The following is a 42,265-nucleotide window of genomic DNA, read 5'->3' as shown; positions in this document are numbered from 1 at the left end:
GGAGGAACCCGACTCCGCGTCCGACAACCACAGCTTCTAGCCCCAGCAACCTCGAAGCATCACCAAATGGTTACACCACTCCACGGGACTTGACCATGGAATCCCAACGTATCGATGGCGTATGTAGTTCTGTTCGCGTTCACATGGACGGGCGGCAAGCCCCGAGTGGCTGGTGGTTCGTGGCACCGGACAACAGCGGGCGGTCGGCGGGAAGATCGAGGCCAGTTGCTGTTCCCCTCCCGTGAATATGGGCGGAAAATACCAAATAGGTAGAGGTTGGATTGCAACGACGCCAGGAGGCCATGATGGACAACGAAATGCCGAACGTCGGGGGAGTGGGGCCGATCGTCGTCGGGGTGCTGCCCAAGCAGCCCCGGCGCGTGGTCCTCGAGGCGCGGACGCTGGCGGAGGGACTGGGGGCGCCGTTGGTGTTTGCCTATGTGGAGATCAACAGCTACCTGGTCGAATGGGAACTGAAGGAGGATATCCGCGGCAACTCGCTGCATCCCCAGGAGATCGACGAGAACATGACCGAGGACGCGCGCGACATCTTGCGGATCCTGGACAGCGCCATGGCCGGATCAAAGATTTCATGGTCGTTCCGTGTGCTGGCCGGGGACCCCGGCAAGGCCTTGGCGCGGCTCGGCAGCGAGTTGCATGCACGCATGATCGTGGTCGGAACCCGGCACCAAGGCGTGGGTGCCCGGCTGTCGGAACTGCTCAACGGAACGACCGCGCACCGCGTGATCGCCCACCAGAAGCTGCCGGTCGTGGTGGTCCCGGTGCACCACGAACCCCATTGATTCAACGGTCCTTCGACGGGGCGGAGCGTGAGGGCCCGTGGTGCGAGTTGCCCAAGGGGCCAAACGGAACAAAACCATGTCTGCCCACAAGTTGCTAATAAGAATCATTATTAGTGACTGTGGTCGGTGTGACTCTCATACTTGTAACTTCGCTTGAAGCCCACGTCCGAGACAAGGCACTGGACGCATTGCTGGCGACCAGCCCCGAAGCCATGGTGTTTCGCCACGACTTGCTTGAGGGCGAACGGGTGCTGCGTCGCGTGTCCCGCGGTGCGGTCGAAGTCGACCGCACCGAAATTGCGCTGGAGCATGGCTGTCTCACCTGCACCGTGAGGCTGGACGCGGTGCCCACGGTGACTCGAGTCCTCGACGCCGCCCTCAGGGAAGTTTTCGTGGGGCTGCCGCCAAGCGTGAACGCGGGCATGATGCTGGAAATTCACGGTCCGCTGTTGGCCGTGCGCGGGATAAACATTGATTCGGTTTCTCTCGCATTGGACCCGGCGGCGCTTGAGGACCAGATGTGGGACACTCGCACCCTCTGGCAGGCGGGGCTCAGCAGCGTGCAAGACGATGACCGGACTCCGGGGGAATTTCTCGTCAAGGAAATCGCCTTTGCCGACACCGCGCTGTTGCTCGAGGGGCTCTTCGCCCACCTCTTTGAGGCCGAGGCACCCGGCTGCCAAGCCGGAGGCGACTTGTTCCATCGCGGATCCCAGCTTCTCGGGGAGCTGGGACCGCACCTGGCCGTGATCCACCCCGACCAAGACCTTGCACTCAATGCCCATGAGCCGGAGGCTGCTCGCCGACGCTCGACACCCGGAAACGTCCATGTCCGCATTGCCGGAACTTCCATGGAGACGATGGCCAAGGACGGTCCATTCACAACGGTTGAACTACTGGCTGAGCGTCCATTGCACCCGGGGCGGCTCAAGGAGGCGCTGGGCTGGCTGGCCGAGGGATGCGTGTGGTTGCGAGGCACGCTATGGGTCGGCAATTCACCGGAAACCAAGGTGGTGCTTGGCGGTGCAGGTCCGTTCGTGTGGGTCGAAAACCAGGGGACATGGGGCGCGGAAACGGCGCGTACGCACGTGACGCTGACAAGCGACAGCAACGACGCCGTTGAATTGGCGGCGCTCCTTCACTCCTGCGAACTCACCGATGCCGAAATCCTGGAGTCACCGGATTTCGAGGATGCCCTCCGACTCGCCGACCTCGCCTGACGCCACGGCGTTTGCCTCCAACAGATTTTTGCTGCAACACCTACAAAAGGAAAAAGTATGAAAGTGCGCAATTCGATCCGCTCGCTGAAGAAGATCCCCGGCGCCCAGGTTGTTCGCCGCCGTGGCAAGGTCTTTGTCATCAACAAGAAGAACCCCCGCATGAAAGCCCGACAGGGCTGACGCGAGTCGCCATGGGCGCGCTGCCTGAACATCGTTGAACCACGTGCAGGCATCGCGCCCATGCTATTTTGTGGGCACGGTGCAACGCCTCGCGAGTCTGGATGAGCCGCGGGCAGTGGCTTCACCTATCAACTTTCCTGCCTCCGCTGGGAATGGCTTGGCAGAAATCGAGCCACCGGCAAAGCGGGCCGCTGATGGCCGGTGAATCGCGCGCCGCTTGACCACGAAGACACTGTGCGGCGCATGTTGTTGGAAAGGACGGAGATTTTCATGGAAATCAACCCGGACATGACGTTATTGGGTACTGTTATGCCTTGATCGTCATCCCTTTTTCAGGAGCCCACATTGCAGCGTAAACACCTTGGAGTAGCGCTGGCCCTTGCCGTTGCGCTGGTTGGCGGGCCAACCAGCATCGCCACCGCACAGCCGCTTGCGCCGATCGCGTCGGTCGGCATCAACACCGCCAAGGCGAAACCGGTTAAGCTGACCACGGCAAACCTGAATCTCCGCAAGACCACCAATGTGAAATCGGCCTCGCTTCTGGTGATTCCCAAGAACACCAGGTTGACAATCCTCAAGACCAGTGGCATCTGGAACCAAGTCACTTACAAATCGAAAACCGGCTGGGTATCGGGTAACTTCCTCAAGCCTGTCGCGGCGGCCACGGCGAAGGTTTACAACTACACCAAGGCATTCACCACGGTGAAGGCGAAGTCAGCCGCAAACTCGGCCAACGTGGTCTCGGTCCACCGCCAGACCAAGATGGAGGTCATTGGCAAGACCGGGTCCTGGAGCAAGGTCGTCGTTTCGGGCAAGACGGGGTTCGTTCCGTCCAGTGCCCTCAGCGCATCGAATCCCGCGGCCATTTACCGCTGGGTGAACGGCAAGCAGCCGGTCTTCCAGGGCACGAAGACCACCAGCAAGAAGCTTGGCACCCTGTCGAACAACACCAGGATCCAGTGGCTGCGGACCTCGGGTTCCTGGCAGCAGGTGCGCACCAGCGCCGGCATCGGCTGGATGCAGTCGAGCAAACTCTCGAATGCGGCAATCAAGCCACCCGCTAAGCCCAAGGTCTACAACTACACCAAGGCCTTCACCACGGTGAAGGCCAAGGCGGCAGCAAGCTCGTCCAGCGTGCTCTCGATCCACCGCCAGACCAAGGTCGAGGTGCTTGGCAAGTCCGGGTCCTGGACCAAGGTCGTCGTCTCGGGGAAGACCGGATTCGTTCCCGCAAGCGCACTGAGCAAGACGAACCCCGCTGCCGTATATCGCTGGGTGAACGGCCAGCAGCCGGTTTTCCAAACCACCAAGACCACGAGCAAGAAGCTTGGCGCGCTCTCAAACAACACCAAGATCCAATGGTTGCGAACTTCTGGTTCTTGGCAGCAGGTGCGCACCAGCGTCGGCATTGGCTGGATGCAATCAAGCAAGCTTTCCACCAAGGCAATCAAGGCCCCCGCGAAGCCCAAGGCGTACAACTACACCAAGGCCTTCACCACGGTGAAGGCGAAGTCAGCCGCAAACTCGGCCAACGTGGTCTCGGTCCACCGCCAGACCAAGATGGAGGTCATTGGCAAGACCGGTTCCTGGATCAAGGTCGTCGTGTCGGGAAAGACGGGGTTCGTTCCGTCAAGTGCCCTCAGCGCATCGAATCCCGCGGCCATTTACCGGTGGGTGAAGGGCAACCAACCAGTCTTCCAGAGCACCAATACCTCCAGCAGGAAGCTCGCCACGCTCTCGAACAACACGAAGATCCAATGGCTGCGTAATTATGGCTCGTGGCAGCAAGTCCGCACCAGCGCCGGCATCGGCTGGATGCAGTCGAGCAAACTCTCGAATGCGGCAATCAAGCCACCCGCTAAGCCCAAGGTCTACAACTACACCAACGCGTACACCACGGTGAAGAGTGCGGCCTCTGCTTCCTCGGCGAACCTTGTCACGATCCACCGCCAGACCAAGGTCGAGGTGCTCGGCAAGACCGGTTCCTGGTCCAAGATCGTTTCCTCGGGGAAGACCGGATTTGTCCCGTCGTCCACGCTCAGCAAGACGAGCCCCGCGGTGATCTATCGCTGGGTCAACGGCAGCCAGCGGGCCTACGCGGGCACGAGCACCACCAGCAAGGCAATCATCGCGATGCCGATGAACACGAAGGTGCAGTGGTTGCGCACCTCGGGTTCCTGGCAGCAGGTGCGCACCAGCGCCGGTATTGGGTGGATGGATTCCAAGGGCTTGTCCACGAAGGTGAACCAGGTTCTGCCCTCCAAGCCACCGGTGACCTTCAACGTCCCGCGCTGGGCCACGGCCAATGTCAATCTCCGCTCGGGATCCGGAACCAACCACAGCATCATGGACGTAGTTTCCAAGGGGGATCGGGTCATGCTTGGCACGTCCTCCGGCGGCTGGGCCAATATCGAGGTGGATGGACGAACAGGTTGGGTCAGCGCAGCCTACCTGGCAACCTCGGCACCCCAGCCTCCTGCCCCCAAACCCGATGAAATCACTTTCACCTCCCCGCGCTGGACCACCGCAAACCTGAACCTGCGCTCGGGCGCCGGAACCAACCATGACTCCATTGGCGTCGTCCCCGTGGGGGAGAGGGTGCTTCTTGGCCGCTTCTCGGGTGGCTGGGCCAACGTCAAGACCAGCAAGGGCACAGGTTGGGTAAGCGCGCTGTACCTCGCCACCTCGGCGCCGCCTCCGAAGCCTGTCACGCAACACCGTTGGGCCACCGGTACCGTCAACGTGCGCTTGGGAAGTTCAACCGTGTATCCGGTGATCGGCCAGATTGTACCCGGTGAAAAGGTGACCTACCTGGAATCCCGGGACAAGTGGGCGCGAGTGATATCTCGCCACGGCACCGGGTGGATTTCCGAGGCTTACCTGACCAAGACTCCGCTGGCCCAGCTACAGCCGGAGACCGTTGGCATCATGAATGCGGTCGAGTCCAGGTTCGGGGATTACGTCTCCTCCTACGGCGGCGTCCGCCCGGGTTCCGTTGGCCACAGCCAGGGCTTGGCTACGGACATCATGATCAAGAACTACAAGACCGCCCAGGGCGTCAGGAACGGCGACGAGATTGCCGACTTCCTTATTGCTAACCGGGAGTCCTTGCGCGTCAGGTACCTGATCTGGCAGGACAAGATCTGGCTGGGACCGGCAAAGGGCTGGGAAGAGTACTCGAAGTCTGGCAAGTACGGCCAACAGTTCACCAACAACTGGAACGACACAACCAAGCACCTGGACCACATCCATGCCGAGACGTATGACAAGTAGCTGGACGGTGCCCGCCAAATAATCCTTTGAAGGGAAAGAGACGAATCCGGGTCATCCCGCGCGGGTGTTGAGTTCACGCAGGATGGCGGACTGGATCAGGCGCTTGCGGATCTTGAGATTGATGGGCCGTCCCGCCATATGCATGCCGTAGGCGATCTTCTCGACCTTTCGTTCGGCTCGGCCGATGATGTTGTCGATCTCGCTGGCGGGCAAGGACTCGATGTAGTCCCAGATGAGTTGTTCGTGGGCAGAACTGTCGCGTGAACCGGTGAATTCGTTTGCAGACACGGCACGCCTCCTGCATCCAGTGTGGCATTGGAAGCAGGAACGCGCCATCATGCGCGTTGAGCCGCTGGGGGAGGAGATCGAAGAGACCCAGCGACCAGCCTTGTAGAATCGTTGTTGGTGTTTAGCGGTATTGGCTCGTGTCCATTTCACCGAGCGGTCTCCGCATGGGGAACGTGCCCGCTATTCCACCACCGATGCTATTGATAGGACCACACCAGCATGAGCTTGATCCGGCTAAACGATGTCAGCGTTCGATTCGAAAACAACCAAATCCTGCGCGAGGCATTCTTCAAGCTCGAGGCCGGGGACCGGGTCGGCCTGATCGGGCGGAACGGCTCGGGCAAGTCGACCCTGCTGAAGCTGGTCCTGGACCACGTATCCCCGGACACCGGGACGGTGGCCGTGGAACTGGGAACCAAGATCGGCTACTTCTCCCAGTTCTCGGAACTCAACGGTGCAGCCACCATCTCAGAGGTGCTAAACGAGCTCTTTGGCGAGGTCAAGGCCATCGAAGCGGAACTTGCCGAGATCGATGAGGCCATTGCCGCCGATCCCAAGGCCGACGAGATGGAACGTTTGATCCATCGCCAGTCGGAGCTCTTTGAATCCATGGATCGACTGGATGGCTGGGACTACCCACGCACCATTGACACCGTGCTCACCAAACTCGGCTTTGACGAAGCCCACCGCACCTGCCCCATTGACTCCCTCTCCGGCGGCTGGCGCAACCGTGCAGCGCTGGCCAAGATCCTCCTCGAGGACCCGGACGTGCTCCTGCTGGACGAGCCGACCAACTTCCTTGACGTTGCCGGCGTTGAATGGCTGGAGAACTGGTTCAAATCCTTCCAAGGTGCGGCGATCATCGTCTCGCACGACCGCAAGTTCCTGGACTCGGTGGTCACCCGGATCGTTGAGGTCGAGAACTTCCACCTCCACGAGTACCCGGGAAACTTTGCCCAGTACGTGGTGGCCAAGCAGTTCAAGCTCAAAACCCTCGAATCCCAGTTCGTCCACGAGTCCGAGTTGTTGGCGTTCGAGGCCGAGGGCATCTCGGACCGCCGTGAGGCAGCCAAGGCCGCAAGCAAGGGGCTGGACAACAAGCTTTCGAAGATCAAGAAGTCACGGGCCCCGCGCCCCGTGGACAAGATCATGACCGAGATCTACGGCGGCCTGCACATCAAGGAAACCCTCTGCCGGGTGGAGGGCCTGTCCAAGTCATACGGGGAGAAGACGCTCTTCACCGATCTCAGCTTCGAGGTGCGCCGCGGCAACCGCCTGGTGATCCTCGGTGCCAACGGCAGTGGCAAGTCCACTCTGCTGCGCGTGCTGACCGAGGAGGAAAAGCAGGATTCGGGTTATGTCACCTGGACCAAGGGCGCCGCGGTCGTTTCCTACAACCAGATCCTTGAGGACCTGGACAACGAGGACACCGTGACCCATGCGGTCAACGCCATGCCCAATTCTTTGGCCTTCACTGCCACCAAGAAATCGGTCAACCGCTTCCTGGCCATGTTCCAGTTCTCCGAGGCCGACTTGAAGAACCGCATTGGCAACCTCTCAGGAGGCCAGCGTTCCCGGGTGGCCATGGCCATGTGCCTGCTCTCGGGCGCCTCGGTGCTGGTGCTGGATGAGCCCACGAACCATTTGGACATGTCCAGCACCCAGGTCATGGAACGCGCACTGCTGCATTTCCCGGGCGCCGTGGTGGTGGTCAGCCACGACCGGTTCTTCACAGAGAAGATCGCCAACCGCTATCTGGTGTTCGGCGCAGAGCACGCAAAGCCGGGAGAGGTCGCGGTCCGCGGCGCCTGAGAAGACGCCTGCGATCGTGCCTTGATGCTGCAAGGAACTCGGGAAGTCACGGTCGTGGTCCCGTCACTACCCGTTCGGACGCTGCATCGGGACGGCAGGCTTCTTGCGTGCTGCCACCTTGACGGGTTGCAAATCCAGCTCGACCAATACGGTCTTTCCGGTGTAGCCAAAGACTCGGCCCGATGGAGTCGACGCGAGTCGGGTCCCGAACCGTTCCTTGCCCGCAGGGCTCCCGATGATGGCTCTGGTTCCGGATCGGAAGTCGACGACGGTCGTGGTCCCCGCCGCGCTGTGGACAACTTTGGAGCCCTCGCGGACCTGCGCGAGGTCTGCATCGGCCCAGCCGGGGCGGGCGGCAGCGTTGCTGGCCTGCGTCAAACGATGGCGTGCCACCAACTTGCCGGTGGCCGGGTCAATGATGTTGATGCCCTCGATGTCGGCGACGACCAGCCATCCGGCGATGCGTTTGGGCGCATACAGTGCACCCGCTGTGCGCACCGGTGTGGTTTCCCAGATCTTCTTCCTGGTCGCGATCTCCAGCTTGAAGACCTTGGCCGGCCCCTTGGTATCGGGCAACCCATAGCCGTTGCGCACCGAAGAGGTTCCGTACAAGTAACGTTCGTCGGCCGTCAGACCAATGATGGAGTGGGCCTTGACGAATCCCGTGCCGCGGCCATCGAGCACCCATGCGATCTTGTTGGTTCGCGGATTGATCATGCCCAGTACACCTCCGGCCAACCCGTAGTCCGGCACCGTCCCAAAAAACACGTTGCGTGAATTTACTGCCCAACCGAATGGACGGGATTGGTGATATCTGCGGCTCAGCCTGTCCAGCCGCACGTAGCCATCCGACCGGTCCTTCTTGAGGCTGTCCATGCTGATGATGTCGGCTGAACCATAGGATCCGATGTAGCAACGTTGGCCATTGAACTCGATCATGCCCTCGACTTGGTTGACCACATCTTCATCGTGAGGGGAATGCCAGCGGGCTCCTGTGTCGGGATTGATAGCGGCAACGCCGTGTCCCATGTAGCCGCCCACGTAGATGTTCCCAGTGGAATGTCCCATGAGCGATTGGATCTTGTATTCGCCGGGGGTAAGTGAGACAGTGCGCACGGTTGCCACGTTGCCGGTGGCAAGGTTGAAGTATTCCAGGCGCAGGCCGGTGGGGATCTGGCTGGCCACGAGTACCTGGGTGGCAGTGGCAATCAGGGCCAGGGGGGCGCTGGTCCCGACCGGGCCCAGCTTGGTGTCCTGCCATGTGGAGGTATCGGTGGCGTAAAGATAGCCCTTGGAAATACTGTAAATGCGCCCGCTGTCCTTGACTTCCGTCGACGTCAGGCGGGAGGCCCACATCCGGTTCACCTGGCCTGCCCATTTCTTGCTGGCTGGGTCAAGCAGCAGCTCGGCCGTGATGTCACTGGCAGTCACCGCCACGCGGTTTCCGAGAACAGCGATGGAGGAAATGAAGCCGTTGGACATCGGCTCGGGCAACTGGATTTCGGTGCGCTGCCCCGGGTTGGCCGCGGGGAAGCTGAACAGTCGGGGTTTCAGTGAACCGGTGCCGATCCAGACCGTGTCATCCGGGCCGATGGCCAGGCGCCTCGCGTAGTGGGTGTCCGAAGCGAGCCGCGAGTGGGTCTGAATCTTTTTTGTTGCTGGAGTGTAGATGAAGGTGGTCCCAGTGGGGTAGGTACCTCCCCAGATGTTTCCGGCCGTGTCCAGCGTCAGCTCGTACACTGTGCTCGCTCCCGGGACTTCGCCGATCCGGTGAACCAGCTTGGGATTTGTCGGGTTCCACGCGTAGAGGCTGCTGCCGGTAGCCAGGTAGAGGGTCTTGCTGCTCCGGTGCCAGACCAGTGATTCGATGCCACCATTGTGGCTGGCGGGGATGGTTACTACGTGAACAGGAACCCCGGAAAGCGGATTGACGATCTGTAATTGGTGGATAGGACCAACTATTGATACAGCCAGCCAAGGGAATGGGGCAGCGGCCAGCCCCGGCAAAGGCACAACCGCTTTGAGACCGAGGGCCGGGAAGGCTCCTGGGAATCGGGCGATGGCACCTCTAGTGTTCGACACTTTCGCCAAGGTGGCAGTCAGCAATGGATCGCGCTGGCGCAATGGGGGCGGTCCGGGTGCAGGCGTCGGTTTGGAATTCGGGGTAGTTTGCGCTGGTGCGGGAGGGTTGGGAAGTTCGTAGGGTACCCAAGGCGAAAGCGCAGCCCCTCCGGATGCCAGTGCCGCGAGAGACAACAATGCACGTCTGGTGAGCCGTGGCGATTCATGCTGTTGTTCTGGGGGCAAGGTTGACGAACCTTTCGTGGTGAAGATGAATGCCGGCCGCCTCGACACTAGCAGTCCGACTTGGTGGTTCGCTGAAAAGGATCATCAGGCAACACGGGAATCCATATCTCCGTTGGTACGGTTCGCCTTGGGGCCAAAGCGGCGTCCAAACTATGTGGGCCCCGAAGGGATGCTCCACTATGGCCCGAGTCGGATGCATGAAAACCGGAGCCCATAACGAGGGGTCGACGGGGCTGGCGAGAGTGTCTTCTCCAGCGACACGATCCTGGTCTGCTGTATGGGTCGGGGAGCGATCCGCAGCAATGCGCATGCCCGGATGCATCAGTAGTGAAAACGAGTGGTGACGAATCGTGTTGAGGCAAAGCCGAGCGGCAAGCATTGAGTCTTGGCATTGCGCACGTTGGCTTCACGGGAACCCGCAGGCCACCAGGACGGCATGCTGATCTGCTGGGTGGGGGTGTGGCTCGAGGAGCTCGTTTGGGCCTGCTCTGTCGCGCGGGCCACTATATTCGATGGAATCCAAATGCTTGTGAAGATAATCACGAAACGCTTGCGCGAACCCGTAACATCGAGCCGTCGAGCCGGGATTATGACGTGCCGGGCGATATTCTGGGCTTTCTGGTTCGGTCGATCCCGGACCATGCATCCAGCCCACTGAAATAGCAAAGGTGCCACCCCGTGTCTGTAAACAAGCCAGTCGTCCTTTTGGCCGAAGAACTCTCGCCCGCAACAGTTGCGGCCTTGGGTCCCGATTTCGAGATTCGGCAGACAGACGGTGCGGACCGCTCCCAGCTGCTGGCCGCCATTGCCGACGTGGATGCCATCCTCGTGCGCTCGGCCACCCAGGTCGATGCAGAGGCAATTGCCGCAGCCAAGAACCTCAAAATCATTGCCCGCGCCGGTGTCGGCCTGGACAACGTTGACATCAAGGCAGCCACCCAGGCCGGTGTCATGGTCGTGAACGCTCCGACCTCCAACATCATTTCCGCCGCGGAGCTGACCGTGGGGCACATCGTGTCCCTGGCCCGTCGCATTCCGGCAGCCAACGCCTCGCTGAAGAGCGGAGCTTGGAAGCGCAGCTCTTACACCGGTATTGAGCTCTTTGAGAAGAAGGCCGGCATCATTGGCCTCGGCCGTATTGGCGCCCTCGTGGCCGCACGCCTGCAGGGCTTTGGCATGGAAATCCTCGCGTACGACCCCTACATCACCCCGGCACGCGCCCAGCAGCTCGGCGTCACCTTGGTGGAATTGGACGAGCTCTTGGCCGAGTCCGACTTTGTCACCATCCACATGCCGAAGACCCCGGAAACCGTTGGAATGCTCGGCAAGGACGCCTTTGCCAAGATGAAGAACTCCGCCTACGTGATCAATGTGGCCCGCGGTGGCTTAGTTGACCAGGATGCTCTGTACACGGCATTGAAGAATGAGGAGATTGCTGGCGCCGGGATTGACGTTTTCGTCCAGGAGCCGAGCACGGATCTTCCCTTCTTTGAATTCGAAAATGTCACGGTCACCCCGCACCTGGGCGCCTCGACTGATGAGGCCCAGGAAAAGGCCGGGGTATCCGTGGCCAAGTCCGTTCGCCTGGCACTTGCCGGCGAGCTGGTCCCGGACGCAGTCAACGTTGCAGGTGGTGTCATTGACGAAAACGTTCGCCCGGGCATTCCCTTGATCGAGAAGCTGGGTCGCATTTTCAACGCATTGACCGTTGGCTCCCTGACCAGCATCGACGTTGTCGTCGCCGGAGAGATCGCTTCCCTAGATGTAAAGGCCCTGGAGCTGTCGGCACTCAAGGGTGTCTTCATGGATGTCGTCTCCGACCAGGTCTCCTACGTCAACGCCCCGGTGCTCGCCGAACAGCGCGGCGTGGCCACGCGTCTGGTCACCACCCCGGATTCTCCCGAATACCGCAACTTGCTCACCTTGAAGGGCGCTTCCACCGAAGGCACGCAGCTTTCGGTCGCAGGTACCCTGACGGGCCCGAAGCAGATCGAGAAGCTCGTGGGCATCAACGGCTACGAAATCGAAATCCCGGTCACCGACCACATGATCGTGCTGCGCTATGCAGATCGCCCGGGTGTAATTGGTACCTTGGGCAACGTCCTGGGCGAGCAGGGCGTGAACATTGCCGGCATGCAGGTTGCCCGCAAGGAAGAGCGCGGCGAAGCCGTTGCGGTCCTGGCCATCGATTCCGCGCTCCCAACAGGGGTGCTGGACATTGTCCGTGCCGCCATCGGAGCCACTGTAGCCCGCGAAATCAACCTCGACGACTAACACTCCCGGTATCCACCAAATAGCGTGCCTCGCGTGCCGCTGGCGCTTTTCCTGACGTCGAATCACAGGGACTGACCGGCTGGCACCGAGACACGCTTTTGTGTGCCGTGGAGCAACCAGTCTGGCTCCGCTTCGGACAGCGGTCGATTGAACCATTGAAACTTGATGAAATTTCCGTGGTCCAGATTGAGGTGGTCGTGACATCAATAGAAAGCTCGAAGACGGCCCGTGCCTTTCTCAATGGCTTCATCGCCACGGCATAGGATTGAGTGATGATGTCTCAGAGCGCAATTTTCGTGGATGCCAGTTTCCTGTTGGCCATTGGTGGACACCGTGCCTCCGGAACAACGCTACGGGCGGCATTTACCGTCAACTACGAGGCGCTGATAGACGGGATCCTCAAGACGGCCAAGGAATTCAGCGGTCTGGATAACCTGAGGATCTATTGGTACGACGCGGCCAAGGACGCAATCTTTACGGATCAGCACAAACGGATTGGCCTGATACCCGGCGTGAAGGTTCGCTTGGGTCGTATTTCCTTCAATGGTGAGCAGAAGGGCGTTGACCTCAAGCTTGGCTTGGATCTGGTTGGCATTGCCCGAAACCGTGCTGCTTCGGTCGCGTTTCTCGTTTCCGGCGATGACGATCTTGCAGAAGCCGTGGAAGAGGCCCAAGACCTGGGCATGAAGGTCGTCTTGATTGGCGTCGAGAAGGCTGACCACCGTCTGGGCGTGGCCTCGGTCGCCGAACATCTTGCCCTTCGCGTGGACAGCATTATTACCTTCCCCGAAGAACTCATCAAGAATTCGTTCGTGAAGGCTGTGGCGTGGGACCCCGGGCACGCGGCCCAGTCTGCCACTATCGCCAGCGCAGGCGCTGCGGCGAACCTAATTGAAGCCGGCTCCGTTCCACAACCGTCTGCTCCGAAGTCGGCCGGTCCCAAGCCTCCCACGCCCGCATTGCTGAACCAGCGTCCTAAGCTGCGGGCGCCGGTGCAACCTCATGCCCCGGTGCAGTCTGACTATGAGCTTGTTTATAGTTCGACACAACAAACGTCGGGATTTTCCGGCGGCGCGGGCATTGCCGCAAGCGCCATGGATATTGCTTCGGAGGTGGGCAGTAGCGTGGCCAAGAACTGGTACGCCAGCACGACCCCGGCCGAACTGAACGACCTGATGTCCGATCGCCCACTCCTGCCGCCGGAAATCGACAGGGTGCTGCTCAAGGACTGCGCACAACGTATTGGTGAATGGAAGACCGATCTGCAAGATATCCGTCGAAGCCTCCGTATTGCCTTCTGGGATCAGCTCGACAAGCTCACATAGGGGTCTTCGATGGGCGGTTTGAAGCCAAACTACGGTAGATTTTTAGGGTGACTTCAGAGCAGACTCCGTTTTTCATCACCACCGCTATCTCCTACCCGAACGGCGTGCCCCACATTGGGCATGCCTACGAGGTGATCGCCACCGACGCCATGGCTAGGTTCAAGCGCCTTGACGGTTATGACGTGTTTTTCATGACCGGCACTGACGAGCATGGCCAGAAGATGCTTCAGACGGCCGAACGCGAGGGAATCACGCCGCGAGAGCTGGCACAGCGCAACTCGGATGCCTTCCAAGCCATGAACGACGAGCTGGGCATCAGCTACGACAGGTTCATTCGCACCACGGATTCGGACCATTACGCCGCTGCGCAGGCCATCTGGAAGCGTATGGAAGCCAACGGCGATATCTACCTCGACAAGTACGCCGGATGGTACTCCGTGCGTGATGAGGCGTTCCACGCCGAGGACGATACCGAGGTACGTGAAGACGGCCTGCGTTACTCCAAGGAAACCGACACCGAGGTTGTGTGGACCGAAGAAGAATCCTACTTCTTCCGCCTTTCGGCATACCAGGACAAGCTTCTCGAGCTTTACAAGTCCCAGCCCGAATTCGGTGCACCCCACACCCGTTTCAACGAGGTCATCCGCTTTGTTGAGCGGGGACTGGAAGACCTGTCAATTTCGCGGACCACTTTCGATTGGGGCGTTCCGGTTCCCGGGAACAAGGACCACGTCATGTACGTGTGGGTCGATGCATTGACCAACTACCTGACCGGCACTGGTTTCCCCGATATCGAATCGGAGTCCTTCAAGAAGTATTGGCCGGCAGACGTCCACGTCATTGGCAAGGACATTTCGCGCTTCCATGCGATCTACTGGCCCGCCTTCCTGATGTCTGCAAAGCTTCCCTTGCCGAAGCGCGTGATGATCCATGGTTTCCTTCACAACAACGGCGTGAAGATGTCCAAGTCCTTGGGCAACGTCGTTGCACCTGCAGACTTCGTTTCCCAGTATGGTCTAGACCAGGTCCGGTACTTCTTCCTTCGGGAAGTTCCCTTTGGCGCTGACGGAAGCTACAGCCACGACTCCATTGTTGGACGAATGAACTCCGACCTAGCCAACAACTTGGGCAACTTGGCACAGCGGTCATTGTCAATGGTCGCCAAGAACTGTGGGGGAGCGGTACCAACTCCCGTAGAGCTGACGGACGCGGATCAGCAGATCTTGGCTGATGCCGGGAAACTGCTTGAAATTTGCCGAGACACGTTCTCACGCCAGGATTTCAGCAAGGCGTTGGAAGCCATCTGGACGGTTCTGGGCGATACGAATGCCTACTTCGCCGATCAAGCACCTTGGGTGCTTCGCAAGACCGACTTGGCGCGCATGGAGACTGTTCTTTACGTGACACTGGAAGTAGTTCGCCGCGTTGCGCTGCTGGTCCAACCCGTAATGCCAGCAGCCGCTGCATCGTTGCTTGAGGTTCTGGGCCAGCCGGAAGGATCGGCACGCGAGTTCGGGTCCTTCGACACAGTGCTCGTAGCGGGCACTGAGTTGCCACCACCGGCGCCCATCTTCCCTAAGTTGGACAGCTAAGGTACATGAAGTGCGAGGTAATTGCCGCCGACCGATTAGTTCACGAGTTCCGCGAAACGGCGCTTCTAGGTGAATCGGTAAGAAGATCAGGGTGTTTGGTTAACAATGAGCAAACATTGTCAAAATTCCGGTAGCTCACAGGGTGTTGATTCTCACGGCGCGATTGGAGTTTCACCTGCAATCACGGCATCTCGTCCTGGGTGATGTGGAGATCGTTCTTGCAGTCGTTTGCGTTGCCGTCCCTGCGAGTTCGGTCCTGATTACTAACTGGTCGATATGAGAAAATATAGGCCTTTCATGACTGAGAGCTTCTTGCCCTGGGGAAGACCTGGCCAAAGTTGAGTATTCAAACAATGTAGTGAATAAAGATCTTGGATCGTACACAAATGCGATGCACGGGACCGATCGCCCGTGTCGGCCCGCAAACCTTGGACGAGCTTATCCACTAGGATGAATGATGATATTTGTCCTGCCCTGAGTCACCAAACGTTGTAGAGAGAAGGACTGCGTTTTGCCCAAACGAGTCGTTAAATCCAAGTTGCTACTTGCCATACGCCTGTTGATCGACGTCGTTCTGTCGTTCGGGTTAGCATTCGTAACTGGCTTTATGAGTTCAAATGCAGTCCTTGGAATAACTATTGGTGTATTAGCCGTGGTGTTCCTCGCCGCGCGAACGATGCTGATGCAGCGTGACGGTCTTGCCAATGCGAAGTTCCGTAAAGATACGCGTGAACAGATGCGCAGAATTCGTGTAGATGCGTCCAAAAAGCCTGCGCCGTTGTCGGGCAAGGCACTTCAGGATCAGATCCGTGATATGGACCAGAAAATTGAAATCTCGCAGCGAAATCTCGCCAACGGCATTAATTCCTTGTCCGCAACGGTTCAGGCCGTAGGAGCAACTGGGCCGACATCCACAGCAGCGGCCGTTCAAGCTCATCCAGTAGTGCTAACCACTGCCGAGCCTACACAGGCGATCCTGGCAGCCGATATCAAGAAGCGCGCCAAGCGGCCGGCACCGATTCGCAATGTGGCCTCAGCCTATAAACCGATCGTCGAAGGCGAGCGGGTGCAGTGGGCACTGTCTAAGGAAGGTCGCGATACGTGGACCGCCGACGATGAAAGCCAGGCATACCGTGGTTCGGATTTGCCGTACAGCCATCAAATTCCTGTAGCAATGATTGCCGACGACTTTACTTTCGGCAGTTTCCAGCCGGAGTTCAAGACCGTGCGACTGAAGCCTCAGACCTGGCGCCAGCAGATGGATGCGAACAAGCCGCAGATGTTCATTTGCGAATCCGCGTGGCAAGGTGGATCTCCAAGTGAACACCCATGGCAGGGAAAGATATACACCTCAATTCGTTTCAAGCACGAGAACCGCAAAGAACTCATCGAGATTCTGAATTACTGCCACGAGCACGGAATTCCGACAGTGTTCTGGAACAAGGAAGATCCGGTCCACTTCTCTGACCGAATCAATGACTTCATTCGAACTTCAGCATTGTTCGATTACGTGTTCACGACAGCTGAAGAGTGTGTGGAGCTCTACATCCGTGACGTTGGCGTACCATATGCTGATGTACTACCGTTCGCAGTGCAGCCGAAACTCTTCAATCCAATCGGTTCTTACGGTGCAGATTCCAGCGTTAACTTTGCGGGTACATGGTATGCGCGATACCCGCACCGGGCAAAGTCCGCTTCGAGCATTATTGACAAGGTCCTAGCCTCTGACAATGACATGGTTATCTACGACCGCATGTATTCGTCGCCAAGTAAGGCTTACGAGTACCCGGAGCGCTATAAGCAGTACACTCGTCCGGCGATCTCCTACGAAGAGACTGCCGACGCATACCGCAACTCAAAGTTCGGCATCACCCTGAACACCGTGACCGATTCCAAGACCATGTTCGCACGCCGAGTGTTCGAACTTGCCGCTTGTGGTGTCGTGGTTCTTTCAAACACAGCGATGGGCGTCAAGCACTTCTTCGGTGACAGCGTTTACTACGCCGATTCTGATGATTTTGATTTCAGCAAGATCAGCAATGCCGAGTTCTTGACGCAGCAGCGCAACAGCATGCAGATTGCCTTCCAGAACACATATCGTCACCGTGCAGAACAGATCCTGCATGCCGTGGGTATCGAGCATGCAAGTTATTTCGATAAGGTTCAGCTCGTTGCCCGCGTAGATGACGATAAAGCCGCCGAGCGAATCCTCGCATATTTCGAGGCCAATCGAGCCAAGTTCAGTGGATTACTCATCGTTTTGACTGATTCTGCAGACCAGACGTTGGCGATGGAACTCACTCGTAAGCTTCCAAGCACTGTCCGAGTCATCCGCCAAAATGAAATTGACACCCGTTCCATTCGTTCACGAAATGTCCTGAACTCCCGCAAGGCTCTTCTGATTGACACCCGTGAAGGCTCGTTCCTGAAAGAACCCGATCTTGCGTATCTGATCGACGTAGGTAGCTCTATGAATGAAGCAATCGCTGTGACGGATCAGCCTGAGTTCAATCGATTCCGCTACACTCGCCAATCGCGCCCGAACAACGTTCTCGTGAATGCGGAACAGGTGTTCCCGGTTCTAGCCGAACGTTCCAACGACTCATCGATCTTCCTGGTCTAGAAGGATACTTAGATGATTAGCATCATTATTCCCACGTACAATTCCATCGCGAAGATGGACGAGACGCTGGCTTCGTTGCGGTCGATCCCGAATACCGTACCTCACGAGGTCATCTTCGTTGACGATCAGTCCAAGGACAATACCTACGAAATGCTGGCGGCTCAATGCGAGTCCGAGGCTTTCTGGAAGCTTTTTCGTCTGCCGGAGAATTCAGGATCCGCAGCCAAACCCCGTAACTACGGTATTGACAAGGCAGAGGGCGAGTACCTCTTCTTCCTAGACTCTGACGACATTCTGATCCCTTCAGGTTTGGTCAATGCCTACGAGCACGCTATTCGTTTCGACAGTGATGCTGTACGCAATAGTCTCCAAGTCGTGGCACCCAACGGAAAGTCACGTAAGTCGGACCGCATCCCGGGCTGGGACAAGGTCAAGGATGCCAGCTCCAGACTGCGCGTTATCGCCAAGTATCAGAGCCTTACGTGCTCATTCTTGATGCGTCGTGATGTTGTCATCGATAACGAAATCCGCTTCATGGAAACCCGCCGCATCGGCGAGGACATCACCTTTACAGCGGAAGTGCTTACGAAGTGCAAGAACGTTGCTTATCGCGATGTCCCAATTCGAAAGTACGTAAAGAATGACGACGAAGAAGCCTCTGTCACGCAGAAGTTGGATTCCCAGAACTTCCGGGACTTTATCGAAGCTTGGTCTGATGTCGATGCCATCCTTGGTAATAGCGGAGTGTCGTTTGTTAAGGAGCATGGCCACGCGGCCATGGACTACGCCCTGAGACAGTTCATCTGGTTCAAGACCGAGGATCTGTCCCGCGATGTCTTTGACCGCTTCAGCGAGTTTTGCAACGTCCACTGGAACCTCATCGCTGAATTCCCATTCTCACGTCGCCTAAGCGAACTTGTGCTGGCAGCACGTGACGGCAACTATGAAGAGTTCGTTGAAGCTTGCAAGACGCGCCTCGTTCTTGCGGGCCACGACCTGAAATTCATGAACGAACTGCTGCCGGAACTCGAGAAGCGCTACAACGTCCGCACAGACAAGTGGACGGGGCATGAAACCCACGATGCATCATTGAGCCAGGACCTGCTGGACTGGACCGATTATGTCTGGGTCGAATGGCTACTAGGCGCGGCTGTTTGGTACTCGAACAATGTAGCGTCACACCACCGTCTGGTTATCCGTGCCCACCGTAGCGAGATGACTGTAGATTATGGTTTGCGAGTCAAGACCGAGTCCGTTGCGAAAATAATTGCCATCGCGCCTCATTCGCTCAATGACTTCAGTGACCGTTTCGATATTCCGTACGAGAAGTTCACCCTGATTCCGAACGCCTTCGACGTGAATTCCTATCAGACCACCCCGGACGATGCAGAAAATCGTCTGTTCGAGTTGGCTCTGATTGGCAGTGTGCCGGCTCTCAAGGGCTTCCACCGAGCAATTGAATTGCTGTCGCAGCTGCGACAGATTGATGATCGTTATCGACTGCGCGTCTACGGGAAGAAATACAACGAATACGCATGGGTAATGAGTTCCGAATCTGCACGTAGGTACTACGACACGTGCGATTCACGCATTGCGGAGCTCGGGCTCGAAGAGCACATTCACTATGAAGGTTGGGTGGACACTAAGGCATCCCTTCGTAATGTCGGCTTTGCTTTGTCGCTCAGTGATTTTGAGGGTATGCAGGTAGCCCCGGGCGAAGCATTCTGTGCCGGTGGACAGGGCCTTTTCCTTCCGTGGCGCGGAGTTGAAGCTTGTTACCCAGCCGAATTCATCTTTGAAACGATAGAGTCGATGAGGGACTATATCCTGGAGATGCGGGATGACGCAGTGTCGTTCAGTCGCGCGTCGAATTACGGTCGTCATTTCATGAATGAACGGTATGATATTGAAATGGTTTCAAGTCAAGTAGTTGATCTCTTGAACCGAGTTCGTGCCTAGGCTTTGAAATGGAGAGTGAATGCATGTCTGCTGTGCATGCTATGGATACCCGTGTTTTACTTGACAGGTACGCGGGGGAGTTTTCCGACGGATCTCCAAAGGGTTGGATCGTTAGTAAAGATGAGCGTGGATATGCATTCACTCTACCGAATGGGGCTTTGATTCATTCGGCAGAATTGCAAGATGAAAGTATCTGGACTCAGATACCGCAAAAAGATTCGAACACTACGATCCTCTGGCGGAATTCGCTTGCGTACTTGGTCCGTCTCTTCGAGTTGGAACTAAGCCCACCATCCGTAGAGACCGCTCGAAATGTAGTTGAAAGCTTCCTGCGTTGGATAGAACATAAATCAGCTGAAGACCCGAAGTCTTTGAAATCGGGCAGCCTCGATCATCAAGGTGCCTTGCGTATCCGTACGCTAATGTCGCTCATATCAACGCTGTCTCGTACTGGTGATTTCGAAAACTTGGAGATATTCCAAAGTCTTTTTAATCGCTTGATTGTCGTCGAGGAACGACTCTTGGAACACCTAGACCTTTACCAGCCAAATAACCACGGAATTATGCTGGGTATGGCGCATCTTCACGCGTCCTCGTTGTTCCCAGCGAGTGCCCAATTGCGCGATGCCAGCGACTGGGTCAAAGCACTCTACGAAACGCTTGGTCAAATCATCGATTCAGATGGAATTGCATCGGAAAATACGCCTATCTATCAGGTCTTCTACGTTTCATTGATCGAAGACGTAGTGGCATTCCTAATCTGGAGCGGTCGATTCCCAGGAAAAGTTAGACTGTTTCAGCTTTTATTACGTGCAGCGCAAATGGGTGTTCAAAGACAATTGCTGCCAAATGGCGCGGTACCTCCACTCGGTGATAGCCCTGGCGGCATGCAGCATAGGTTCAAGCCTCTCCTCGGTATGTTATGGTCTCCTGCCAACGGTTTGGCAATTTCCAGCTCTGAATCCAGCTACCTTTCCTTCATCGCGGGATTCAAAAGTGTGATCCATAAGCAGCTCGATGAGCTAAGTGTTAGCTGGTGGGTAAATGGCGAATTCGTATTACGTGACGCCGGGCTTTTGAGCTACGATCAAGGCGACCCAATTGCTGCATCGATGCGCGGGCATCAAGGCCATTCGCTGCCGACCTACGCAAAATTCGATTCGTGGACTACACGCGAAACCATATCGTTCGGAAAGAATAGCAGCAGGCTACGCGCACATTTGATATCAAAAGAACAAAAATCTGATTCGACTAATTTCGTTGGTAAATTGAATTTTGATGGAAATGAAATATTGCAGCGTACCGTTTGCTTGTCTGGCAAAAATAGACTTTCTATAACCGACAATTTTAACGCTAGATCTTATGGGGCTGCATTGGTTCGTTTCGTATTCGATCCATCCTTGAAAGTGGAGTCACATGAAGATGGTAACGAAATAGTCTTGCTATCCGCGAGCCGTCGAGTTGTTGTCAATTTTCGGGGAGAAGGTAACAAAACTCCAATTAGTAGTGTCGTCAAGCAAACTCATGTAGCGATTCAGCACTATTCGGCTGCGTCTACCAATGAACTTTTAATAACTGCAGTTGACGCAGAAATCCCCTTCCGAATTGAAACGGAAATTCTTGTAAAGGATATCGGGTAGGCGTAATGCTGATTCGTGTCATTGGAACCCTGTAAAGTTTGCCCTTAGCTTTCCGCTCTCCTTCGTGAAAAATCTGGAAATGTGTTACACGGTGACTTTCCTTTTCGAATGGTTCTCGATTCATATTTTTGCACTCCATCGACCCTGGTCGGGCAATCGTGAAGGCGATCGATTCAAGGGCTTTGTCAACGAATCCTGCAGTCATGTATTGATCACATGTGCTAAATTGCTAAATAGGCCCTCCTGGTAGTGGTATTCCGGTGACGTGGTGTGTAATCTCGCAGCATCGTGGACACCGAATCTTGTCACTTCGTAGACGATGGATCTCATGACACCAGTTTGCCAGAACACCGGTACTTTCAGACGCTATTCAGCAGTAAGCGATGTCTTAAGTTGGCAAATGTGCATAGGTGGAACGCCCATTTCAGGTTACGCACCACTTACGCGGAATGCCCGTACCAGGTAGGCATATTTGCCATCTTAAGTGATGCTGTAAACGATGTTATGAGAGATCACATACCATCAGACGCTATTTAGCAGTTTCGTAGTCGAGTTGCGGGAGTGCAGAGTGGCGTTTCATGAGGGTTTCGAGAGATGATGTCATGAGGAATTCCTGTTGATCCTGGTTGTTTAGTCACTTTGATGATTAACAGAATTTTTGTGATGTCTCGACTCATCGGTGACACTTCTGCATCAGCACTTCGGTGACACTCGATGTGTCAAGACATCGGTAGCGGTCCCGGAGTGGCCTTGCCTCCGCCCGTCCGCATGATGGAAAGATCCACCAAACCGGTCAACACATAGGAATCCAGCACCCTCACCAACCGGCCGCACGCCTTTCGACGCTTGTTGCTGAACCTGCCGGTCCGCGGGCTCGTGGTCATCGAGGCGAATACCGCACCCAGCTCCACGGTGTAGAGGCCATCCTGTTTCCGGGAGAGCTGCTCAAACCGCTTGATCCACTCGCGGTATTCCCGCATCGTCGACTCCGCGTATCCGGCCGCTGCCAATGCAGCGAGGACCTGTTCCCCAATCTCCGTAACCGTCGTTTCCATGACGTCTTCCCTTCGCTGGGCATGTGGCTACGACGAAGGTAACACCAAAATTGAGGCAAAGCGCTAAGCCGAGGAAAGATTCCATAATCCCCGGAAATCCGGGGCCCAAAAGGCGTCATTCGGCTTAGCGTTTTCCTCGGCTTAATCCGTGCTAAGGCGAATTCGCCTTAGCACCGACAATGGCGATGCCTTGAACCCCATCCGTCGGGGCGTGATCAGCGAACTGGTCGCGTACGCCAATAGTCTGGGCGTTGCCACTATTACCGGCAAGCCGTATAAGCCCACGACTCAAAGGAAGAATGAGCGCTTTCATTCGACGTAGTTCAAGTGCTTGAAGAAACAGCCTTTCGCCAAGGACCCAGGGCTCTGGTCATCGAGAGATATTAGTCTAGAGCCCGGGTGCGTTCCCTGACGGCAAAACGGAGGATCCGGTCGGTGCCCGGGAACGGTGTTTCGGTCTCGGTGAGGTGCTCACAGAGCTCCGCGGCCGCGGCGGTCTCCCGGCCGGTGGGCAGCGGATCCAGGGTGATGTCCAGGTAGCCGGGCACGGTCGGATCGATGTCGCCGGGCTGGGTCAGGATCTTCCGGACCAAGGCGTGGGCCCCGTTGTGAGCGCTCCGGTAGCCAGTGTTGGTACGGACGTCGCCGGCCAGTGACATGGAGATCGTGTAAGCGCTCATGCCGATGAGGTGGGTGAACTGCTTCAGTCGGGTTTCCAGGACCTGCTGGCCGGGATTCACCTCGCCCAACGGCAGCCGGCCGGGCACCTTCTTGTGCGCGGCTTCTGCCTTCTCGACCGCGGCGTGGGCGTCGTTGACCGGTGCGTTGATGGCGTTGATGGCCTCGTTGGTGACCAGCACGCCGGTTGCGCCTTCCGGCGGGGTGTTGGCCGCCAGCAGCGCGGCGTCGGCGATGGCGTTCATTTTCTCGTGGTGGGCGCGGGCCGCCAGCACCGCTTGGTGGGACTTGTCCTTGGCGGGGTTCGGCACCGAACGCTCCGGATCATCATCGTGGCTGCCGTAGCCGGGGTGCGCGTCCAAGGCGAAATGCTCGCGGGCGTAGCGGAAATAGTTTTCCTGACGCCAGCGAGCCCCCAACGTATAGATCAGTTCCCCGGCGCCCGGCTCCCTGAGCGTGGTGAGAATGTGGATCTGCCGGGTCCCTGAACCCTTGGCCAGCGGGACGATGCGGCTGATCTGCCGCATCGTGACCACCCGCCCGGTGGCCTTGGAAAGCAGGAAATCCACGGTGGTGTCCGCGGCCTTCCACTGCCGGGTTTGCCCGTGGTCGTCGATGTGGGTGACGGTGCCAAACAGCTTTTCGCCGACATCCTCGGCAGTGCCCTTGCGCCAGGTGAGCGAGTCGAAGCCGGCCGCTTCCATGTCGGCGAAGAGCTCCGGGGACCAGCCGCCACGATCAAAGCCGACCAGGACCCGCCGGTCGTCCCCGATCGCCTTGCGCAGCTCGGGCAGCAGCCGGCGGATTTCCTTCACCAAGGAGGATCCGGGTTCGGCCATCACCACCATCACCGGATCCCCGTTCGCGTCCGATACCCAGGTTTCCTCGGTGGCGGGGGCCGGGAACTTCAGCCGGGTGGAGTGCAGTTTGCCGATCTTTTTGCCTCCGGTGTAGGCGCGGGTGTGTCCATCAACGTAGAGGACCATCACCGGCCCATCCGCCGGGCCCTTGGTCTGTTGGAAACGTTCAAAGGCCATGGCCTCGAGCAGGTCCCCGACCTTGTCGGTGTCGGCGATTTCCCGGTGGCGCCGGCGCAGGGTCTTGACCTCCGGGGCGCGGTCCAGGCCCAGGATTCTTCCGAAGCCTTCGGGGTCCAGGCGGGTTGCGCCCTCGGTGCGTGGTTCCCCGGCGAGGGCGCGGAATACCGCTTCGAGGAGGATGGTTTCCAGCCCGTAGAATCCCGGTTTCAGCTGATTTCCGAGCTCTTTCTCCGCGCAGGGCAAAAGCTTGGTCGGTTCCAGGGCCGGCAGCGCCAGGAACAGCCCGACGTAGGGGATGCGGGATGCCGGCTCGAAGCGTGGTGCCTCCTGGTGTCCGCCGCCGATGGAGGCGGCGAAACGCTCGGTGGCGCGGGGCATGACCTCCGGCAGCACCGGCAGGGATGCCGGCGCCTCGGGGGCTTCCCTGACGGCCGTTTCGGCGGCGGCCGGTGCCGCCGCCGGGGCCGGCTCCATGGCCAAGGCGCGGGTGACGCTGAAGTCCGAGACGCCCACCGCGCGGCCGATCGCCATCTTGGAGAGCCCTTCGGCCCTGAGTGCGTGGATGCGGGTGATGACCTCGTCGGTGAGTTTCGAGTTGCGCTTGGGGCCCTTGGTTTCGGGTATCAGTGCGGCGACGCCGCCGGTGCCCAGGGCCTGGCCCCAGTTCCAGAGCGTGCCTTCGCTGACGCCGAAGGCCGCGGCGATCGCACTGACGGGGGCGGCCTTGATGGCGACCAGCTTCGCGGCCGCGAAGCGGCGGGCCACCGCGTCGTTGGCGTCCCAGACGAAGTGGAGGTTCCCGTGCACGAACACCTGGCCGCCCTCGGGGGTGTCGACGAGTTCGACGGCGTCGGAAACCCGCAGGCTGTCGGGCACCACGGCGAAGGGAAGGTGAGATTGCGCAGTCATTACAGACATCATTTCACCTCTCCGAAATCGCTAGTATATCTGCAATCTATTTTATCGGATGACGGGCAAGATTAAAAGGGTTTGGCGAAGAAAATCCCCGAAAACATACGGAACTTCAAAACCGCGGACTCCACGGTGACCAGAGCCCTGGGACCTAGCCGAATTGCAAGGGCAGGTTGAGGTCTTTGACTAGGCCTACAACACCCAGCGCGGTCATCAGTCCTTGGAGGATCGGATGACGCCGCAAGAGGCGTGGGATGCCACACCGGTCGCTGAGCCCCTCGCGCCTGGGGAATGGGCGAAGCACAGCACCACGCCCGCTCCTAGCATCGGTGAGGCCGTCCTGGCCGTACAGCCGGGTGAAGGGCAATCACCAACGCCACAGGACCATTCAACCCCGGAGCCAGCCAAGCTCAGTGCCACGCTGCGGACCGAGCACATGGAGGCGACAGGCAGTAAGTTGATGCGCGTCAATAAGAACAGGTGCCTGCGGGTTGCCGGCGTGGAGCTCTATTTGGGCAAACTGCTACGCAGCACCATGGTGAAGGTCATCTGGGATCAGACGGAGTTGATGGTGATCTCGACGGATGGTGAATTGATCACGAAATACGACTATCCATTCCCAGACGGCGTCACGTATCTGAGCTTGAAGCATGCCACGGCGAAATTCCAGAACCAACCGGAAATGGGGTAAGTGTTACCGATGTCTTGAGACACCGAGTGTCACCGATGTTCTGGTATAGAACTGTCACCGGTGTCTTGAGACATCACATTTCGTCATTAAAAGGACCCGGACGGCCGTGTCGGAAGATCCGTTCGCGAGTAGTCACTCACGACTTTGCATTAGCCCTGGGTTCGAGGGCCGCAGCCTGGCCTTCGTTGCGGGCAACGGCGCGGATCTTGTAAAACGTCTTGCGGCTGATGCCGTGGGCCTGGCAGAAAGTCGTCACTGCGCCACGGGGAGCATCGTCGGGCCATTGGGCAATGTCTAGCCGGAGTCGGGCATCGACGGGTTCGTTGGGTTTCACATCCGATCAGTTCACCCCATGGATTCATGGATTAACAAATCAAGAAGTGTCACCACCAAGAGTGCTTGTTTTGTCACCGATGTGTTGATGCAGAACTGTCACCGACCCTGCGACATAAAAGATTAACAGAAATTTCCGACATTAACAACACGGCGTCATACTTCTCTTCGGTCAGATCAACGAATGATTTTGGCTAGAACGAAACAGCCCTGACTGACCGGCGCCATATCCTTCCCCGGCATAGCAGACTGGTCAACGTAGGCCGCCTCCACCTCGCTGCGCACCACCGGAATCACGGCGCCGCAAGTCACCACCTTCCGGCGCGTCCTGGCCCGATTGGATGCTGAGGCCTTCGACGAAGCCCTGGGCGCGTGGATGCAAACCCAGGTCGACTCGCGGATCGTCGCCATCGACGGCAAGGAAGTGCGCGGAGCCAAAAATGGTGGCGCGGACCGCGTGCACTTCATGGCAGCATTGGACCACGACACCGGCACCGTCATCGGACAAGTGTTACCGAGCGTTGTTTGACGCTGGCGGCGGCGCCTCGGATGCCGATGGGTTTGGTCGTCGTCATCATCATGACGCGGTGGTCGGCAACGCTGCCAGGCACATGGAAATAGCCATCGGTGTCGTCGTCATGGTGACGTCGGTTTCAGGGCATAGCAAAGCACGGTCTCGCTAGATTTTCAGGTGCGCAGCGGTGGTCTCAGCAGGTTACCCCGGGCGAATAGCCCGATGCGGGTCCAGTGCGGCAATTCGGGGCCCGCCCGGCGGCGGTGGGCCAGTGCGGCACCGGCCAACACATTCAAGCGCCAGCCGAGCAGGCTCGGCCACCGCCTGGGACGGACCAGGATCTCGGGGTCGAGGCGGAACGCGTGCTGCGCCACCTGCTCATACAGCCAGTGGACGTGATTTTCCGGCACCCTGCGAAGCCAGCGGCGCACCGTCGAGAGGGGTCGGCCGATGTGGGCGGCGATCGTGCGGTGTCCGCTGCCGGCGGCCTGGGCTGCCAGTGGGGTCCCGATAAGCTCGAGGGTGTCGGCTCGGCTGGCGGACAATGCGGCCGACAATAGTGCCTGTGTGCGTCCGCAGCCCGTGGGCACGCTGCTGCTCCGAACAGGCCGGGCACGGTATTTCGCCTGCCAGCACGGCCGCTTCAGTCTGTTCGGGGCTGCCCCTGATCATCATCGTATCCGCTAGTCTTCGTTGGTTCAGCGCTCATGTCAATGACTCTTGCCCATCATGCCTACCCATCAGAGATATGTAGCCGAGTTTGTCAATAGCGTTCCAGCGCCGCTGCGCGCCGTGGAGGTCGAAAATCACGGCCGGGTCACCTGGGGATCTGGTATCCGGGGTGCGTCGGCGGGATGATGGTGTTGCCTGCCACGTTTGACGCCGGTCTTTCCTTGGTGCCGTGACTTGGCCCGTGCAATAGCGTGGTGCGGAGGGTTCCACGGGAACCGTGGATTGTTGCTGTGAGCACGAGTACTAGAGTCCTGATTTGATTCCGCCCTCCACGCGGCAGGCACCATCACCCATCGGAACGAACAACTTCAGGAGGTGTCCCGTGGATCTGATTCATGAACGTGCCGCGGGCCTTGATATTTCCAAAAGCGACGCGAAGGTCGCCATCCGTGTTCCAGGCAAGCGTGCCGGGACCTTCCCCATCACGGTCACCACGTGGGGTTCGACCACCAACCAGATCCTGGCCCTGCGGGACATGCTGGTGGCCGCACAGGTCACCACGGTGGTGATGGAGGCGACTAGTGACTACTGGAAGCCGTTCTACTACCTGTTTGAAGACGTGCTGCCGGTGATGCTTGTCAATGCGAAGGCGGCACGCAACATCCCGGGTCGCAAGGCGGACGTTTCGGACGCCGCCTGGCTGGCCCAATTGGGGGCCCACGGGCTGTTGCGTCCCTGCTTCGTCCCACCCCCGCCGATCCGCATCCTGCGGGATTTGACCCGGGCCCGCACCATCGCCACACAGGACCGGACCCGGGAGATCCACCGGTTGGAGAAGTTTCTGGAGTCCACCGGCATCAAGCTGTCGGACCATGTGTCGGACCTGTTAGGCGTGTCGTCCAGGGCCATGCTCGCCGCGCTCATCAGCGGGGAGCGCGATCCGCAGGTGTTGGCGAACCTGGCCAAGGGTGCCATGCGTCCGCGGATTCCCGAGCTCGTTGAGGCCCTCACCGGCAGGTTCGAGGAACACCATGCGTTCCTCTGCAAGATGCACCTGGATCGCATCGATTCGATCACCGGGTGGGTGGACCAGCTCACCGAAAGGGTCGAGGCGGCGATGGAACCCTTTCTGGTCGCTCGGGAGTTCCTGACCACGATTCCCGGGGTCTCCACCCTCGTTGCCGATGTCATCGTCGCCGAGACCGGGGCGGATATGTCCACCTTCGAGACCCCGGGCCGGCTGGCCTCCTGGGCCGGACTCAGTCCGGGGTCCAACGAGTCCGCCGGGCGGGTCAAGTCGTCCAAGACCCGCCCCGGGAACAGCTACCTCAAGGGCGCGCTGGGCATCGCCGCACTCAACATCGCCAGGCATCCCAAGGGAACCTATCTCGCGGCGCGCTACAAGCGCATCGTGGTGCGCCGCGGCAAGATGAAGGCCTTGGTCGCCACCGAGCATTCCATCCTCACCGCCGTCTGGCACATGCTCGCCGAGGGCGAGTGCTATCACGACCCCGGTTCGGATTTCTTCACCCGGAAGGACCCCGCCCGCACCAGGAACAACGCGGTCCGGCGCCTCCATGAGCTGGGCTACGACGTCACCCTGAGCACTCGGGAGGCAGCCTGACTCACCCTATTTTCGTACTAGGTAGAGAAGAACGACTCCGGGCCAGCAAACGCCCGGGGTCGTTCTTCATGTACCGCTGCGGTGGCGAAGGTGTGGGCGCGTCTTTCGACTACAAGGTCAATGCTGATATACGCGGGTTGGGTACCGCAGGACAATTGTTCGGCTGGAGCGTTTCGCGGTCTAGGAGCGGGCGTCACCGGAACCATTGGTCCTGGTTGTCCATAGCGTTAACGCGAGTTTGCTCCACGTGCTGCCCCATCGCCTCCACTGGCCGCAGGGTACGTCTGTAGGGTCAGGCCGCGTGCATGGCGGCCTCCGTGAAGATCGGTCCCCTGGCGGCCTTTTGCTGCAGGGGTGCGGCGACCGACCAGCACCAGCCGGCCAGCTCGCGGGCGACGGCCGTGTTTGCCTTCACGGGCAGCTTCCCGCGTTTGTTGAACTGTTCCCAGATGTGGTGCAGCCGGCGGTTTCCCTCCATGGCCCTGGTTCGGGTGGCCGAGTCGACCAGCCGGAATTGTTTGATCAGCCGGGCCCCGGGCCGCGAGTAGTCCCGGTCATGGTGCCAGGCTGCTTCCACCAGCAGGCGCCTGGCGTAGGAATTGCCGGCCTTGGTGATCGAGCCCTGGGACCGGGTGACGCCGGAGGAATGCTCGGAGGGCACCAACCCGACGTAGGAGCCGATGGACGACCCGGTGAACCGGGTCCAGTCCCCGATCTCCACCGCCAGCCCGAAGGCGGTGGTGGTGGCAATGCCGCGGAAACACATCAACGCGTTGATGACTTCCTGGTATTCGCAATCCTCGATCTGCTCGGTGATCTGGAATTCCAGGCGCTTGAGGTGCTCCTTGAGCATCGCCACCAGTTCCAGGTCGGTCTCCAGGGTGAGCTGGGCGGCCCGCTGCTCGAAGCGCTGCCGATGCAGCCACTCCAGATGCTGCAGGGTCCAGCGCTTCTTCTCCGGGTAGTAGAGTCCCCTGCGCAGCATCAGCGCGTTGATCCGTTGCCTGGCGTGGGCCAGTTCCTTGGAGGCCTGCTGCCGGGCCCGGGACAGGTCGCGCAGGGCCTCCTCGTCCTCGGTGGGGACCCGCACGGCGGTGACCTGCCCCAGGGACAGCATCCTGGCCAGGATCAGCGCATCGCGTTTGTTTTTGACGTGGTCGCCGGGGGCCCGCATCAGCTTGGACGGGGCTGCGATCAGGCAGTCGACCCCGTGGCCGGTCAGGAACCGGGACAGGCCAAACCTGGTGGGGCCGGCCTCGTAGACCACCTGCACCTGCCCGGTCAGCGTTTGCAGCCAGGCCAGGACGGCCACTGGGTCGGGGATCATCTTGGCGCGGATGACTTCGCCGGTGGCCGTATCCAGGGCGCAGGCAACGATGGTTTTGGCATGGACATCCAAGCCGATAAAGGTACGCTCAAACATGTCGGGACCTCCCAAGTCTCAAATATGGCACTACCAGTCAATATCCGCCTCCGGGCGACCGGAAGGGATGTTTGGCACTGGCAACCCGTGAAACATTGAGCCGCGTGGGTCCCGACCCCTTCACCTCATAGTGTCTAGGAAGGGGCCACTTTATGTGGAACGGGCATGGTCCCGGAAAGGATCAGCCTCCCCACGCCGGCCCCCCGACAAAACCACCCTGGCGACATTGCCGTGGCGATCATTGCCCGCCGGTCGGGGCACCCGGTGTGGTCGTCATGCTGACGCCGCCAACGAACCCCGGAGCACGGCAGCGACATCGTTACCCACCATGACCAACGCAGCATCAGACAACGCTCAACAGCGTGGGGGCCTGATAGAGTCCTTGAATGCTTTGCGGACCGTCTTTCAGATTTTGATGCTGACACCTCCCTCGACCATGAGACCAGACGTGAATACGAAAATTTCCCTGACAGCAAGAGAGGTTACCCAGTTAGTCATGGGTGGCACCTTCCGGCGGAAGGGAGATGTGCATGGGAGCCTTTCGGGAGGGCTGATACGTGACTTGGAGTAAGATATCCTGGTGGCTATTCGTGAAGCATCCAAAGAGGCACCAGTGTTCGAATCGGTGGACGATTTTCTATCCGCCCCCGAAACTCCATCAGGTCTCTTCGTGATCATGATTGGCGGTCATCCCGCAGATTTTCGATACGATGACCGGGGCCATGAGACAACAGTTGTTCTCCTTCACCCGGCCATCAACTCGAGGGTAAAGCGTTTGCCTGTGTTTATCGGTAGTGGGGTTACGGAATCACTTCACGTCAATCGGCTGCTGGTTTCAGACTCTTCTCTAAGCCTTCACGAGGGAATCCAAGCAGGATGGTTCGCGGGGAATTCGAAACAACCAGAGTTGCAGGCTGCGCTTGCCATGATTTTTGAGAAGGTCACGGCAGGAAAACGAACCATCTATTTCGGCCTTTCCGCTGGAGGATTTGCTTCCCTGGTGTTCTCATCCGTACATCCTGGATCGATCGCTGTTCCCGTCAATCCGCAGACCCACCTTGCCAATCACCCTTCGCCTAGGGTTCGAAAATGGACCATTCATGCGTGGGGTCTAAACAGTCCCTCAGATGAAAGAGCCAAAGAGATGCCGCCCGTTCTCACGGATGTTTGCGATCTTTACTCTCAACCTCTGGAAAACCGTGTCGCTTATATTCAAAACACGGGGGATGAGGAACATATGCGCATTCATTGGAAGCGCTTCAAGGACGAAGTACATCCACAGAACCTCGCGGGTTCAGCTCTTGTCTACGCTGCGGATGGGCATATCGCCCCGAGCGTTGCGTACATGACGGCGGTTCTGGATGTGGTCGTAAACGCTCAGTCTTGGGATCAGGTCGATTTCTCCGCGATTAGCGTCTCACCTGTTCGGTAAACAAAAATCTAGGGATCGATTATCGCTGACCCTTCTATGGATTAAGTGAAGAGGGTCTGGAGTTTCCTGAACATTTGCCGGGCGATAAATCGTTTGATGCAGCGGCGGATCTCCCGAAGGCTTTTGCCTTCGGCGGTGCGTCGCTCAACGTATTCCTTGGTGACTGGATCGCAGGTCATCCGAGACCGGGCAATCGTATGCAGGGCCCGGTTCAGCTGTTGGTCGCCGTTGCGGTTGATCCGGTGCCGGATCTTGCTGCCCGAAGACGCCGGGATCGGGTTCACCCCGGCCAACGCGACGAAGGTCGCTTCCGAGCGGACCCGGCCATGGTGCGAGTGGGACACGAGTACCTGCGCGGCGCATACGGGGCTGAGCCCGGGCAGACCCATGAGACCTGCAGCCAACAGGTCAAAGATTTCATGAAGCTGCTTCTTGTTCCGCACCAGTAGGGGCCGGAATTCATTGATGGCGGTAGCCAGCCTCGTGGCCTCGGCGCGTGCAATCCGAGTCTGCAGGTCATCAGTTCCGTGGACCCTCCAGCGGCTGATTTGCCGGACCGGCTCCTCGGTGAGGGCATGGTGCGCATCGACACCCAGGTCAATGGTGCGCAGCAGCGCGGTGAGCATCAAGCGATCGGCGATGCCCTGGCGTTCCATCGCGCTTTTGGCATTGAGCAGGATCCGGAGGGCTTCACGGTCCCCTTCGGAACGGGGATCCAGCAGGGCCTCGATCTGTTCCCCGAGTACCGTACGGGCGGCCGCCAGAGCGTCGATGTCGGATTTTCCGCGACCGGCACGCGAGATCCGGCGGCGGACGTACCTCGCAGATATCCAGTTCCGTGGCGCGCAGGGCACGGGGCAGCCCGGATCCGTAGGAGTTGATGCCTTCGATGGCCACGAGGGTCTTTCCCTGCAGGCTGCGCCGGTCGATCCAGGCAACGGCCCGCTTGAGGCCCGACGGGCTCGTGGGAGACGTTGCAGTATCCATGACCTGGCCGGAAGCAGCGACAAGGATGGCATAGGTGTGGGTGCGCGCGTGGGTGTCCACGCCGAGGATGTTCACGTATTGCTTTCGGACCGCGCTCATTGCAGGGTTCCTTCCCAGAATCGGACACTCTAAGGCCAACTTGAGAGGTCTGCTCCGAGGCAGATCTCTAACGAATCACGTCCCGCAGGACGGACAACCTTCTATCAGGCCACCGGTGCGAGCCAGACCGGCCCCACGGGCGGGACACGTCAGCATCAAGACACTGCAATGGCAGGTCAGATATGTAAAAAGCCACGCCCCGCTTACGTGGAGCAAGTCTGGCAGCAAACCTCAGGCTTGCCACTACCCATTAGAGATATGCGCGGGTTGGGTACCGTATGACGATTGTTCGGCTGGAGCGTATCGGCGTCTAGGAACGGGCGTCGCCGGGACCGGTGTCTCGGTTGTCCATAGTGGGAACCCGAGCTTGCTCCACGTGCTGCCTCAATGCTCCCACCGGCCGCAGGGTAGGTCTGTGGGTCAGGCCGCATGCATGGCGGCCTCCGTGAAGATCGGGCTCCGCGCGGCCCTTTCCTGCAGGGGCGCGGCCACCGACCAGCACCAGCCGGCCAGTTCGCGGGCGACCGCGGTGTTGGCCTTGACGGGCTTCTTGCCGCGCTTCTCGAACTGCTCCCAGACGTGGTGCAGCCTCCGGTTCCACACCTCGGCCCTGGCCCGGGTCTCCGAGGACACCAGGTCGAACTGCTTGCGCAGCGGCACCCCGGGCCCGCGGTACGCGCGGGCATGCTGCCAGGCGGCCTCCACCAGCAGGCGCCTGGCGTAGGAATTCCCGGCCTTGGTGATCGAGCCCTGGGAGCGGGTGTTCCCGGAGGAATGCTCCGAGGGCACCAGCCCCAGATAGGCGCCGATGGAGGACCCGGTGAACCTCGTCCAGTCACCGATCTCCACGGCCAGCCCGAACGCGGTGGTGATGTCGATGCCGCGGAAGCACATCAGGGCGTTGATGACCTCGGTGTGCTCGCTCCGTCGGGTATTGCATCCGGTGTTCCGCGCTTCCAGGTGCTTGAGGTGCCCCTGGAGCATGGCCGCCTGTTCGAGGTCGGCGTCCAAGGTCAGCTCGGTGGCCGGCTAGTCGAAGTGCTGCCTGCGCAGCCAGGCACAGTGGTCCCTGGTCCAGCGGGACTTCTCCGGGTAGAAGAGTCCGTGGCACAGCAGCAGCGAGTTGGTTCCCTGCCTGGCCTAGGCACAATACCGTTTACTTAGGCTTCAACTGTGTTAATCTTTTGGAATGGCACGAAGCGGATGGGTGAAACCCGAAGGACCAGAACGGCTGGGTGACCACGTCTCCCTGGGCGTGCTCACGCGGGTGTTCCCGCCCGGGGAAGTCGACGCGGCGATCGCGCGCACCGGTGCAGCCGGGCAACGCAACCGGCTGCTGCCGGCGCGGATGATGGTCTACTACGTGATGGCGCTGGCGATGTTCTCCGCCGGATCCTACGAGGAGGTCATGCGTTCGGTGCTGGCCGGGATGGAATGGATCACCGGCCGGTTCAGGGAATGGTCGATGCCCACGAAGGCCGCGATCTTCAAGGCCCGCACCCGCTTGGGATCGGCGGTGATGATCGACCTGTTCGACGCCTGCGCCAAGCCACAAGCCGTCACGGGCGGTCCCGGGTTCTATCGCCAATGGCGGCTGGTGAGCATCGACGGCACCACCCTGGACATCCCCGACACCACGGCGAACGAGCGTACCTACGGTCGCCCCGGAACCAACACCGAGGCCAAGAGCGCCTATCCACAAGCCCGGGTCCTGGGACTGGTCGAATGCGGCACCCATGCCGCGATCGGCGCGGTCGTTTCCGAGTACGACACGGCCGAGCAGACCATGTACCCGGGACTGCTGCACAAGCTGGAAGCGGACATGCTTGCGATCGCGGACCGCGGGTTCTTCAGTTACGAGGCATTCAAGGAAAGCGCCGCCACCGGGGCCCAGCTTTTGTGGCGGATGAAAGGCAACGCGGTGCTTCCCGTGCACGAGGAACTTCCCGACGGGTCCTACCTGTCGGCCGTCTACGAAGGCACCAAGGCCCGGCGCCACAACACGGACCCGATCCCGGTGCGCGTGATCGAATACACCGTCACCACCGGCAAGGAAAAAGAGGCCTTCCGGCTGGTCACCACCATCCTGGACCCGGCCGGTGCACCGGCCGGGGAGTTGGCCGAGGCCTATGCCCAGCGCTGGGAAATCGAGCTGTGCTTCAAGGAGCTCAAGACCCACCAGCGCGGACCGTCCCTGGTATTGCGGTCCAAGACCCCCGAGGGGGTGCTGCAGGAGATCTATGGCTATCTTTGCGTGCACTACGCCCTGCGGGCCCTGATCGGCGAGGTCGCCCGCGACCTGGACGAAGACCCCCTGCGCATTTCCTTCACGCGAACCCTCCGGGCCGCACGGCGATCACTGGCCGCGCGCCCGGCTTTTTCCCCCTAAAAAACACGCGGAGACCTTCGTGGTGTTCTGCCGGGAAATCCTGCATGAACTCCTGCCGCCGCGGCGGCAGCGCAGCAACCCCCGCGTGGTCAAACGCAAGATGTCCGGATGGCCTCTCAAGCGCGTACCCAAAAAACCTAAGTAAACTGTGATGATGGTAATAGGCCATCAGCCCGGCGTGACCCATAAGTAAACCGACGCTCTCACGGGTTGTCTTCAAGCCGATCAGTCCGCCGGCTGGTGGCCCGCACCAAGCGTGTTGCCCGGCCGGTCATGACTTCATAGGAGCCTGATCCAGAGGTCCCATCACAGTTCTGTCTGCCCGACCGGTCAACACGAGCCCACCCTGTTGCTTTACCGGTTTCAGAGGAGCTCCATCCATCATGTCAAACGAGCAGTTCAAAGTCATTGCCGGCATCGACACCCATTCCGACACCCACCATGTCGCACTCGTCACCGACTACGGGAAGCGGCTCGGGGACCAGAAGTTCCTGGCCGTCGGATCCGGGTACCGGGAGATCGCCGCGTACCTGACCAGCTTCGGTCCAGTCACCGCCGTCGGAGTCGAGGGAACAGGCTCCTACGGGGCCGAGCTCGCACGGGTCCTGGCCGGCCACGGTTTCACTGTCAGGGAGGTGAACCGACCCAACCGGGCCGAGCGCCGCTTGCGCGGAAAGTCCGATCCGCAAGATGCCTACCAGGCTGCCGAATCCGTGCTCGCCGACAGGGGCACCTCCACGCCCAAAACGCGTGACGGGTACGTCGAGGCGTTGCGGGTGCTGCGCACCGCCCGCACCAGCGCGATGAAGGCCCGCACGGCCCTGCTGAACCAGATCAGCGCGGTCCTCACCTCTGCAGCGGATGAGGTCAGGGCCAAGTACCGGGGCATGACCAGCGTGGCACGGGCCAGGGCCATGGCCGCGAGCAGGCCCTCCGGGGACCCCGCGGATCCGGTCGTGGCGACCCTGCTGACGCTCAAGCGGATGGGGACCCGGCACCGGTTCCTGAGCGAGGAAATCGCCGAGACCGACGCCGAGCTGGCGGCCATCGTTTCTACCCATGCCCCGCATATCCTGGAGGTCAACGGCGCGGGCACCGTGGTCGCTTCCCAGCTGCTGGTGGCCTTCGGCGACAACCCCGAACGCATGGGCAGCGAGGCCTCTTTCGCGGCCCTGGCCGGGGTCGCTCCGGTCCCGGCATCTTCGGGGAAAACGAACCGCCACCGGCTCTCCCGGGGCGGTGACCGGCAGGCGAATTCCGCCCTCTACCGCATCGTTGTGACGCGGACGTCCAACGATGCCAGGACACGGGAATACGTGGCCAAGCGTACCGAGGATGGGCTGGGCAAGAAGGAAATCATCCGCTGTCTCAAACGCTACGTTGCCCGGGAGATCTACCGTGTCATGAAGAATCCGCGGCCCGCTGAGCTGGTCAACGATCTGCGCCCGCTGCGCTTGGCACTGGGTCTCACACAGGTGGCGGCGGCGACCGCGTTGGGCTCCTGGCCGACCGCTATTTCACGGATCGAACACGGCAAATCCCGGGACCGCGAAGCCATTGCCGGATACCGGAGTTGGCTTGAAGAACAGGTGGCGGAGAACAGTTGACAAGCATAGGAGCATCGGTATTGGGCCTAGGCAAGGCTCTTCGAGGCCCGTTGCCGGGCCCGCGAGAGGTCGCGCAGGGCCTCCCGTTCCTCGGTGGGCACCTGCACCGCGGTGACCTGCCCCAGGGACAGGATCCGTGCCAGGGCCATCGCGTCCCAATTGTCGTTCTTCAAGCGATCTCCGGGTGCCCGGAGCATCTTGGACGGCGCGGCGATCAGGCAGTCAACGCCATGGGCCAGCAGGAACCTGGCCAGGCCGAAGCCAGTGGGCCCGGCCTCGTAGACCACTTGTGCCGGGCTGCCGACCCTTTCGATCCAGGCCAGGGCGGCCGCCGGGTCGGCGGCGAGCTTGTCCAGTTGGACCTCGTGTGTGAGCGATAAGCATCAGGCCGTTTCAGCCATGCATGTGAGCCAAGTTGGCAGCTCATTTCAGGCCAATTGAGCGGGGCCGCCGGCAGGGACGCCAACCACAGCCCGGAATTGTCCATCTGCGCTCAGGCGGCAACAAGAGCGAGCGAGTTTCACCCGGCTGGTCCGAGCCGCACAGGTGGTCGTCGGCACCCCTGGAAGTCCGCGGTTGGCCGCGTCTGCGCCGTTCGCCTCTGGGAGCGGGTCCGCTCCGGCCGGCCGGATTCCCCACCTTTCAGGCAGGCGTGGGCATGCTGCAGCAGGCAGCCGTCATGGCCGGTGGCAATGATGGGCGGGTGGCGTCGGCAACGAGGCCGGATCCCCCTGCGTCGGCGACCTGAACCGGAAGCGGTCGCCACATCCCGGATCTCGAGAACGACCACGGCAATCAACGACGCGCAGCACCACCAAGGGATTGCAAAACACCCAGTCAGATGATTATTAATGAGCATCGTTGCGGCGACTCAAGTCTCCCCTTGCCGACGGCGTGGAGCACGCCCGGGCGGCCAACGCCAAGAGGCAATTTCGGTGAACAAGGCGAAGAATTCAGCGCGGGCGCGAGTGATTGCCGAGATTGCCTGAAACCGTGCCGACATGGCCTGTTTCTTAGCGCCGAGATGGCCTACTTTCGGCTGACGAAATTCCTTGCCGGTGAACGGGTTCAGGGCGCAGGCGGCGATGCTTTGGGCGTGGACATCCAGCCCGATAAAGGTACGCTCGAAAATGTCGGGGCCTCCAAGACTCAAGTTGTGGCACTACCGGTCAATGCCCCATCCGAGGCGACCGGAAGGGGTGTCCGAAACCGGTAACCCACGAAGCGTTGATGCAGTGTGAGTCCCAATTTCTCCCTTGACCTCATATCCCTAATGAATTGATCGACTAGGAAGCTGTCAAGGCAGAGTCAACGCCCGAATTGATGGCCGCTAAGCATTCCACTCCGCAGCCTTTCTCCGCGTCATAATCGTTCCGGGCACGACGAAGGACCCCACCAAATAGTGGGTGCCTTGCCCGGGGTTTTCTAGTTCTCGATCTGACTAGCCAGGTATTCATATGCTCCAGCCACGTAATGATACTGGGCAGCGCCACATTAGTGATTATCCGTGGACGCCAGTAGGGAGTCTGGTATTCGGATCTTCCGCAGTCCCTTATTTGAGAGGTACTCGTAGTATCGGTCATACAAAGCGGCTCTTCTGACATATCCGTGGGCTTGTCCAGCGAGCCTTGACGCCCACACGCCGCTTCCTGCCTAGGATTTTTGACTGACTAAGGTACAAAAATTCAAGGGCTGAAAACGGCGTGCAGAAAACAAGCATATGGGCAACCTGCTGGGTGTCGAAAAAACGACCGTCCACCACGTGGAGACCTGCCCCGACACCGGGGTCCTGCTGGCCCGGGTGACACCCCACAAGTCCATGCGCAACAGGTGTGGGAGCTGCTCCAGGAAGTCCCCGCGCTACGACCGCGGCGCCGGACCCCGACGCTGGCGCACCCTGGATCTGGGAACCACCGAAACCTACCTGGTGGCCGAGGCCCCGCGGGTGAACTGCCCCGAGCACGGGGTCACCGTCGCCGCCGTGCCCTGGGCCCGCCACCAGGCCGGACACACCCGCGTCTTTGACCAGCAGGTCTCCTGGCTGGCCACCCAGTGCTCCAAGTTCGCGGTGACCGTGCTGATGCGCATCGCCTGGCGCACCGTGGGCTCCATCATCGACCGGGTCTGGAAGGACACCGCCAAGGCCTTCGACCCCTTCAAGGACCTCAGGCGCATCGGCATCGACGAGATCTCCTACAAGCGCGGACACAAGTACATCACCGTGGTCGTGGACCACGACTCCGGCCGCCTGGTCTGGGCCTCGCCGGGCCGGGACAAGGCCACGCTGCGGAAGTTCTTCGACGCCCTCGATGCGGAGCGCAGCGCCGGAATCACGCATGTTTCCGCCGATGCCGCCAACTGGATCGCCACCATCGTGGCCGAACGCTGCCCCGGCGCCGTCCGCGTGGCCGACCCGTTCCATGTGGTCATGTGGGCCACCGACGCCCTGGACGAGGAACGCCGCGCATCCTGGAACCGGGCCCGGGCCGCGGCCCGGGAGAACGAGCCGGCCCGCGGCCCGGGACGCCCGGCCAAGGACGCGCCCTCCCGGCCGGACAGCGAGAAGGTCAGGACGCTGAAGGACTCCCGCATGGCCCTGTGGAAGAACCCCGAGAACCTCACCGACAAGCAGGAGGTGAAGCTCGGTTGGATCGTGAAGACCGACCCGAGGCTGGGCCGGGCCTACTACCTCAAGGAGGGCCTGCGCACCGTCTTTAAGCTTCCCCATGCGGATGCGGTGGTGGCCCTGGACAGGTGGGTGGCCTGGGCCAGGCGCTGCCGGATTCCGGCGTTCGTGAAGCTGCAAAAGAGCATCGTCAAGCACCGCGACAGCATCCTGGCCTCGATCGAGCACGGGCTCAGCAATGGGCGGATCGAATCAATGAATACGAAGATCCGGCTCATCACCAGGGTCGCATTCGGATTCAAATCCCCGGAAGCCTTGATCGGCCTGGCCATGCTCAGCCTCGGAGGTCGGAAGCCAGTGCTCCCGGGACGGGAATGACCCACGGATATGTCAGTAGAGCCTACAAACCATTCCATTCGGCTGCGGTCGTGCCTCGAGTTATTTCCCTGCTAGACCCTGTGTCGGTTTCGTGAACGAAGGGAGCTTCAATCAGCCGCACTTCGTAGAGGGCGCCAATGCGGTCAATCGTTGCACACAAGATGTCGGCAGCTTTCGTCCACAACTCGAAATGTTCATCCGTGCCAAACGTAATGAACGGCCCGCGTCCTTTCATCTGGGGCATGAGCCTTGATTGGTTTAGTTCGTTTGAAAAAGTCAAAAAACCGCCATTACTGTACGGATAGACACCCAGACGCTCATCGACTAGATCTATGACTATCCAGTCTGTTGAGCCGCCCTTTGCCTGCAAGTCGCTCAATAGGGACGACGTGAAGTCACCCTCGACGGAACGTTTTTGGAACGCCGAGGTGAGACTCGCCGGGCCGGGTATGGGTACTGGCGGATTCGCTGAACTGATCAGAGACTGACGTGCAACGTAGCCATCCCGATGTCATGCCTGACCTCTTGCTTCTGCTGTGTCTCGCGAGACGCATGACCCGAATGTGAACACTGAAATTTGAGACTTATCCACGGGAGCAAGTTACCACAAGGGGGCGGTAGCCCAACTGGTCGATTTAACAATGTGATCTCTCAGAACATCGTTTACAGCCTCACTCACGACATCGTTTACAAGATCTCTCAGGACATCGCTTACAGGTAGCAGACGCGTGGCAGACCCGAGGCTGACCTCGGATTATTCGATAATGATGAGTGTCAAATACATTATCGGCGTCGGTACACCGTCAAATCATAGAGTTCGACCCGGGCCTGCCAGACTCTCCAAGTATCTCGCAGTTTTGCGTGCAACTGGGAATCACCAAGCCCTCCTACTACAAGGTCAAGAAGCGCTACATCGCCGAAGGCAACAAGGCCCTGAACCCTCACTCCAGGGCCCCGAAGACGGCGGTGAAAATCTACGGGGACCAGACCAAGGAGCTGGTGCTGCGGATCCGCCAACGCATGGCCAAAGCCGGCTGGGACCACGGACCGCAATCGATCTGGTTCGAAGGCGTGGACGCCGGAGAATTCGGGGAACAGATCCCCTCGGTGGCAACGATCGGTCGCATCCTGGCCGAAGCCGGCGTTACCAAGACCAACGCCCGCAAACGGCCCCGCCGGGCCTGGATGCGTTTCTCCCGGTCGTTCCCGATGGAGATGTGGCAGATCGACGGACTGGAATACCGGCTCTTTGACCAGGACGGCACCAAGGCCACGATCTACCAGCTCCTGGATGACGGGACGCGTTTCGATGTCGGATCCCGCTGCTTTGCCCGGCCGGAAAACAGCGACGCGATCGCCGCGCTGCGTGCAGCCTTCGAGGAATACGGGGTCCCACAAGAGCTTTTAAGCGACAACTGGCTGTCCTTTAACCAGGCCCGCCGCGGCACCATCGGGACCACCGAGACCTTCCTGGCCGAGCACGGGTGCCGGGGCATCACCGGGCGCACCTGGCACCCGCAGACCCAAGGAAAAACGAACGGAGCCACCAGACCCTGACCCGGTTCCTCGACGCCCACGCCCCGAAAAACCTGGAGGAGCTCGCTAAGCTCCTCATCCGCTACAGGGAGCACTACAACCACCGGCGGCGCCACCAGGCCCTTAAGGTCGGAAGCACCCACCTCACCCCCGCCCAGGCGTGGGAAGCCGGGGAACACCGCGGCTCCGACGGCACCCCGATCGACATCGCCGAGCTTCAGGCCAAGGCGGCTGCCTACAAGGACGGCAAGCTTGCCCGGGACGCAGCCGAGCCAGCCGGAGGAACCGGCGGCGAGATCCTCGCCGTGCAGCAGCAGGCCCAGGAGGCGCTGCCCGCCCAGACCGGGAGGCTGCGGGACCAGCCGGAGGACCTGGTGCAGATCACGCGTACCAACCCGCAGATCTACCACCGCGGCCGGATCTTCAAGGTGCCCACCCACCTGATCGGTGAGCACCAGCTGGTCACCACGGCCACGGCATTCACGATGTTCAGCACGCTGGATGGGGAGGAAAGCCTCTACTTCCCGCTGCCGGTGCGCGTGGCCTCCAGCCAGCGGCTGATCCCGCTCTGGCAGGTCCACGGTGCCCGCATCCGCGAACCGAGACCGGCGTGGGTGCTGAAGCGGATCGAGTACGAAAAGGAGCACTACGCGCAGGAACAGGCGGGCTGACCGGCTCCATTCCCATCAATGCACACGGTGTCAGCGATGTCATGAGTTTGGTTGTCAACGATGTGCTGACATCGTGTGTAAAGGATGTCGTGAGTTCGGTTGTCAACGATGTCGTGCGTGCGTGTGTAAACAATGAACCGAGTGATTACATGGTCGATTTAACAAGGAGCTACTGCGGTGAAAGATTTCTTACATGATCCTGCCCTGGCACTATCGAATTGCATGACCGTTCCGCCTGAAGCTGGGGCGTCAGAGCATAATTTTCATGATGGGCTGTCCGTCTGATGGACCTTCGCGGAAGG

At 59.7% G+C, this 42,265-nt stretch carries 26 protein-coding genes and 6 pseudogenes; 20 read left to right on the top strand and 12 right to left on the bottom strand.

Annotated features, from left to right (window positions below; genetic code table 11):
* Positions 1–305: 305 nt before the first annotated feature.
* The 4 genes from J2T21_RS19195 to J2T21_RS19180 all read left to right on the top strand — a co-directional run bounded on the left by J2T21_RS19195 (position 306) and on the right by J2T21_RS19180 (position 5,476).
* Entirely contained in the window at positions 306–803 is a 498-nt protein-coding gene (locus J2T21_RS19195; RefSeq protein WP_307583624.1) for a universal stress protein, read from the top strand.
* 113 nt (positions 804–916) lie between these two features.
* Complete coding sequence (locus J2T21_RS19190; RefSeq protein ID WP_307583622.1) at positions 917–2,023, top strand: GTP-binding protein; 1,107 nt, start codon at positions 917–919, stop codon at positions 2,021–2,023.
* A 57-nt stretch (positions 2,024–2,080) separates the two neighbouring features.
* Positions 2,081–2,203, top strand: a complete 123-nt coding sequence (gene ykgO / locus J2T21_RS19185; protein ID WP_071216524.1) for a type B 50S ribosomal protein L36 — start codon at positions 2,081–2,083, stop codon at positions 2,201–2,203.
* Positions 2,204–2,548: 345 nt separating this feature from the next.
* Entirely contained in the window at positions 2,549–5,476 is a 2,928-nt protein-coding gene (locus J2T21_RS19180; RefSeq protein WP_307583620.1) for an SH3 domain-containing protein, read from the top strand.
* 51 nt (positions 5,477–5,527) lie between these two features.
* Here the strand turns inward: J2T21_RS19180 and J2T21_RS19175 are convergent, their stop codons facing one another.
* The gene (locus J2T21_RS19175) at positions 5,528–5,764 is read right to left on the bottom strand and encodes a hypothetical protein (RefSeq protein ID WP_307583618.1); all 237 of its coding nucleotides are present in this window, start codon (positions 5,762–5,764) and stop codon (positions 5,528–5,530) included.
* Positions 5,765–5,983: 219 nt separating this feature from the next.
* Here J2T21_RS19175 and J2T21_RS19170 point away from each other — a divergent pair, with 219 nt between their 5' ends.
* Positions 5,984–7,576 (top strand): ABC-F family ATP-binding cassette domain-containing protein, encoded by a 1,593-nt coding sequence (locus J2T21_RS19170; protein ID WP_307583617.1) that lies wholly within the window; start codon positions 5,984–5,986, stop codon positions 7,574–7,576.
* Between the two features lie 66 nt (positions 7,577–7,642).
* On the opposite strand, the gene J2T21_RS19165 is transcribed toward J2T21_RS19170, so the two are convergent.
* Positions 7,643–9,658, bottom strand: coding sequence for a hypothetical protein (locus tag J2T21_RS19165; protein ID WP_307583615.1), 2,016 nt, complete (start codon positions 9,656–9,658; stop codon positions 7,643–7,645).
* A 903-nt stretch (positions 9,659–10,561) separates the two neighbouring features.
* On the opposite strand from J2T21_RS19165, the gene serA reads away from it, so the two are divergent.
* The 6 genes from serA to J2T21_RS19135 all read left to right on the top strand — a co-directional run bounded on the left by serA (position 10,562) and on the right by J2T21_RS19135 (position 21,296).
* Positions 10,562–12,157: a phosphoglycerate dehydrogenase gene (gene serA, locus J2T21_RS19160; RefSeq protein WP_307583613.1), complete on the top strand. Its 1,596-nt coding sequence runs from the start codon at positions 10,562–10,564 to the stop codon at positions 12,155–12,157.
* Positions 12,158–12,429: 272 nt separating this feature from the next.
* A complete protein-coding gene (locus J2T21_RS19155; protein ID WP_307583611.1) occupies positions 12,430–13,482 on the top strand; it encodes an NYN domain-containing protein in 1,053 nt (350 codons plus the stop codon).
* Positions 13,483–13,529: 47 nt separating this feature from the next.
* Positions 13,530–15,074 carry a methionine--tRNA ligase gene (gene metG / locus J2T21_RS19150; protein WP_307583610.1) on the top strand — a complete coding sequence of 515 codons (1,545 nt, stop codon included), beginning with the start codon at positions 13,530–13,532 and terminating at the stop codon, positions 15,072–15,074.
* Between the two features lie 511 nt (positions 15,075–15,585).
* Complete coding sequence (locus J2T21_RS19145) at positions 15,586–17,697, top strand: CgeB family protein (RefSeq protein WP_307583608.1); 2,112 nt, start codon at positions 15,586–15,588, stop codon at positions 17,695–17,697.
* Positions 17,698–17,709: 12 nt separating this feature from the next.
* Positions 17,710–19,656 carry a glycosyltransferase gene (locus tag J2T21_RS19140; RefSeq protein WP_307583606.1) on the top strand — a complete coding sequence of 649 codons (1,947 nt, stop codon included), beginning with the start codon at positions 17,710–17,712 and terminating at the stop codon, positions 19,654–19,656.
* Between the two features lie 23 nt (positions 19,657–19,679).
* Positions 19,680–21,296: a heparinase II/III domain-containing protein gene (locus J2T21_RS19135; protein WP_307583604.1), complete on the top strand. Its 1,617-nt coding sequence runs from the start codon at positions 19,680–19,682 to the stop codon at positions 21,294–21,296.
* Between the two features lie 719 nt (positions 21,297–22,015).
* Here J2T21_RS19135 and J2T21_RS19130 read toward each other — a convergent pair.
* The gene (locus J2T21_RS19130) at positions 22,016–22,351 is read right to left on the bottom strand and encodes a hypothetical protein (protein ID WP_307583601.1); all 336 of its coding nucleotides are present in this window, start codon (positions 22,349–22,351) and stop codon (positions 22,016–22,018) included.
* A gap of 163 nt (positions 22,352–22,514) precedes the next feature.
* On the opposite strand from J2T21_RS19130, the pseudogene J2T21_RS19125 reads away from it, so the two are divergent.
* Positions 22,515–22,670, top strand: a pseudogene (locus J2T21_RS19125) (IS481-like element ISAar28 family transposase); the annotation flags it as partial.
* Positions 22,671–22,734: 64 nt separating this feature from the next.
* Here the strand turns inward: J2T21_RS19125 and J2T21_RS19120 are convergent.
* Positions 22,735–24,978 carry a putative transposase gene (locus J2T21_RS19120; protein ID WP_307583599.1) on the bottom strand — a complete coding sequence of 748 codons (2,244 nt, stop codon included), beginning with the start codon at positions 24,976–24,978 and terminating at the stop codon, positions 22,735–22,737.
* A 139-nt stretch (positions 24,979–25,117) separates the two neighbouring features.
* Between J2T21_RS19120 and J2T21_RS19115 the strand changes: the two are divergent.
* Positions 25,118–25,672 (top strand): annotated as a pseudogene (locus J2T21_RS19115) (IS481-like element ISAar28 family transposase); the annotation flags it as partial.
* 151 nt (positions 25,673–25,823) lie between these two features.
* Here the strand turns inward: J2T21_RS19115 and J2T21_RS19110 are convergent.
* Positions 25,824–26,006 (bottom strand): annotated as a pseudogene (locus J2T21_RS19110) (IS481 family transposase); the annotation flags it as partial.
* Between the two features lie 336 nt (positions 26,007–26,342).
* Here J2T21_RS19110 and J2T21_RS19105 point away from each other — a divergent pair.
* On the top strand, positions 26,343–26,534 hold the full coding sequence (locus tag J2T21_RS19105; protein WP_307583597.1) for a hypothetical protein: 192 nt from the start codon (positions 26,343–26,345) through the stop codon (positions 26,532–26,534).
* Between the two features lie 158 nt (positions 26,535–26,692).
* Here J2T21_RS19105 and J2T21_RS19100 read toward each other — a convergent pair whose 3' ends face one another.
* On the bottom strand, positions 26,693–27,064 hold the full coding sequence (locus J2T21_RS19100) for a hypothetical protein (protein ID WP_307583595.1): 372 nt from the start codon (positions 27,062–27,064) through the stop codon (positions 26,693–26,695).
* A 509-nt stretch (positions 27,065–27,573) separates the two neighbouring features.
* Here J2T21_RS19100 and J2T21_RS19095 point away from each other — a divergent pair.
* Positions 27,574–28,815: an IS110 family transposase gene (locus J2T21_RS19095; RefSeq protein ID WP_307583593.1), complete on the top strand. Its 1,242-nt coding sequence runs from the start codon at positions 27,574–27,576 to the stop codon at positions 28,813–28,815.
* Between the two features lie 292 nt (positions 28,816–29,107).
* On the opposite strand, the gene J2T21_RS19090 is transcribed toward J2T21_RS19095, so the two are convergent.
* Entirely contained in the window at positions 29,108–30,238 is a 1,131-nt protein-coding gene (locus J2T21_RS19090) for an IS110 family transposase (protein WP_307583591.1), read from the bottom strand.
* Between the two features lie 580 nt (positions 30,239–30,818).
* Between J2T21_RS19090 and J2T21_RS19085 the strand changes: the two genes are divergently transcribed.
* On the top strand, positions 30,819–31,670 hold the full coding sequence (locus J2T21_RS19085; RefSeq protein ID WP_307583589.1) for a hypothetical protein: 852 nt from the start codon (positions 30,819–30,821) through the stop codon (positions 31,668–31,670).
* A 41-nt stretch (positions 31,671–31,711) separates the two neighbouring features.
* Here J2T21_RS19085 and J2T21_RS19080 read toward each other — a convergent pair whose 3' ends face one another.
* Together J2T21_RS19080 and J2T21_RS19075 are read right to left on the bottom strand one after the other, a co-directional pair.
* Complete coding sequence (locus tag J2T21_RS19080; RefSeq protein WP_307583587.1) at positions 31,712–32,524, bottom strand: transposase; 813 nt, start codon at positions 32,522–32,524, stop codon at positions 31,712–31,714.
* Positions 32,525–33,176: 652 nt separating this feature from the next.
* A complete protein-coding gene (locus J2T21_RS19075) occupies positions 33,177–33,767 on the bottom strand; it encodes a transposase (protein ID WP_307583585.1) in 591 nt (196 codons plus the stop codon).
* Positions 33,768–33,945: 178 nt separating this feature from the next.
* On the opposite strand from J2T21_RS19075, the gene J2T21_RS19070 reads away from it, so the two are divergent.
* Together J2T21_RS19070 and J2T21_RS19065 are read left to right on the top strand one after the other, a co-directional pair.
* A complete protein-coding gene (locus J2T21_RS19070; RefSeq protein ID WP_307583584.1) occupies positions 33,946–35,145 on the top strand; it encodes an IS4 family transposase in 1,200 nt (399 codons plus the stop codon).
* Between the two features lie 383 nt (positions 35,146–35,528).
* On the top strand, positions 35,529–36,752 hold the full coding sequence (locus tag J2T21_RS19065) for an IS110 family transposase (protein ID WP_307583583.1): 1,224 nt from the start codon (positions 35,529–35,531) through the stop codon (positions 36,750–36,752).
* Positions 36,753–36,778: 26 nt separating this feature from the next.
* Here J2T21_RS19065 and J2T21_RS19060 read toward each other — a convergent pair whose 3' ends face one another.
* Both J2T21_RS19060 and J2T21_RS19055 read right to left on the bottom strand, forming a co-directional pair.
* Positions 36,779–37,075, bottom strand: a complete 297-nt coding sequence (locus J2T21_RS19060; protein WP_307583626.1) for an IS110 family transposase — start codon at positions 37,073–37,075, stop codon at positions 36,779–36,781.
* 548 nt (positions 37,076–37,623) lie between these two features.
* Positions 37,624–37,905, bottom strand: a complete 282-nt coding sequence (locus J2T21_RS19055) for a hypothetical protein (RefSeq protein ID WP_307583581.1) — start codon at positions 37,903–37,905, stop codon at positions 37,624–37,626.
* A 550-nt stretch (positions 37,906–38,455) separates the two neighbouring features.
* Here J2T21_RS19055 and J2T21_RS19050 point away from each other — a divergent pair.
* A pseudogene (locus tag J2T21_RS19050) lies at positions 38,456–39,756 on the top strand (ISL3 family transposase).
* Between the two features lie 22 nt (positions 39,757–39,778).
* On the opposite strand, the pseudogene J2T21_RS19045 reads toward J2T21_RS19050, so the two are convergent.
* Positions 39,779–40,246: pseudogene (locus J2T21_RS19045) on the bottom strand (DUF6270 domain-containing protein); the annotation flags it as partial.
* Between the two features lie 281 nt (positions 40,247–40,527).
* Here J2T21_RS19045 and J2T21_RS19040 point away from each other — a divergent pair.
* Positions 40,528–41,963 (top strand): annotated as a pseudogene (locus J2T21_RS19040) (integrase core domain-containing protein).
* Positions 41,964–42,265: the final 302 nt, after the last annotated feature.

Origin of the sequence: Paeniglutamicibacter psychrophenolicus (assembly GCF_030812255.1) — a bacterium.
Classification (GTDB): Bacteria; Actinomycetota; Actinomycetes; order Actinomycetales; family Micrococcaceae; genus Paeniglutamicibacter; species Paeniglutamicibacter psychrophenolicus_A.
Note: the sequence above shows the minus strand (reverse complement) of the source record. Positions and strands in the feature narration are given on the sequence as shown.

Excerpts from the sequence above, each read along its gene's own strand:
- J2T21_RS19195 (WP_307583624.1), top strand. The coding sequence starts at position 306 with ATGGACAACGAAATGCCGAACGTCGGGGGAGTGGGGCCGATCGTCGTC.
- ykgO (WP_071216524.1), top strand. The coding sequence starts at position 2,081 with ATGAAAGTGCGCAATTCGATCCGCTCGCTGAAGAAGATCCCCGGCGCC.
- J2T21_RS19170 (WP_307583617.1), top strand. The coding sequence starts at position 5,984 with ATGAGCTTGATCCGGCTAAACGATGTCAGCGTTCGATTCGAAAACAAC.
- J2T21_RS19155 (WP_307583611.1), top strand. The coding sequence starts at position 12,430 with ATGATGTCTCAGAGCGCAATTTTCGTGGATGCCAGTTTCCTGTTGGCC.
- J2T21_RS19140 (WP_307583606.1), top strand. The coding sequence starts at position 17,710 with ATGATTAGCATCATTATTCCCACGTACAATTCCATCGCGAAGATGGAC.
- J2T21_RS19135 (WP_307583604.1), top strand. The coding sequence starts at position 19,680 with ATGTCTGCTGTGCATGCTATGGATACCCGTGTTTTACTTGACAGGTAC.
- J2T21_RS19130 (WP_307583601.1), bottom strand. The coding sequence starts at position 22,351 with ATGGAAACGACGGTTACGGAGATTGGGGAACAGGTCCTCGCTGCATTG.
- J2T21_RS19120 (WP_307583599.1), bottom strand. The coding sequence starts at position 24,978 with ATGACTGCGCAATCTCACCTTCCCTTCGCCGTGGTGCCCGACAGCCTG.
- J2T21_RS19090 (WP_307583591.1), bottom strand. The coding sequence starts at position 30,238 with ATGTTTGAGCGTACCTTTATCGGCTTGGATGTCCATGCCAAAACCATC.
- J2T21_RS19070 (WP_307583584.1), top strand. The coding sequence starts at position 33,946 with ATGGCACGAAGCGGATGGGTGAAACCCGAAGGACCAGAACGGCTGGGT.
- J2T21_RS19065 (WP_307583583.1), top strand. The coding sequence starts at position 35,529 with ATGTCAAACGAGCAGTTCAAAGTCATTGCCGGCATCGACACCCATTCC.